The organism is Pseudanabaena sp. UWO311 (assembly GCF_006937785.1).
GTDB lineage: Bacteria > Cyanobacteriota > Cyanobacteriia > Pseudanabaenales > Pseudanabaenaceae > Pseudanabaena.
Genome location: NZ_SJEE01000030.1, coordinates 1 through 57,671 on the forward strand (window position 1 = coordinate 1; position 57,671 = coordinate 57,671).

A 57,671-nucleotide genomic window follows, 5' to 3' on the forward strand; every position below is an offset into this window, starting at 1 on the left:
CAGTGAACCGTAAAATTTCAACATCTCCGTCTCAAGTTCTTCGCTGTAATAACCCAAAATTATTCCTTTTCTTTCTTTATCTGAGATTATCCTAATTTGCACAAGTTATTTGTTTTTCATTCCTAAGGTACTTAAAATCCTCAAACCTGAATTTAACGATCAGCCGAAAACTGTCGAGCTTTTTGAACAAGAAGCTTTTTTGTTAGGGCAAATTGATTCCACAGGATTACCCAAAATTGATGCTTATATCCATCATTATTTACCAGACAAAAAAAAGCTATACGGCATTGTTATGGAAAAAATTGAAGGAATGAATCTCCATGATTGGATCTATAGCCATAAGCGACTCTCAGAGAAAATGGCGATCGGATGGTTGAAGCAAATCGTACGAGTATTGAAAATTGTGCATCAAAAGGGCTATTTCCATCGCGATATCAAGCCTTCAAATATTATGCTCAGACCATCGGGGAAGCTTGCTCTGATTGACTTTGGCACTGCAAGGGAAGCAACCTATACCTATCTAGCTAAGATCGGTAGTGTCGGCGGGGTCACAAAAATCTCTTCTGCTGGTTATACCTCTCCAGAGCAAGAACGTGGTTTTGCGATTCCTCAGTCTGATTTCTATTCTTTAGGTATGACTTTTTTACATTTAGTTACTAGTACTTATCCTCTCAATCTGCATGATTCACATACAGATATATACCATTGGCGCGAATCAGCTCCACAGATTTCCGATAATTTTGCTCAGTTATTAGACAAACTGATTGCAAAAAGACCAGTTGATCGCCCATCTGACTGTGATGCAATTTTGCATAGCCTCGATGAGCTCGATCACCTAACCAAAGAGATCCAAACTGAGCGCCAGACTCAGATAAAACAGCAGATAAAGCAAGCGCAGCAAAACCGTAGTCGCATTTGGATCGGATTAGCGATCGCTATTATGGGATTGATAGGATATGCGATCGCTGTTTTTAGTCGAATTCTTCCTTCACCTATCCCTTTGCCACCGCAAATTATTAAGCCAAAATGATTAGGAGAGAGAAGCGCATAAAGAAGAATGTTCTTCACTACAATATTTCTTTTTAAAGTGTTAATTCATAACACTTTAAAAAGAAATATTGTGGTTTATTTAGTAAAAACTGACATTAAAATCTCCGCTTATAAATTTTTGTATCGCCGTTCCAAAGTTATCATTAGCCTAGTATGCAAGTTAAACGATTAGTAGCGATCGCCTTCTTTTTTCTGACATTGGTGATATTTATTCTCTTAGCAGAACCAGCTAAAACTAAGATAATCGCTGATGCTAATTTTACGAAAACTCGCGCAAGTATCTCTCAAAAAACCACGCAAAGAATTGCTCAAAACATCTACTTTTCTCCAGAAATCAATCAATTTGCACCAGTGAAAGGTTGTGAGAGCCAGCCACCAGCAAATCCACCTGAGCCATCATTACCAGCCGCACTCACCTCTACTCCCATCACCCTAGAGCGCTTTCGGAAACCTTTACCAGCCTCTACAGCAAATCCTACTTCTTCTCAAAAAGGAATTACCTATAACCCCAGCGAAGTAATTGCTTTGGCTGCATCTTCTAACTATGGAGAGCGCTATCTCAAAGATCTATCGGGTCAACCTGCTAATAATCCACCGATTATTGTTCTTCATGAAACGGTAGGCTCTGCTAATAGTGTCATTAATTTTTTTCAGGAATTCCATACTGACGAGGATAATCAAGCTAGCTATCACGCATTAATTGCAACGGATGGCAGCATTATTTACTTTGTACCACCAGATAAACGCGCCTTTGGTGCGGGGAACTCTGTTTTTGTAAGTTCGTTGGGAACAGAATCAGTACAAACTAATCCTCGATATCCAAGTTCTGTAAATAACTTTGCCTATCATATTTCTCTAGAAACGCCTGCGGATGGAATGCATGATGGGTATAACCATAGTGGATATACAGAGCCTCAATATCAATCTTTAGCATGGTTAGTCGCAAAAACTGATGTGCCTTTAGAGCGAATTACTACTCACAGAATTGTCGATCGCTCAGGCTCACGTATTGATCCTCGCAGTTTCAATTTTAATCTTTTCCAAAATCTATTAAGTCAATATCCCAGAACCAAAGAAATCTCTATTGGCTGTCCATCGGCACTTTAAGAGCGTGCTTGAGAAGTTTTTGCCCCCCCTCTAATTCTCCCTCTTGCAAAGGGGGAGTTAGAGGGGGGTAAAAACAAAAATTTACGCTAGATAGGTACTTCTCAAACACTCTTTAAGTAACTACTCAAAATTAAATATACCCCCCGTCCACAACAGCAATGTAAAGATAAGTGGCGGCGCTAAGCGCCGCCACTTATCTTTTGGGCTTTATTTCTCAAGCAAAACTTAAATTGCTATAGGCTAAAGAAATTAAGCTCATTAGCCCGATCGCCTCAAAATATTTAATGGAGATAGTCAATGATTATTTGATGAAATCAGTTAAACTTAAGATGATAGAAAATAATCCGCACAAACTTTTAACATGGGCTTTAGGGACAGATGTTTAAGACTAACAAGATAGTTTATGGATATGCGATCGCGTTAGGCATTACTTTCGTGGGGTCTTCTGTAGGCTTGCTAGTAGGAAATAATTATCACCAAAATGCAACTCAGAAGATGCAGGGGTCTGCCGAAGATCGCAAGTTTTTAAACACTCTCCAAGTCGATATTTTATATAATCGTCCTGCCAAACAACTATCACCTTACTTAGCCGATCCAGATGGCTTTAAGCGAGAGAGCGGCAAATTACTCGATCGCATTCAGAAAATTTTAACCGCATTAGAGACATATAACTCATCTGGTACGACAACAAGCATTGAGGGGCTGCAACCCCTGCTAGCTGAATATGAAATGGTAGTGAAAAAATTTCAGAAAGAAGCAAACCTAGAGATCGCCCAATTAACCCCACTCACAGAATCTCCAAAAAACTTAACCGCAGCAGAATTGCGGTTAGTTAAATTTGTCAAAAACAAGGATTTTGTCAAGTTTATTGAGTTTCCCGATCGCCTATTACCATTTGTCCAACTTGCTGATTTACAAACAGAAAAAGCTGAGTCAGAACTAGCCTACTCTAAGACAATTCGCAATAGCATAGTTGCTGGAAGTGTATTCTTGTCAGCAGCGATCTCTGTCCTATTTGCGATCTTTGCTAGCCGTGCGATCGCTAGTGAACAAGCTGCAATCAACCAAAAATTGCGCGATCAATTAACTGAGCGCGAGCAAGCCGAACTACAACTACGTGAAAGTGAACAGCGCTATGTCAACTTAAATACCGCAGCTCCTGTCGGAATATTTCGCACTGATGCTGAGGGAAACAGTATATATATCAACCAACGCTGCTGCGAAATGCTTGGCTTGTCACCAGAATCAACCACTGGAAAATCTTGGCAGCAAGCATTGCACCCCGACGATCGCGAGTATGTCATCGCTGAGCAAATTCGCACAAGACGCAAAAATTTACCATTTCATTTAGAGTATCGAATCCTAAGACCTGACGGTTCTGTAATTTGGGTACTGGGAAACGCTGTCGCCGAGAAAGATAACAATGGGCAAATCATCGGCTATGTGGGGACAATCACAGATATTAGCAATCAGAAGCGCTCGGAAGAAGCCTTACAAAAAAGTGAATCTCATTCTAGAGCCTTAATTAGTGCGATGCCTGACATAATTTTTCGGATGAACCAAGAAGGTGTTTATCTAGAATTTCTTGCTTCTCCAAATTTTAACGTTTTAGGCAATCTATCAGAGATGGTTGGAACCAATGTGTTTGATATTTTGTCGCTTGAAGCGGCAAAACAACGCTTGAAATCAGTCCAACAGGTCATTCACACTGGTTCTATCCAAGTATACGAACAAGAGCTGGAGATTGATGGCATAACCCAAATCGAAGAAGTTCGCATTGTACCTTATAGCGAAACCGAGGTTTTAGGATTGGTGCGAAATATCAGCGATCGCAAACAAGCCGAACTTGCTTTAGCAAAGAGCGAAGCCCAAAGTCGCGCAATATTATCAGCCATTCCTGATTTGATGTTTCGGGTGGGAAGTGACGGAATTTATCGCGAGTTTTATATTGCATATCGCGATTTTGCAGTTATTCCCCAAGGTAACGATCTCACTGGTCGATCACTTTCTGAAATGTTGCCACCAGATGTTTTTGAGCGACATATGCATCACCTGCAAAAAAGCCTAGAAACAGGAGAGGTGCAAGTATACGAGCAAAGTTTTCCAATTGGAGATCGCCTTCAATATGACGAAGTTAGAGTTATCAAGATAGGCGAAGATGAAGCTCTGTTTATAATTCGGGACATTAGCGATCGCAAACAAGCAGAACAGGCTTTAGCAAAGAGCGAAGCCCAGAGCCGCGCCATATTATCAGCAATTCCTGATTTGATGTTTCGAGTAGGGACTGATGGAGTTTATCGCGAAGTTATTACGCAGTATCAAGATTTCGCACTCTTTCCACTAGACTTAAATCTTGTTGGGCGGTCAATGGTCGAGATGTTACCCGCAGAGCTTGCCGATCGCCAATTTCATTATTTGCGTAAAGCGATCGAGACTGGCAAGTTACAAATCTACGAGCAAAATATTCAAATAGGAGATAGCTTTCAAGATGAAGAAGTGAGAGTGATTAAGAGTGGTGAAGATGAAGCTTTGTTTATGATTCGAGACATTAGCGATCGCAAACAAACCGAACTTGCTCTACAAAATCTAATTGCAGGCACAGCCGCTACCACTGGGAAAGATTTCTTCCCTGCACTAGTGACTCATATTGCCAAGGCTCTTAATACTTCTCACTCTCTAGTTACTGAACTGATTGATGGTGAGTTAAACTCCCTAGCTTTTTGGGCAAATGGAGAACTTCAACCAGCTTTTTCTTTTAATATTGCAAACACCCCCTGCGAAAAGGCATTACAGCATGGAACATTTTATTGTGATAGCTTTGTTCAGCAGATGTTTCCTCAACATCGAGATCTAGCTGAGATGGATGCATACAGCTATCTTGGTATTTCCTTAAAAGATATTAATGGTCAAGCGATCGGGAATCTTTGTATTTTAGATGAAAAGACAATTCAAAATCCGCAACGAGCAGAACAAGTCCTAAAGGTATTCGCCGCCCGTGCTACTGCTGAGTTGGAACGTCAACGGACTAACAACATGCTAGTTGAACTAAATCAACAGCTAGAATCAAAGGTACAAAAACGCACTGTGGAACTTCAAAAACTATCAGAGCGCCTCACTTTGTCACTGAGATCTGGAGCGATCGGATGTTGGGAATGGAATATTGCAGAGCAAAAATTGTTTTGGGATGAACGAATGTATGAACTGTATGGAGTCACACAGGACACTGATTTTCAACTCAACCATGAATCTTGGGCAGCCATGCTCCATCCTGACGACCTCGTAGCTACTAGAGAAATGGGAGAGCGAACTCTCTTAGGAGAAATAGACATGGACACTGAATTTCGGGTCTTCCATCGCGATCGCAGTATCCACTTTATAAAAAACTATGGAACTTTGGTTCGAGATGCGAATGGGCATCCCCATAGCTTGATTGGTATTAATTTTGATATTAGCGATCGCAAACAAGCCGAGGCGAGACTACAACACACAAATCAAGAGCTAATCCGTGCGACCAAACTCAAGGACGAATTTTTGGCTAACATGAGTCACGAACTCCGTACTCCTCTCAACGCTATTCTCGGTATGACTGAGGCTTTGCAAGAGCAAATCTATGGGGACATCAACGATCGCCAAATTCAAGCCTTACAAACTGTAGAAAAAAGTGGAAACCATTTACTTGAATTAATCAATGACATTCTCAACCTCGCAAAAATTGAGGCAGGACAAGTTGAACTAAATTATTCATCGGCATCAATCAGTTGTCTCTGTGCATCCAGTCTGAACTTTATTAAGCAACAAGCAATGAAGAAACAGCTTCAGATCGATATGCATCTGCAACCAAATCTCCCTGAGATGCAGTTAGATGAACGGCGGATCAAACAGGTATTAATCAATATTCTCAATAATGCCGTTAAATTCACCGCCAATGGAGGACACATTAAACTAGAAGCCACTAAGCTTTCTCATGTCTCTGAGCATACCCAAGAGCATACCCAAGACTATTTACAAATATCGATAACCGATACAGGCATCGGCATCTCACCTGAAAATATCCAGAAACTATTCAAACCCTTTATCCAAATTGATAGCGCTTTAAATCGAAAATACGAAGGAACAGGCTTAGGCTTAGCATTGGCAAAACAAATCATCGAGCTTCATGGGGGCACAATCGGAATAACCAGCGAAATAGGTATCGGCAGTTGCTTCACTATAGAGTTACCGATCAACCATATCAAACCTGACCCTAAACTAGAACCTCATCCTGAATCTAATCTTGATTCACATTTGGAACTGAAACAGACATCAGCATCTAAAACGCCATTAATTTTGTTAGCAGAAGATAATGAAGCTAATATCATTACAGTAGCTAGCTATCTTGAAGCCAAAGCATTTCGCCTTATCATCGCAAAGAATGGTCAAGAGGCGATCGCACTTACCAAGAGTGCTCAACCAGATCTAATTTTAATGGATATCCAAATGCCAGTCATGGATGGGTTAGAAGCTATCAAACAGATTCGCCTCGATCCACAATTTGTTGATACGCCAATTATTGCTCTGACAGCTTTGGCGATGACAGGCGATCGCCAAAAGTGTATGGATGCTGGAGCTAATGAATATATTACTAAACCGATCAAGTTAAAAGATTTATCCCAGACGATTCGATCCTTTATGAATTCATAAACAGGTTTAAGCCTTATGGAATCTACTCCTGACTCAAAAGATAATGTATCGGCGATCTCGCACAGTTCTCCTGTTGCGCCAGATCAGCATTCTTTACCATTAAGCGATCGTGGACAAACCGACAATCTACTCCTAACTCTTGTGGAGGCAACAGCTTCTGTCACAGGAGAAGATTTTTTCACAGCCTTTGTTAAACATCTCGCCACAACTATAGGTTGTGCCCATGCCATGATCACGGAATTAAAGGATGGACAATTACAAACCCGTGCCTTTTGGTCAAGAAATCTGCTTCAACCAAATTTGAGTTATGACATAAAAAATACTCCCTGTGAAATAGTCTTAGCAGACGGAATCTATGCTCAATCAACCGATTTGCAAAAAACCTTTCCTAATAATTCTAATCTGATTATTTTGAATGCCGATAGTTTTCTGGGAGTCGCTCTGACTAATTCTAGTAAGCAACCCTTTGGGTTAATCAGTATCATGGATGTCGTGCCCATACCAGAAATAGATAGATTACAGCCAATTATTCAGATCTTTGCGGCGCGTGTTGCCTCTGAGTTAGAAAGGGAACAGGCGACCATTGCGCTGAAGCAGTTAAATCAGGAGTTAGAACGGCGAGTAGAAGAACGCACCACCTCTCTAAAAACTAGTGAAGAGCGTTGGCAACTAGCACTCAAAGGGGCAAACGATGGGATTTGGGATTTCGATATGGCGACAAATAAGGTTTTTTATTCTAGCCGATGGAAGCAGATGCGAGGCTTTGCTGACGATGAAATTAGCGATAGCTTGGAAGAATGCTCAAGCCGTATCCATCCTGATGATTACGATCGCGTCTTAGCTACTGCCAATGACCACTTAGCTAGAAAAACCGAATTTGTAGAGATGGAATATAGAGCACTCTGCAAAGATGGCTCCTATATATGGGTGCTGGAGCGTGGCCAAGCAGTGCGCAATGAATTAGGGCAGCCTATTCGCGTTATTGGTTCCGATACTGATATCACCAATCACAAACTAGTTGAATCCAAATTAGTCCAGAGTGAAGCTCAATTTCGCTGTTTGGTAGAAGGAGGGCTCGACTTGATTTGGTCAAGCGATCAAGATGGATTGTTTACCTACCTCTCACCGCAATTCAAGGCTCTTTTTGGCTGGGAATCTAGTGAGTGGATTGGCAAGTCATATACCGACCTTGTCCATCCAGATGATCTCCTACGAGTAAAGACTCTTGAGTTTATGGTGAATGTGGAATCTGGCAAAAAATCTTGTCATCCTGAGTTCCGACATCGGCACCGTGATGGTCATTATGTCTGGGTACGCGCCAATAGTACGCCGATTTTAAATCCTGAAGGAGTTGTGATCGGCAGCCAAGGGACTTTAACCGACATTAGCGATCGCAAGCAGGCGGAATCAAGACTACAAGCAAAAACCAAGCAGTTAGTCCAATCGAATACTAAACTGGCTCAATCCATCACCAATATCCAACGTAGCAACGCTTTACTAACCGTTCTTCAAGAAGCTTCCTTTGACGGCATTCTGGTGATTGACGAGCATCGCCGAGTCATCACCTACAATCAGCGTTTTTTAAATCAGTGGAATATTCCTCAATCACTAGTACTCTCAGCAAACGATCTCCAACTTTTCGACGTTGTTTTAGATCGCCTCACTCATCCAGATGAATTTTTGCATCAAGTCGAGTATCTACATGATCATCCTAAGGAGATCAGCCATTCAGAGATCAGCCGAAAAGATGACAAAATCTTTGATCTTTACTCTGCCCCAATCTATTGGTCTAATGATCGTTATGGTCGAGCTTGGTTTTTCCGCGACATAAGTGATCGCAAACGACTAGAGCAAGAACAAACTCGTCTGACCTCTATTCTAGAAGCTTCGACTGACTACATCAGCATGGCAGATGCCAACGGAATGATCTTCTGGAAGAATACAGAATTAAAACGACTATGCGGGATCGATCCTAATCATGATACAAAGCAATATCAAATTGCTGACTGCCATCCCCAATGGGCAGCCGATATAGTTTTGCAAGAGGGATTGCCCCATGCGATCACCATGGGCAGTTGGATTGGTGAAACAGCATTACTGAATGCCGAAGGACAAGAGATTCCCGTTTCCCAGCTGATCCTTGCGCACAAATCTGCTCAAGGCGAAATAGAATTTTTCTCCTTCATCATGCGTGATATCCAAACTCGCAAAGAATATGAACAGAAACTAGAACTCACCAACGCGGAACTCCTCCGCGCCACCAGACTCAAAGATGAATTTCTGGCAAATATGAGCCATGAACTCCGCACTCCTCTCAATGCCATTCTTGGCATGACCGAAGCGCTTCAAGAACAAATCTTAGGGGACGTTAACGAGAAACAACTCAAAGCTTTAAAAACCGTTGAAAATAGTGGTATGCATCTACTAGCTCTGATCAACGATATTCTCGATTTGGCAAAAATCGAATCGGGACAGCTCCAACTAGACTGCACACCGACAAATGTTGCCTTACTCTGTCAATCCAGTATCACATTTATCCAAACCCAAGCTCTAAATAAACGCATCCAATTAGAGACGAAGATTGCTTCAGACTTGCCAGAACTACAAGTAGATGAGCGTCGTATCCGCCAAGTTTTGCTTAACTTACTAAGCAATGCCGTGAAATTTACACCCACAGGTGGGCGCATCACCTTAGAAGTTAAACATATTGAATTACAGCAAATGCATACCCAATCATGGATTCGCTTCGCCGTAATCGATACAGGCATCGGCATTGCCCCCGAAAACATCCCAAAACTATTTCAACCCTTTATTCAGATTGATGGCGCTTTAAATCGTCAATATGCAGGCACAGGTTTGGGGTTATCACTTGTCAAACGCATGGTGGAATTGCATGGGGGCATTGTCGGCTTGACCAGCGAACTAGGCATAGGCAGTTGTTTTACGATTGATCTCCCATGCATTACTAATTTCCCATCGGTGATCATTCATGATGCGATCGCTCCAATCTCAGAACCACCAGCTTCAGCACCAGTCAACATTAATTCATCGCCTTTAGTCTTGATTGCAGAAGATAATGAAGCTAATATAAGTACATTGACTGACTACCTTGAAGCCAATGGATATCGGATTATTGTAGCTATGAATGGAGAAGAAGCGATCGCTCTTTCTGAGACGCATCAACCTGACTTGATTTTGATGGATATCCAGATGCCGATCATGGATGGGCTGTCCACAATCAAGCTAATTCGGCTCAATCCTAACTTGGCTGATATTCCGATTATTGCCTTGACGGCTTTAGCCATGGATAGCGATCGCCAAAAATGCATTGATGCTGGAGCCAATGAATATATTGCCAAACCGATAAAGTTGAAATCCCTATCCCAGATTATTCAATCATTTTTAAACATTTAGTCGAGTAACCGTGATGTCCTCTCCCCTAAACCAAGACATCCTATCCGCAGTGATCCGCAATCCATTAATAGTTGCGCCAGAGATGAGCGTGATGGATGCGATCGCCGCTATGGGTAAAACTGGCTCTAGGGCTGTATTAGTAGTTCAGCAAAAAGGAATCGAAGCTGAAGGCATCGATTTGATCGGGCTTCTCACCCAACGAGATATTATTCGTCTCAGCTCCAAGGGCAAACCTTTCGAGCAGTTACCAATTCAGCAAGTGATGAGCCATCCTGTAATCAGCATTCAAGAGTCAGAGCTTACTGATATCAAAACCGCCTTGTCACTATTCAAAGAACATAGTATTCGCCATCTACCAGTTTTTGAAGGCGATCGCATTGTGGGATTGTTGGCTCAAGAAGCCCTCACCGAGATGCTTGCACAGAATGTATTGCAGCTAGAATCACAACTCACTCGGCTAAGCGATCAGAAAGTAGTTAGTGCCCCACCCTTAGATAATCATGATAGCCAAAGTCGCGCTTTATTAGCTGCCATTCCTGACATGATGTTTTGTGTTGGAGCAGATGGGGTATATCGCAGGTTTATGACTCCAAACCGCGAAATTGATGTAGTACCACAAGACTTTGATCCAGTTGGTAAATGGATGCATGACTTCCTTCCTACAGATCTTGCCCAGCGACAGCAATCTGCTTTAGAAAAAGCATTAGAAACTGGTAAATTGCAAGTTTATGAGCAAGAGATCCAAATAGGCAAAGAACTTCATTATGAAGAAGTCCGTGTCATCAAAAGTGGTGAAGATGAAGTTCTATTTATGGTGCGAGACATTACTGAGAGTAAGCGCTCTGAAATTGCTCTGAAGCAGAGTGAGGAGACCAACCGAGCTTTTCTCACAGCAATTCCCGATCTCTTAGTTCGGATGGATTTCGCAGGAAATTATCGTGCGATGTTAGCAGGAAATGGTCTAAAAGTAAAACTCCCCCAAATTTTAGTAGCCCAACCTAACATCTATGATATGTTGCCAAAAACATTAGCTGAGGAAAGAATTCGCTATGCACATCAGGCGATCGCTACTGGCGAATTACAAATTTACGAACAGATCATAGATATTGATGGCGAAACTCAGCATGAAGAAGTTCGTATTGCCGCACTCAACAATCAGGAAGTATTGGTAATGATTCGGAATATAACCGATCGTAAGATTGTCGAACTCGCATTAAAGGAGCTAAATTCTTCTCTGGAAACAAAGATTGCTGAGCGCACACTTAAACTCCAAATTAGTGAATCTCAAAATCGAGCCATTATTGAGGCTATTCCTGATCTATTGCTAAGAGTAAAACAAGATGGAACCTGTATAGAATATATCTCTCCATTGATAGAACCTGAGAGGTTTGAGCAAATTAGTCTACATCTTTCAGAAGTATTGCCGCCTGATTTGCTGCAAAAGCAACTGGATGCGATCGCCTTAGCTATTTCCACTAAAGAGTTACAAGTTTACGAACATCAGTTTGGCATTGGCGATCGCAAGATATACGAGGAAGTTCGGATTATCGATATTAATGCTGAAGAAGCTCTAGTGATTGTGCGGGATATTAGCGATCGCAAACATGCTGAATCCCAATTAAAAAAAGCAACTGAGCAGCTCAAAATCTCCCATGACCAGCTTGCAAAATCGGTTATAAACTTACAGCGGAGCAATGCCTTACTTGTAGCTGAGCAAGAAGCTTCCTTTGATGGAGTTTTGGTAATTGATGAACATCGTAAGGTTGTCACCTATAATCAGAAACTGTTAAATTTATGGAAAACCTCTCCAGGTCTAATTGCGAAGGGAGACGATCGCGAACTTGTCAACTCCATTTTAAATCAACTCATACATCCAAGTGAGTTTCTAGAGAAGGTTGAATATCTATACAACCATCCTAAGGAAATTAGCCATGATGAGATTGGTCTCATCGACGGGCGATTTTTTGAACGTTATTCTGCTCCTATTTATTGGTCTAATGACAGTTATGGTCGGGTTTGGTTTTTTCGAGACATTAGCGAACGTAAGCAATTTGAAGCGCAGTTGCTAACTATTAACAAACAACTTGCAGTCTCAAATAAAGAACTAACAAGAGCTAACCAACTCAAAGATGAATTTCTCTCGACCATGAGCCACGAACTCAGGACACCGCTTAATGCGATCTTGGGAATGACTGAAGGCTTAAAAGAAGAAGTGTTTGGAGCACTTAATCCTAAGCAAATCAAAGCCTTAACAGCCATTGATAACAGCGGCAATCATTTATTAAATCTGATCGTAGATATGCTGGACTTTGCAAATATTGTCGCTGGTAAATTAACCCTAAATCTTGCTTCTACAAATATTCAGCAACTCTGCAACAACTGTCAGCAATTAGTCCAAGCATCCGCTAATCTCCGACAAATCCAACTTACTTCTAACATCCAGTCTCATCTACCAAATCTAGAAATAGACAGTCATCGGATTCAGCAAGTTTTAATCAATCTGCTCAGTAATGCAATAAAGTTCACTCCAGAGGGCGGTTCAATATTCATGGAAGTCAGTATTTATAAAGATCTCTCTCCAGATATTACTAGCTCTTGGCTCAGGTTTACAATTACGGATAATGGCATCGGCATTGCCCCAGACAATATGTCCGCATTATTTCAGCCCTTTACTCAGCTAGATGGAGCACTTAACCGCCAGTATGAAGGTACTGGGCTCGGGCTAGCGATCGTTAAGAAGCTTGTAGAACTCCATGGTGGGCGCGTCTCTGTAATCAGTACAGTAGAGGTTGGCAGTTGCTTTATGTTTGATCTTCCACTAAGTGATGATTTTGAACTCCTATCAGCACCTGAGTCTTCTCCTCAGCAGCAATCTTCTCAGAACCAAGAGGTAAATCCATCACCACTACTTTTGCTAGCAGAAGATAATGAAGGAAATATCGCCACTATTTCAGCGTATCTAGAAGCAAAAGGATATCGCGTTATCATTGCTCGTGATGGACAGGAGGCGATCGCTCTTGCTAGAATCAATCACCCTAATTTGATTTTAATGGATATCCAAATGCCCGTCATGGATGGGCTAGAAGCAACTAAACAAATTCGGCTTGATCCAATCTTGGCTAGTATTCCGATCATTGCGCTGACGGCTTTGGCGATGGCAGGAGATCGCCAAAAGTGCATAGATGCGGGAGTGAATGAGTATATTTCTAAGCCAATAAAGCTCTCTACTTTATCCCAGAAGATTCAAGCCTTTTTAACTTCCTGAAAGCTTACACCCGTTATAATGGTTTGCTTACAGCGCTTTGCGCTCAACCCCAAACCAAGAAAATTTTTGAAAGTGTTGCTTTGCAACACTTTCAAAAATTTTCTTGTGGTTCGTTTGATCGATAATTGCTGTAACAGGAAACTACACCCAAAATATCAGCGGCAGCGCTTCGCGCTGCCACTGATATTTTGGATGTAATACCAATTCACAAAAGTGTGACTACACTTCTGTGAATTAAAAACCAAATCCTGTAAGGGTTTTAAAAACACAAAATGGCTACGCCATTTTGTGTTGTGGTATAAAATTGTTCATAAATACTATCCATACATGTTTACTAATAGACTCACTTTTAATCAAAAATACTTCTACTTAACTGTTGTACTTTTCTTAATAGAAGTTTTTATCGCAGTTTTTATCAACGATCAGTTTATTCGACCTTTTATTGGAGATGTTTTAGTAGTTATTCTTATTTATTGCTTTGTCAAATCATTTTGGAAGGTTCAAGCAAATATAGCAGCACTATCTGTACTCGGATTTGCCTGTGCGATCGAGGGACTACAATATCTTAATCTCGTCGATCGACTAGGACTAAGACAGAACAGGATTTTAGCCACTATTATTGGGACTACCTTTGATTGGAAAGACATCTTGGCTTATGCCCTTGGTACTGCAATCATATTAGTATGGGAAAGTCGTTAGAGTTGGCGCATTACGCCACATCTAATAGGAATTTTATCGAGTTCCAAGCATTGCTTCTAGTTCCAGTAGACGACCTTCGGCTAGGCGATCGCGACATTGTTTTACCGATCGCGCGGTCTCAGTGGAACCTAATGACTCAAATTGGCATTGCTGTGATTGATATTGCAGCCATTGACGTTGCCCAGCAGAATTTATCATCTTTTCATGCTTCAGGATTTTAGCTAGACGTTGAGTAGTCACATCGGAAGTAATTTGAGAAAAGTTAGTTCCTTGCAAATCGGCAATGCGAGCATTAGTCACTCGCGCTCGACAACTAAAATATAAGAGAGGATAAATTGAGCCTTTTTTGAATGGTGCACTCAGTTCCTGACAATGGATATCTCGATAGGAATTCCAAGTTTTTTCGATCGCTTTGAGTTGGGTTTGCTTAGCTTCAGGTATCCGACTATAAACTTCTTCATAAATTAGCGATCGCAAGAAATCCGCAGTTTTTGCCCATCTAGAAGCGCAGATGTTTAGGTAAAGCTGAGCTTCTCCTTCACAAGCTGGAGGCGCAACTCCAAACTGTTTAGAGCTAGCGATTGTCTCCGAGGAGACAGGAGCGATCGCAAGATAGGACAGTCCTAATGCGATCGTCAGGGAATGCAAAAACAACTTCATCAGTAAATTACCTTTGAGATACTTGCAAAGCTTGAGTCTTCAACGCGAAGCTAAATTTATGGTAACTAACAAACCAATAAATCTTTTGAAAGTGTTTCTCTACAACACTTTCAAAAGATTTATTGCTTCGAGTTTGAGCATAAAGCGCTGTATTTGCACAAAAGATGACATCCAATAATTCTATAATATTTACATCTTTTTAGCCAATTCGCTGCAAATATGACCATGAATGACTCGCCATCACCTCGCACAGAACTACTCTCATCTATGCTTTTAGAGTTAATCGAGATTTTGCGCGATCGCCAAGGTGACACATGGTCAGCAATCATTCGCATTGCCTCTGGCAAATCTGCAACGATCGCGATCGATGATACTCGCATACATGTACATGCCGCAGAAGATCAAGAATTACAAATTACAATTGCCGATGCTGAGCCTGACGCACTCAATGATTTTGAAAGTACTGGGCTAGCTTTACGCAACATCATGTTTGGTAAGACTACTCTCGAAAAGGCTGTTGCCTCCAGCAAAATCTTCATTCGCGCTAGTTTCGGGGATCTATTAAAAATTCGTTCGATCGTCCAATCAGTTCTACTTGATACTGAAGTTGATCCAAGATTGCTCCGTCTTTGGACAAAATTTGATCAGGAATGGCTGAAAGAGAGCTAAGCGATTTTGCTCAAAATAGAAAGTGTCCCAAAACCAATCAGAATAAGCCCGCTTCCCCAATTGAGCCAGCTTGACCAACGACGAAGTTCTAGAAACTGTTTGATGATGCCTGTAAATGTACCCGCGATCGCTAGGGGTAATACGGAACCGATCGCATAGGCTAGCAAAAACTCTGTACCAACTAGTAGATTTCCTGAGCCTGATACCCAAGCCAACAATGTTACTAATACGGGGGTACTGCAAGGCGAAGCCACAAACCCAAAGGATAAGCCGATTAATAGCGATCGCATTCCTGTTGGTAAATTTTGGGATATTTCCCAGTTGCCGAAGCTGGGTAAACGGAAAGAAATCACTTCCAATAGTTGCAATCCCATCGCGATCGCAATGATTCCCATCACCACTGACCAACCCCAAGCGGTCTGTCCATAAATTTTTCCCAGCAATGCAGCCGCTAGTCCAAAACCTGTAAGGGCGATCGCAAAACCAAGACAAAACCAAGCCGATTGCAAGGCGGACTTCCATGTGCTTTTGGATTCATAGCCGCCGATATAACCAATAGTAAGTGGCAACATCGATAGGGTGCAAGGGGTAAGGCTAGTAACTAATCCTGCCAAAAACACTACGCCGACACTTGTCCATGAGGCTTGATTGAGTTGGCTATTCACTAAGGCATCAGCCCATTGCTCAAGTTGGTAAAACCAGTTTGGTAGCGATTGGAAGAAGTTATCGAAAAATTGCAGCATAGTGATTACTATTCAACTCCAAGGGTTTGCGGGTTGATCGTTGATACTGACCCAGTATCGCATGTCAGAGATTCTCAGTGACGGCATAGCTGACGCATCTGCCCAAAAGTCCCATCCTGCCCAACCAGCATCGCGATCGCCATCATGAAACTCTGCCATTCTGAAACCATCTTCTCCAAGGACTTGAAGCCCTTGGCGGCGGCAATACTCATCGGCAACTGATTGGGAAGTTAAAATTTTACCATGAACATCAGGAACGACAAGCACTTTACCGCCAGACCAAGAACCTCGCAATGCACCACCATTTGTCGTACTAGAATTTGGAAGTCCTGAGGGTCGTGGGAATCCCATCTTTTTGAAACAAAGTAGCGGTAAAACTGAGTTAGTATCTGTATCGCCTTGATAGGGATTAGTTAAACTATCTGTACCAAACAAAGCATAGGGTATGCCATTGAGAATAACGATATCCAGTACGCACCAAGTCATAGCTTTGCGATCAGTTTGAACTTGTGGTGGGTTGTGAATAAATTCAGTTGCGATCGCCTCATCTAACACAATGCTCTGGGATATCTGCGATCGCAAGTGTGATATGAAATCTAAGACTTCTTCTTCTGCATAAGAAGGCAGATCTTTAGCCTTAAGAAGATACCACTCACAAGCACTAATAGCTGCTTGCAGTTGTCCTAATGCTTGTAGTTTCCCAATCACGACACGCAAACCAGAAAGCTGAGCCTTGGGCTCTTTGAGAGTAAGAATAAATTCTAAAGCCACCTCAAATGCATCCATCTCAGCAAGTTTCAGAATCATGATAGTTAGACTATCTGGTTTATCCTTAAGCGTCTTGGCAATCTTAACTGCTTCGTCAACTTGTCCAATTTCGATGAGATGTAGCGCAAACTTGTCGCGCTCTTCTGAATTAGACAGCAGATGATAGGCTTGACCCAAGAGATCAAAATTTTCTGTTAAAACGTTAGAACCTAATCCAATCAAAAATTCCACAACATCGGGATACTCTTTTTTGATTAGAGATAGAATAAAATATGGCTCGTAATTTAAAACCATATTCCACCAAACTTTGTATTGTTTCTGTTGTTCAGCAAGATTCATTGCAAGTTCTGGAGATACTCTTCCTGTGAGTCCAAACTGTTCTGGTGTTGGTGGCTGGGCTTGTTTGGGAACCGCGACACATCGACCCAGTTTGCTATTGTGAACAAATTCTTCAGGCGTAGAGCTTAAATAAACATTCTCTCTGCAAACATCGCAATGGCGAATGTTTGTGACATCAGTTAGATTTAAACTATCCCATTGCTTTGTGCAAATAAATTCAAAAGCTTCAGGACAGTTCCAGATATCTGAGAATGATTTATTCATTGTTTTGTACTCATTAAAAAGTTTTTACTACTGCGGTTTCTGCTCAATCTTGCTATAGCAATCAAATCATTTGTATGTGGTTAAGGATTATGTAAGATACACCCATAGGAGCGATCGCTCATAAATCAATCTATAGCAAACCAAAATCCCAGAAGTGAGTTGCGGCGCGAAGCGCCGCAACTCACTTCTGGTTTTATGTCCTAAGCAAACCTTACATTGCTATAGGATTTAAAATTTCTTGTTAGACAGGCTGTCTTTTGACTACTAGAGCAAATACCGTCATCATACATTCAGACTAAAATTCAACTCGACTTTGCGGCTAAGCCGCGTAGGGCATCAGCTATAGCTTTGCCCTTATTTTTCGTGAATATTTAAGGAATACATAACTATGAAACGCATTTTTTCTATTCTCGCGATCGCCTTAACCATGTTGGTGAGTCTTACTTTCGGGCAGCCAGCTTTTGCTGAAGTATCCGCAGGCGCAAAAATCTTTAACAATAACTGTGCTCAATGCCACGCAGGTGGTCGCAACAACGTAGTCGCCGCTAAGACTTTGAAGTTAGACGCATTGGAGAAGTACGGCAAGAATACCGTTGCAGCCATCGAACTCCAAGTTACCAAAGGCAAAGGAGCCATGCCTGCTTTTGGCAAGAAACTAAGTGCTGATGAAATTACTTTAGTTGCTAACTACGTACTTGATCAAGCTAATGCTGGTTGGGCTAAATAAGAATTGATTTCTTGTCGAATAACCGTGATTTGCGACAGGCTTTAGTGCAATGCCAATCACGGTTACATTATTTTTTAAGGAAAGCGATCGCATGATTAACTCATATTGCAACAAAATCCCATCCAGATTCGCGGCTAAAGTCGCTATTTTGCTATCTTGTGTCACACTTGCTACGATCTCTACTACTACGGTAGCGATCGCCCAAACAGCGAAATCTAAGGCTACTTCTAGCATTTTCAATGTCAAGGGTGAACAAGTGGGCACGGCAACATTTACGCAAACTCCTTTAGGCGTGACGGTTTCTCTTGAAGTGCGAAATTTGGCAAAGGGAGAACATATGGTACATGTGCATGAAAATGGAAAATGTGACGCACCAGATTTTAAGACATCGGGGAATCATTTTGCTCCAGTACATATGGATGATGATCATGAGCATATGCACAACAAGCATGAAGAAGACAAACATAAACCTGCGGGGGATCTACCAAATATCATCGTCAAGCAGGATGGTACTGGCTCTCTGACTGCACTATTGCCTGCATTAACCTTGGGCTCTGGCAAGAATTCGTTACTGAAGCAAGGCGGCACATCGATTTTGATCCATGCGGGTGCAAACGGGAAATCGACAATTCCCAATGTTGATTACAAGACCCGTATTGCCTGTGGGGTTATTAAGCCTTAAAAGAAGAGATGATTTGCCGCGCCTAGCGCGGCAAATCATCTCTTCTTTAAGGCTTCTGAGATAAAAATTTGTGCAAAAAACTTTTAAGGAATACTTAAACAATGTTGGAAATAGCTTCTATCTTATTAAATTTGAATTTATCAACTACGCCTAGCATAGATTCCCATTTAGATAAATCTTCATCACCTGTTCGCATTGCCCATGAAGTGAGAACATCACAAGAAGTTGGCGGCACAATTCATATCGAACCTAACGATCGCCCTATTGCTGGTAAAAAATCCACCATTTGGATCGCGCTCACTAAGCGCGGCGGCGAGATTATCCCTTATGAAAAATGCAATTGTCGTCTGGAAGTGCGATCGCTTAGCGATCGCAATATTAAATTTACAGTTGCTAATCCTTTGGCAATTATTGAACGCTATTTGGGATTGCCGAGTATGGAAGTGACATTTCCGCAAGTTGGTAGATATGAACTTAAGTTAAGTGGTTCAGCAAGAGATGGGGAAGATTTCTCGCCGTTTGAATTAACTTTCACCACAAATGTAGGTAAATAATCAAAAAGTAATGAAAAGCGGCGCTTCGCGCCGCTTTTCATTTACATTAATTAGGTGGTATGGATACTGGTGGCTTCGGTTGAAGTGACTGGTCATCTCTAGATTTTTCCTTGCTGCGAATATCGCGATTTTTCCAGCGTTCTTGTAGTGCTTCCATATAAATGTAGAAAACAGGCGTGATGTAAAGCGTTAACATTTGCGAAAATACCAGACCACCAACTACAGCTAATCCCAAGGCGCGACGGGATTCTGCACCTGAACCGACACCAAGGGCGATCGGTAAGGTCCCCATGAGAGCAGCAAGGGTTGTCATCATAATCGGACGGAAGCGCACTAAGCAAGCTTCGTAAATCGCCTCATAAGCGGTACTACCTTGTTTGCGAGCGCCGATCGCAAAGTCCACCATCATAATCCCGTTCTTCTTAACAATACCAACCAGAAGAATGATCCCAACAAAGGCGTAGACATTGAGTTCACTACGGAAAATTAGAAGCGTAATTAACGCTCCAAAACCTGCCGACGGCAGACTGGTGAGAATCGTAATCGGATGAATAAAGCTTTCATAGAGAATTCCCAAAATAATATAGATTACAAAGATTGCTGCTACCAGCAACAATCCTAAACCTTGTTGGGAATCTTGGAAAGCTTGAGCTGTGCCTTGGAACTTACCTGAAGCAGTTTCAGGTAGAGTTTCTTTGGCTAACTGTTCGATTTTACCAACAACATCACTGAGGGATATACCTTGCTTAAGGTTAAAAGAGATTGTCACCGCAGGTAGTTGCGACAAGTGGTTTACAGACTGTGCTCCCACGGTTTGTTTGAAAGAAGCTACTGTGCTCAGGGGAATGATCTGTCCATTACTCGATCGCACTGATAGCAATTCTAAAGCCTTCAAATCTGCTTGATATTCTGGGCTTAACCCCATGATCACAGAATACTGGTTATCAGTACCATAGATAGTTGAGACTTTATAGGTTGAATAGGCATAGGCAAGGGCAGATTCAATTTGAGTAGCTGTGACTCCAAGAGCAGAGGCGCGATCGCGATCGATATCAATACTGACCTGAGGATTTTTAATCTGCAAGTCGCTAGTAACATCTTGGAGATTATCGAGTTGACGGAGTTTTTTCTCTAGCTCAGGTGCAGACGCATACAGACCTTCTAGATTTGTATCGGAGATCGTGTATTGATACAGAGCTTTAGAAATTGTTGCTCCAAGACGAATTGAGGGAGGATTTTGTAAGAAAACGCGAATGCCTGGGAATTTCGATAATTTAGGGCGGAGATCCTGAATAATTTGATCGACATTCCGCGATCGATGACTACGTTCCTTTAAACGCATAAACAGACGACCATTATTCGGCAAAGAAATTGTGCCACCAGCCCCTACTGCTGAGTAAACCGCCTCAACATCAGGATCTTTGGCAGCAATCTCCGCAAGTTGGGCTTGGTGCTTTACCATCTCTTCAAAGGAAATACCTTGGATGGCTTCCGTAGTTCCTAAAATCTGTCCAATATCATCATTGGGAATGAATCCTTTCGGTACTATTCCAAATAAAAAGACTGTGGCAACTAGGATAGTTACAGAAATCGCCATAGTCACACGATGATATTTGAGAGACTTTTGCAAGCTCCATGCATAAAAGCGCTGAAAAAATCCACCTTCATTACCATGCCCATTATGGCTATGAGCATTGCTATGACCATTATTGTTGTGACTAACATTAGTATTGCCATTCCCGTTACTTAAATGCATTAGATCGCTTTCATTGTCAATCTCTTCACTCAAGTGATTTGCATCTAGGACTGGTTTATCGCTATGCGTAGTATGTTTGAGGAAACGACTACAAAGCATTGGAGTCAAGCTGAGAGAGACAAAACCTGAAACGAGAATAGCAATACTAATTGTGACTGCAAATTCTTGAAACAGGCGACCAATAATGCCTCCCATAAATAGAATGGGAATAAATACAGCAACCAATGAGATCGTCATCGAGAGAACAGTAAAACCAATTTCCTTAGAACCGTCGATCGCTGCCTGAAAGCGAGATTTACCCATCTCTAGGTGGCGGACAATGTTTTCTAGCACAACTACTGCATCATCGACAACAAAGCCCACCGATAATGTCAGTGCCATCAAAGATAGGTTATCGAGAGAGTAGTTCAGTTTATACATCACCGCAAAGGTGGCTACTAACGAAATGGGCAGAGCCACACTAGGAATCAAAGTAGCGGAGAAGTTGCGAAGGAATAGAAAGATGACCATTACTACAAGCGCGATCGCTAAGAGTAGGCTAAACTGCACATCCTCAACGGAAGCTCGAACTGACTGCGAGCGATCGTACAAAACTTCAACATCGATTGCCGCAGGAATTTGCTCTCGGAATGTTGGCAAAAGTTTTTTTAATGTATCAACCACCGCTACAGTATTAGTGCCTGGTTGGCGTTGGATAGCAAGAATGATGCCTCTTGTGCCGTTATACCAAGCGGCAAGGCGATTGTTCTCTACGCTATCAGTTATCGTGGCAATTTCATTTAGCCGCACGGGTGCACCATTGCGATAGGCCGCAATGATATTACTAAAGCCTTTGGCATCACTTAACTGTGCATTAGTGTCAATAGTAAGCGTGCTTTCAGCGCCATAAATATTTCCCGTAGCTTGATTGGAGTTTCCTTGGGCGATCGCAGTAGCAACCTCATCAATGCCAATCCCCTTAGTCTTTAAAGCCTGCGGATCGAGTTCAATCCGTACCGCATATTTCTGAGTGCCAAAGATCGATACTAACGCTACCCCATCAACTGTTGATAACCTCTGCGCCAGCAAATTTTCTGCATATTTATTAACTTCAGATAGGGGCAGTACTTCAGATTTAAGGGCAACATAGAGAATGGGCAGGTCGGCGGGATTCACCTTGCTATACTGCGGTGGAGTCGTTAATGTCGGTGGCAATTGCTTAGAGGCTTTGGCGATCGCCGCTTGTACATCCGAAGCTGCGCCGTCGATTTGGCGATTGAGACTAAATTGCAATGTAATCTGCGTACTGCCAAGGGCGCTACTAGAGGTCATGGAGTCCAGACCTGCGATCGCCGAAAACTGCTGCTCTAAAGGCGTAGCCACCGAAGATGCCATAGTTTCAGGACTAGCGCCTGGTAAGTTCGCCGTGACGCTAATCGTCGGGAAATCCACTGTTGGTAAATCACTAACAGGTAGTAAGCGATAGCTGATGATCCCAAACAAGAGAATAGCCAACATGACGAGGGTAGTCATGACGGGGCGGCGGATAAAAGGTTGGGTAATGTTCATTTTTGTGGCTCCTTCACTTCGACCTTGGCATTAGGAGAGAGCGCAAATTGCCCATCGAGAACTACTTTCTCGCCTACTTCTAAACCTTGAGAGACTGCTGATTCATTACCAACGGTATTACTGACCTTTACGGGACGAATTTCTACCGTGTTATCTGATTTGACTACATACACAAACTGCCCTTTCTGACCTGTTTGAATTGCTTGAGATGGGACGGCGATCGCATTAGGTTCTTCAGCTAGTTTGAGAATCACATCAACGCGCTGACCAGGGGCAATGCGATCGTCTAAGTTCGCAAAAGTCGCCTTGAGTTGTACAGTTCCCGTAGTGGAATCCACCAAACTATCGATGAAAGTGAGTTCCCCCTCAACAGGCTTTTTATCGTTGGTGACAAAAGCTTGAACCTTGAGCTTGCCGCGCTTTTGATATTGTTTCACTTGAGCTAGGGATTTTTCAGGCACTGTGAAGGTTACATAAATCGGCTTAATTTGGCTGATGGTAACTAAGGCTCCATCAGAATCAGCTTTAATCAGGTTTCCTTGATTAACCTTAATACTGCTAACTCTGCCATTTACAGGAGAATAAATTTCTGTATAGGAAAGCTGAACTCTAGCATTATCAATTAACGCTTCACCTGCCGCAAGATTGGCTTTAGCAGCTTCGATATCAGCTTTAGTTGCTTCCGCCGATGCAATGGTTGTATTGATCGCACTATCAGAAGCGCTCATTGTTGATTGAGCAGATTCGGCATTAGTACGAAATTGATCTACCTGTAGGCGACTAATTGCGCCCTGATCATAAAGACTTTCATAGCTTTTACGTTGCGTATTAGCAAACTGCATCTGCACAGAATCACGATTACGGTTCGCCTTTGCTTGTGAAATTGTCGTTTCGGCTCTGACTTGATTGGCGATCGCCTGTTGCAATTGGGCTTGATTACGAGCTTGGGCAGCGATCGCTTGTTGCAATTGTGTCTCTAACGGACGAGGATCGATCCGAAATAGCAAATCCCCCTGCTTCACATCCTGACCATCTTTAAAGCCAACCTCAATCAACTGTCCACCAATTCTAGACTTGACCGCTACCGTTGAATATGCCTCTACGACCCCTGTACTGCGAATCTGGATAGGAAGAGTTTTCTGCACTACGGGTGCAATCACCACTGGCACGGCAGGACGCTGCTGCGTTTTCCCCGACTCAGTTTGTGATGAACTGCAAGCCGTAATCAAACTAGGTATAGCGATCGACACTGATACCAATAAAAATGCTAAAAAGAGAGGATGCCGCATAGTTTTCAAGCGATCGTAATTATTTGAAGTAATGCAGGTTAAAAAATTGCGAAGCTATTTTTTTAACCTGCTAACTGATGTTACGTGGAAGTTAGATGGTAGACCTCTTGCTGATAGCGTAGCAGAGCAACCACGAGGGGATTGCCCCTACTCCAAAATTTAGAGGTTACCGTAGGGGCTGTGTCCCTGTGCCAGCACTAGACTTATACTATGACTAAAACCCCAAGAAGCTGATTCGCCCGCGCAGCGGGTGAATCAGGGTTTTTATTTTTATTAAGCCATAGTACTTATACATTCATGCTGTATTCTGATTGTTAACTTAACTAACTATTAGTATTACTACATTACTATATCTCTAGAGTCAAGATGGATTCATCACTTAATTCAATTTCTCCACAACTTTGCGCCGCGCGAGTTATGGATGTTGTCCCTACTGTGATGCGATGGATCTATACTGAGGTACGGCAGCAAGAATCAACTTGCTTGACCATTCCTCAGTTACGCGCCCTTGCTTTTCTGCAAATTAATGCAGGGACATCGCTCGTTGCTCTAGCTGAATATTTGGGTGTTACGAGTGCCTCAACTTCGACAATGGTTGAGCGATTGGTGCAAAAGGAATATGTAACTCGCGTTGAGCATCCAAAATCAAGGCGCAAGGTCGTTCTCAGTCTTACTGTTGCTGGTGAAGAGCATTTACAACAAGTACGACAAATAACTCGCGATCGCTTGGCTGATAAAATTGCCCATCTTCCCCCAGAGCATCTTGCTCATTTGCTCAATGGGCTTGAAGAACTAAGTCAAATATTTGTTTTTCGTGATTGCGCTGACGATTGACAAATAATCGGCTGAAGTTAGACTATAAATTAATAATGCTAGATTTATTGCTTGTTGCTGCTTTAGGATTTTTAGGGAGTTTTGGTCATTGTGTGGGCATGTGTGGCCCCTTGACCGTTGCTTTCTCGCTTTCAGGTAAAGAAAGCAACTCCAAAGATAGTTCTAAAAATAATCCTAGAAATAATTCTAGAAGTTGGCAACAGCATTTGTATTTTCATGCATTGCTAAACCTTGGCAGAATTTTTAGCTATGCGATCGCAGGGGCAGCTATTGGGGCGATCGGGTCGGTATTAGTTGCGGGTGGACAGTTAGCAGGTTTGGAGAGCGATCTGCGGCGTTGGCTAGCAATTTTGACGGGTATGCTTTTGGTGTGGATGGGAATTGTGCAGATCAAGCCTGAAGGTTTGCCAAATATTCCTTTTCTCAATCCGATGGCTCAGGTTGGTCTACATCAACGCCTCAACAACGCGATGATGAAATTATCACTGCATTCTCATCCATTCACTCCTGCTTTATTAGGTATGACATGGGGATTGATTCCCTGTGGATTTCTCTACACTGCTCAAATCAAGGCTGCCGAAACTAGTAACATGACGCAGGGTGCGCTAACGATGTTGGCGTTTGGATTGGGAACTTTACCCTCGATGCTGGGTATTGGTGTATTTGCAGGTTTATTAAGTCGCGATCGCCGTAGTCAGTTATTTAGAATGGGTGGCTGGATTACTCTCACCATCGGCATCTTAACGCTATTGCGAACTAGCGATATGGTGGATTACACAGGTCATGCAGGTTTGATTTTGCTGATCCTTGCTCTCGCTGCACGTCCCCTCAGTCAGATTTTTAAGTCTTGGTCAGCGTTAATGACCTATCGAAGAGCGATCGGTGTTGGTGCATTTATTCTCTCTCTTGCCCATACATTCCATAAAATCGAGCATACTTTCCAATGGAACTTCGATGCTTTATCCTTCATGATTCCGCAGCACCAAATCTCAATCTGGCTAGGCGCGATCGCGATCGCGCTGATGACTCCTGCTGCCCTCACGAGTTCCGATTGGATGGTAAATAAACTGGGTAAAGCTTGGCGCTATGTGCATTTGCTCTCGGTTCCCGCGTTGATATTAGCGTCAGTACATACCATTGCGATCGGTTCTAACTATCTCGGCGCAGTAAATTGGACTCCTAAAAACTGGATTTTGACGATTTTATGTGGGGTGATTTCGGTGGGGACTTTGTTAATTAGGGCTTGGAAATTCCGCGATCGCAAATTAAATAAAAACTAAATTTGACTGCTAGTTAAACAGTTTTTCATATTAGTTTCAGCTAACTTACAACTAGAAATAGGTGAAGAAGCCGAAATGGATTATTGCTCCCTTCTTGATTGTGAATAGTGCGGTAAAGATCATCCTGTAAGCCAAAATCATCTTCAATCACCCAATCCTCTACCATGTTAATTTTCTGACGATATTTATTAAGTCTTTGACAAACTCTTTCAATACATTCCTTTAACTTACCATCAACTACAAAGCCAACCATTGCTGCACAGTCATGTGCTGGACTATAAATTCCATTAATAAAACGCATTACCCCATTATTTACATAGTGTGTCGCTAAATCCTTATCTTTTCCTTCTGTACTACTACTAATTCGTTTGCACTCTATCCCAAAATAATCTTCCTCTGTTCCCCAGCCATAAAACATCTTGAAATCAATAAAGCCATCAGGTTTTAAGCTTTTGCTAGATCTTCTTGATGCAGGCTCATTCACAATCTGAGGTGGTCCAGTGATTCCAAGATTTTTCTTCACTTCCCACATCTCATTATGTAAGGCTCCTGCGATTGTATCTTCATCCCAAGTGACAAGAATTTCACCTTTCTTGGAAAGCTTTTCCCAAGCATCTCTAATCAGTCGTAAGACTGTAATGATTATGTCTTGCCTAAAAATAGTAATAGGTTGTCCAACAACATTAGACTCATCCAATGGCAGCACGATTTACCCCCAAATGTTCAGAAAGAATAAGATCAGCATCATTTAATCCAGCAGAGCGACTCCAAAAACGTTTTTGGGCAGGTTTGATGATGTAGATATCCTGACCAGTATAGATTCGCAGATCTCGACGGGTATAAATGCGATCGGCAATTTGCTGAGGTAACTGCTCAGCTATACGCCCTAGAATTACTTTTAACTCTTGAGCTTGTGTAGTCTGAACTATTTGTTCTTGGCTAGATTCAGGTACTAAGCTAAATTTAACTACTTGTAAAGGGGATTTTCCCACTTCTAAGATATTAGCTACTAATACTCTTTCTCGCAAAGTCTGAAGAAAAGGTTGAAGTACTCTAATAAGTTCTATAGCATACAGTTCTAAATCAGAAAGTTGAGGTCGTTGAAAAGCTACTGATTTCTCTCGATTCATATACAAATCAATAGTTATACCAACAGTATCCTTGATTAAAACCTGCTCTGTATCATTTAAATTATAAAGACTGAATACAGCATCATCTAGCTGTATCTTTAGATTTAAATAAGAAAAAGAATTATTATGCTCAATCAATTGACTTTCTAAGTCAATAATTTGAGAAACAATATGTGCATTACTTTTAGTTGGAGAAGGAACTGGAAGGCGTGCTATATCTTGCATCATCAGAGTTTTGCGGGCAACTCCCCATGACGATGATGTCATGAATAAAAAATAATTTGTTAGAGAAGAATTGATAATACCATTTAAATAGTAAGCCAAATATTCAGAACTTTTTGGGATCGAAATCCCATAATAGCTCTTTGTATACATTATATCTTCCTGACTAAAAGCTGAGAAGACACCTGTTGATTCTACTTTCTCAGGAACTATAATTAATGGAGCTTTATATGTTTGATAATCTCTTGGCTCTCCCAACTTGCTATATGGAAGAATATCTAATTTAGTTGTATCAATCCTATATTTTGTCATTAATCCAGAGGGGAGCCATTTGTGACTTTTTAAATCTTGCGGTACTTCTTGTCTCTGATTGCCTACCTTAAATCCATTCTTTAAAGAGCTTTTTGCTACTTCCTCAATACTCGGAAATTCTTCTCTTAATTTTTGGATCAGTGCTAAATCTCTAGCACTTCCCCATGTGGCAACCTTGAGCATATCAGGATCTGATGCCACACCGTAAACTGGCAATTTCTTAATATCTTCAACCCCAATTTCCAGAATTCCATGTTTTTTGTAGTCTATAGAACGTTGTGGACAGACAAAGTAACAAAAATCCTTGGTCTCTGAACGCCGACCTTCTAAAATTAAAATAATTGCAGGAGCTTCAGAATTAGGAAATAAATTCTCTCTATATAGTTTTGAGAGATTAATAATTACTCTCGGCGTAAAGTGAAGTAGAAGAGCTTTTTTTGCTTCCTTAGATCTAGAGGAATTACTAAAAAATGCTCTTGCATGTAAAATAAGTCCAATTTGAGTATTTATATTTGCAAAATCGTTAGCACGCCACAAGAATGCTTGATCAGGTGGATCTCCAAATGCTAGAGGATATCCTTTTGGGTATTCTTTTTCAGATCGCTCACGGCTGCAATATATTGAAGCTGACTTCGTGAATTTAGATTTAGTCCAAGGAGGATTCCCTACAATTGCATTAATCTTTTTATTAGTAAGAGCTTCCACTTTATTAAACTTATCTGTCTCATCGAAAATATCGCAAGAAAATAGGCTTCTATCAATTAAAGGCTGAAACTTTAAGTTGCGTGATAAATGCTTGTATTGTTCTAGCTCTTGATCAAGCTCTAAAGCAGTTAGATATAAACTAAAAGCAGCGATCTGAATCGCCTGTGGTTCAATATCTACACCGTAAATTTGATTGTATAGAGTGTTGCGAACAAGTTGTCGAGAGGGTTCTTCTCCTTGCAAACAACGCTTGATTACTAATCTTCTTAGTGACTCAACTAAGAACAAACCTGAACCACAAGCTAAATCTAAAATTTTGGCATCGCCATCAAGCTTTTTGAACACCTCATCAAGTACTAAATCAACGAGGTTAACAGGTGTGTAGTGTACGCTCGTTTCTTCAGCAGTTTGTGAATCTTTAGCATATAGAAAGTTTTCATAAATCGAACTAATCAGTTCGACAGGAATTACTTTGAAGTCATAAAATTTCCACAGTCTTCCTTGACCTGTTTTAATCTCTACTTCACCACCCACTAAATCTTTAACAATTTCAAGATGCCTTATTTCATAAGTGTTTTGCAAACTACTAGAAGACAAAGGGAACATATCTCCATTGAATGTTTCTTGCAACCATGCAAAAAGATTGCGAGTAGAGGAAATATCATCTAGTAAATTAGTAAAACTATTGACATTAAAGCGAGAATGAAAGAACTGTGTATCTAAAATCCCTCGATCTTCAAGATAGGCGACAAAGATAGATTGCATTAAGAGGGCATGAGCAACTTCAGATTTCAGTCCTTTTGCTGTTAGCTTCTTCTCTGCCTCTCGTAAATCCTCTACTAGGACACGATCAACTCTTTTTTTTCGGTCAATTTGCTTGGCATTCTGCCATTGCCAAAACTCCCCAGATTCAATTTGGAGACGGCTAGCATGTTCGTTCAGTTCTTTTAGGCTTGATTCTGTATCTTCAAATATCTTAATTAAATTATGTTCATCAGGATTATTTTCTTGAGTAGGCTTGGAATAACAGTTATACAAGCGTACGCTTGTAGGCGTGACAACCCATAACATTGGCGCTAAGCCATGATTCCAAGACAGCTTATGCAACCGTGCTAATTCTTTAGGGTCTGGCTCAGACTCAGCTAGCTGAGTGAAATAAATACAAGGCGAACCTGACAACTCAAAGATTGCCGTAGCATTGATCTGACCTGGATCAATAACAGCACTGTACTTAATACGTTTCTCAAGTTGTTGCTTGTCATGGCGAAGAGACTCAGCAGTTATCACACCTGATGTAGGTACACCACTCCTATAGAAGCCTGACTCCTCCATGACACGCTGATATAGATTTCCCGTAGTAGATTTGGCAGACATTTCTATTTAGATGCCTCAATGGTGAGCAGATTTAAAAACTCAAGTTCCTTAAAAATTGTCTGAAGAGAGAAGAACTTACTGGAAGTATTGCTCGTTTTTATTTTATATTTTTTGTCCCAAAGGTAGATAAATTCGGGACTCTTGGGTCTACCAAAGCTCTCAATCATAACAATCAATTTTTGTCTAGACAGCTTAATATATCAGAAAAAATAGACTTTAGACTTTAGTTTGGATTATATTTCGGGGTTTTTTGGAACAATATTGCATAGAAATATTAATGAACAGTTGTACGTTCATGCACCCAAGTGTTGATAATTCAGCTTTAATTCTTGAGGTGTTTGAATTGGTTTATTGCTTTCCAGATTGACAAAAATACCCGATTATTCAGCGATCGCTGCTACTTTGCCATTAACGTCGCTGCATTAACAGTCCATCGCAGTGCTTCTACATTCTTCATTCACAGCATACCAAATGGGCTATCGCAAAGCTCATCAAATCTTCCATTTGCAAATTAGCAATATTTTCAAAATCATACAGATTGCACGTTAGTAGAGTTGTACTTTTAGAAATAGCGATCGCCACTTTATCTACAAGGCGCTATTTGCGATCGCGATCGGTAATAGCAAAAGCAGATCGCTTATAAAGCCAAACCTTCCAACCCCAAAAAATCAGCTTGCAATTATAATATCCTTAGCCAATTGTCGATGAGGAAAAAAACTAATGGTGCAAAGCATTGACAAGAAAAATGAACCGCGTAATCCAGACTCTCTAGATGCAGAGCTTTTACAAGCGATCGCCATCATGCCCCAAGACATAAAAATCGCTGTTTTGGATTATGCAGAATATCTAATTAACAAACACACTCAAAGCATTTCCAAATCCATCCCTCAAACATCTCTCAAAAAACGTCAAGCAGGATTACTAAAAGGAAAAATTTGGATGTCTGATGATTTTGATGCACCATTAGACGAAATGAAGGATTATATGTAAATGCTTCTAGATACTCATACCTTACTCTGGTTTCTGAATGATGATATAAAGCTCCCTTCAAATATCAAGCAGCAAATTGAACAAGCTAGTCATACATACATCAGCATTATTTCCATTTGGGAAATAGCAATAAAAATTGGAATTGGTAAACTGAAAGTAGAATTTGAATTTCAAGATCTACCAGAGATCTTGTTACAACTAGATATTCAGATATTGCCGATCGCTTTTGCAGACACTGAAATCTACATAGATTTACCTCTCCATCATCGCGATCCTTTTGATCGCATGTTAATTGCTCAGGCAATACACCAAAGTTTAGCGATAGTAGGCTGTGACGCAGTTTTTGACAACTATCCAGTACAGAGGATTTGGGAATAGGTTGATTGCAATAATTTAGCGATCGCTGTTTTTTCAAGGCTCTATTTGCGATCGCACTTGAATGATCACAACATGCGATCATCTAGCAACTTTTTGGCTTCTGAGCTATAGTTATGAAATCTAAGGTAAAGACTAAATCAATGGTAGTCCAGCAGCAAGCCAGCCAAGAAAAAATTATACCACTAAGCGATCGCATCATTCCCCTTCAAGTTGCGACTCAAACAAATGTGCAAATAGAGCAAGTACTCTTAGATATTACCAATCGACTTGTAAACGAATTTAGACCAGAAAACATTTTTTTATTTGGTTCTCATATTTGGGGAACCCCTCACAAAGATAGCGATCTGGATTTACTGGTTATTGTCACTGAAAGCAATCTCTCCTCTAGCAAACGTTCTTCTATTGCTTACCGATGCTTAAGAGATATTCCTTATCCCTTAGATATTTTAGTAAAAACCAGAAGAGAAATAGAAAAATTTGCACAGATTCCAATATCTCTAGAGCATCAAATATTAAATAAAGGAAAATGTCTTTATGGATAGTAAAGATGAATTAGTGCAAAATTGGCTTATCAAAGCTCAACACGACTTACTCGCCGCAAAAAAACTGAGTATCGAGCCAGAAATCTATGGAGATATTGCAATCTATCATTGCCAACAATCAGCCGAAAAAGCCGTAAAAGGTTTTTTGATCTTACATGACCAAGAATTTCCGAGAACCCATGATATTCGTTTGCTTATTCAATTAGCGATTAGGATAAACTCAAGTTTCGAGCATTATCAAGAAACCTCAGAAATACTCACTCCTTATGCCACAGAGTTTCGATACCCAAGCGATGTAATGCAACCGAACCCAGAAGAATTAGAGGATGCGCTAATTAAAGCAGAAGAGCTTTTTGATTTTGTCAATTCTCTTCTTCCTGATAAAATCAAAATTTCTTAGCTTAAGCACAACTAAAGATAAGAAAAATGATTGCCTCTTTCCTTTATCACTGATGTTACGTGGAAGGAATTTCTGTGATGGCATAGGATTAGGGCTGGCACGAGGGCACACCCCCTACAAGATCTAAATTATTCAGGTAGGGGCAATCCCCCCGTGGTTGCCCTACTTCGCGATTCAGCAAGAGTTCATCATCTGAGTTCCACGTAACATCAGTTATCGCTCAACTTCTGACTTTTGAGATGATTATTTTTTTCTATAAAGACTCTGTTTGCACTTGATGATGACAAATTGCGATCGCCCAGATTGTCAAATCGTCCAATCGCAAATTAGCAATATTTTCCAAACTGATGAATCAAAGATCGTGATGCTTCTTGATAACGTGATGCCTCTTCAAAAAACATCTCAACCTCGTATTTTATGTATATAAAAAATAAAAGAAAATATTCACCAGTCTTTACTTTAGATTACACCCTGTCATTTGGTGATTAATATGCAGTAATTTAAATATGTGCGTTTACTTAAAGTGATATGACCCCAACCCTCCCCACCGAGCAAATCGATCGCATTGTGTGGAATCAACACCACGACCCCTTTACAGTCCTTGGTCCCCATGAAATTGAGCAAGAAGGTAAGTCGGTATGGGTGGTTAGAGCTTATCTACCCGACGCAGAGGCAGTATATGTAGTTAATTCCGAGAAAAATCAAGAATATCCGATGCATTCCGTGCATCATCCTCACTTTTTTGAATGTGTACTCAGTGACGAGCCCCACCTGTTTAATTACCAGTTTCGAGTTAAGGCTGGAGACAGCGATCGGCTAATTCACGATCCCTACTATTTCAGATCCCCATTACTGACTGAATTTGACGCTCACCTATTTGGTGAAGGTACGCATTACCAGATTTACGAAAAAATGGGCGCACACCCCACCACAATAGACGGCGTGAGTGGAGTTTATTTTGCGGTTTGGGCACCCAATGCCCGTAATGTATCGGTCATCGGCGACTTTAATAGCTGGGATGGACGAAAGAACCAAATGCGTAAAGGCAATACAGGCATTTGGGATCTGTTTATTCCTGAATTAGTAGTTGGTACAGTTTACAAATACGAAATTAAAAGTCCTGAAGGGCATATCTACGAAAAATCCGACCCCTATGGCTATTTTCAGGAAGTGCGTCCTAAAACCGCCTCGATTGTCACCGATCTCAGTACCTACGAATGGAATGATCAAGCATGGCTAGACAAGCGCCGCACTGAAGATCCTCTTAAAAAGCCAATCTCAGTCTATGAAATGCATCTTGGCTCATGGATGCACGCCTCGGCAGCCAATCCTCCTGCTAGTGGATACCAGAGCGTATCAGCCGCTGATCTTAAACCTGGAGCAAGATTTCTCACCTATCGCGAACTCGCCGAAGACTTGATCCCCTACGTCAAGGAGATGGGCTATACCCACATTGAAATGATGCCTGTAGCCGAGCATCCCTTCGATGGCTCATGGGGCTATCAAGTGACGGGTTACTATGCCGCCACATCGCGCTATGGCACACCTCAAGACTTGATGTACTTCATCGATAAGTGTCACCAAAACGATATTGGCATTATTGTTGACTGGGTTCCTGCCCACTTCCCTAAAGATGGACATGGTTTATCCTTCTTTGATGGCACGTTTCTCTATGAACCCGCCGATGTCCGCATTGGTGAACATAAAGAATGGGGAACCAAAATCTTTAACTACAAACGCAGTGAAGTTAAGAATTTCTTGATTGCCAATGTACTGTTCTGGTTCGACAAATATCACATCGATGGAATCCGCGTCGATGCAGTTGCTTCGATGATCTATCGCGATTACAACCGCGAACCAGGTACATGGCTTGCCAACGAGTACGGCGGTCGCGAAAGTCTCGAAGCGATCGAGCTATTCCGTCATTTACATAGCATCCTGTTTACCTACTACCCAGGCGCTTTATCCATTGCCGAAGAGTCTACCTCTTGGCCAATGGTGACATGGCCCGCTTATTCAGGTGGGTTAGGCTTCAACCTGAAGTGGAATATGGGCTGGATGCATGACATGCTGGATTATTTCAAGCTTGATCCATATTTCCGTGGACATAACAATAATTATCTCACCTTCAGTATTTGGTATGCCTTCAGCGAAAACTTCATGTTGGCTCTCTCCCATGATGAAGTGGTGCATGGCAAGAGTCCGATGATTGGCAAGATGCCTGGAGATGAATGGCAGAAGTTTGCGAACTTGCGTTGTCTATATGGCTATATGTTCACTCACCCTGGCAAGAAGACCATGTTTATGGGCATGGAATTTGGACAATGGGCGGAATGGAACGTTTGGGGCGATCTGGAATGGCATTTGTTGCAATATCCAAGTCACAAGACATTGCAAAAATATGTCGGCGATCTGAACAAACTACTGCGATCGCTACCTGAACTTTATACTCAAGACTTCACCCAAGATGGATTTGAATGGATTGAGTGTAATGACACCAAAAACTCAGTCATCTCTTTCTTGCGTAAAGGTCTAGAGGGCGAGTTTGTGTTGGTGGTCTGCAACTTTACGCCTGTTGTCCATCACAACTATCGTGTCGGTGTTCCTGAAAAGGGCTTCTATAAAGAAGTTCTTAATAGCGATGCCCCGATCTACGGTGGCAGCGGTGTCGGCAATCTTGGCGGCAAATATTCTGATGATTATGGCAGTCATGGCAAGCCCTATTCAGTCGATGTGACAGCGCCGCCGTTAAGTGTGGTTGTGCTGAAGTATATAGGCGAAGTCTAAAACGCAATAAAAAGGAGCGCTAAGCGCTCCTTTTTTACATGCCTCGGAAACCAATCGGTGCATCCATTTTTTCGATATCAGTAGGTTTAGGAGCTTGTCGCTTCATCTTTTGTTGATATAGATTACCAATAAAATTTAAGATAACCCCAAGGATTAATAAGCTTAATCCATAATATTGGGCTAGGGTGGGGACTTGTCTCAAAATCAAGTAAGCCATAAAAATTGTGAGAATGGGATTTATCGAAGTAGCTAAATTAAGTTCTGTTGGAGTGGCTCTCTTTAAACCTGCTAGCCAACTAAGTCTAGCAACAACTACGATTACCAATGCATAGATGAGCATCCATTGCCAAAGCAAAGGCGAAAAAGCATCAGCAAAATGTTCTTTCCCATACAAAACATTGGCTATTACAAAGAAAATTACGGTTCCCAGCAGATTGCGATAAATTGTAAAAATCCCTAAAGGAATTGATTGCAATTGCCTCTTATTATTGACTGATGAGATAGAAGTAATAATCGCCGCGATCGCTACCAGAATTTCTCCAGTTCCAATTTGGAATCCTGCCATCGTCATCATTTTTCCTGATCCCCCTAAAAGGATAGTAACCACCACGCCACCGAAGGAAGCCAGAGCACCAGCAATTGTCCAGCCATCAAGCCTTAACCCCAACAGCCAAACACTCAATACAAGCGTCAAGATTGGCTCAATACGACCAATCAAAACAACATTGGCAATATTTGTATTGCCAATCGCTGTAAACATCAAAGCAGGAGCGATCGCTCCAGTAAAAATACTCGTAATCGTTAAACTAATCCAATCTTTGCGCGTAATTGATTTGAGAACAGTTGGGTTCCAGTCACGATAAAAGAGGGGAATCATTAATCCCAATCCGCAAATATTGCCAACAAATAGGACATTACAGAGGGAGATAGGATTTCTGCCATCGATTAAATTATGTAGCCCAATGTCATTGAGTATCCGCGTGAGCGAGTTTGAGGATGCAAAAATCAAAACAGCAATAGCGAGATAGATCGAGCTTGGGATACGATTTAAGATGGTCTGGATATTACTAATTTTCATTACAAGATTTTGCGATTTAATGGGCTACAAGATTTTTAAGTTTTCAGTTACTAAAACTTAAAAATCTTACTGGGAAAGATGACAGGATTTTAGTAGCTAGCGATCGATTGGAATGTAAAATGCTGTGGATTTAGGACAGGTTCTAGTTTTAGAATCACAAGGTCTAAGATATTCTTTTTGCCAAGAATAAGGAATTGAGAGTAAGTCTCTAGAACCAGTCATTCCCTGTCCGATAAAGAGCAGCAAAGCAAAACAGTTAAGAATTATATGGATATTCCGCCAGCGATTTTGTTTATCCTTATAGATATCTTGAGTAATGGCAACTGAAATAATCATTAATATAGCCGCCGCAATGCCATAGTAATAATGGGAAAAGAACCACTCACTGTCACGGCGAAACACTTCTGGCTGCGCCCCTAACACAATTAATCCAACGGATGTTAAAGCTGCAAAAATATTTCTCCAGATTTTGACTTTTGCTTTAAACAAAAATGTGAATGCAGCAGTTGTAGCGATGAAAATAGCTACTACAGAAAAAGCTCGTAAAGAATCTTTGGAGAAGACATCATTTTTGAGAAACTTGGAAAAAATCGGATAAGCCATACCCAATAGGGCAACTCCTACGACTGAGATGCTCAACCAATTACCGATCGCTACATGCTCAGATCCTACAATTGGGGGAATCTTGCTTTTTTCGCCATCAATGACTTGCAAACGGCGCTGGCGAACTAACCAAGCGCGATTTGTGACAATGCCAATCAATGGAAACACCACAATAATTGCGATCGCAGGATGTACTAAAGCAAAAAAGTCTTCCAGTTCCATAGTCTTAATCCACGAATTAATATAGCAATTTTCACATTAATTCTCTTCTTTGTACAAAGGATTTTTTCTGAAAGCAAAAAAGAGATGTCGGGATTTTCCGACATCTCTTTTACAATAATTCCTGTAGGTTTAAGAAGCGTTAGCTACTAAGCGATCGCGTGAACTTGCATGATTTACTACATGGGGATAATCATGTTTCCATGTGCGTGAATGTAAAAACGTAGGCAGTTCAATTTTGCTAGTGGGAACTATGTCTATAGTCTGAGATTGACGCTGGATGTCCAAAGATTTAATAACATCTTGAGAATCATTTTCCAAGTCAGTCAAGACCTGTAAAGCCAGATGGAGGTGCGCTTCTAGATATTTAATACGATTTTGCAATGCCGCAATAGTGGCTTCTTCGGTATTCATAATATAACCTCCATCAGTTGACCATTACTGATTTTTATTAGTCCAAATCTGTGAAACAGAGTCTAGTTCTTATCACCGTAAATCATCATCCTACAAAAGGATGATACTCATACAGCGCCTTACAGATATTCTCATATAGCAATTTAAGGTTTTATGTTGATTGCATTTTATAATGACTTCAAGGTGTTTTTCTTGTTTACATAAATTGAATCAACAAATTCATAGCTAACTCTGAACGTAAAGTCTTAATCATTACTGACAGCTATGACGAGCTTGTTTATGGGAAGCTTTTACCATCTGCCGATACGAATATCATAGAGCATCGTCAAAATCGCTACCAAATTCACCAATGCGAATCTCCCTTATTAAAATCTTTAGAAATTTATCTTCAAGAAGATCCTGACTGCATTTTACTAGACTGGGAGTTGCCAAATCTAGATAGGGAAAAGATTTTACAACTATTGAATTCCAAACAAATCCCTGTATTAATTTTGGTAAGTGCAGCTAACGAGGAATTAATATCTCTGATTGAGCAAGATTATCAGGATTATTTAGTTAAAGAAACTCTCACTAAGGAATTAATTTTCTCTACGTTGCGAAATGCGATCGCCCAAAAGAAACAACAACAAAACCTCATTCACGATCGCTCAGAAGCATTGTTGGAAAAGCAAAATCGCCAGAAAGTGGAGCTATCTCTTCGGGAGAGCCAGCAATTTATTCAGAAAATTGCTGATGCATCTCCCAATATTCTCTATCTCTATAACGTTCAAGAGCAGCGAAATATTTATTCAAGCCGCGAGATTTATGCAACACTTGGCTATACCCCACAGGAAGTTCAGGAAATGGGAGCCAATTTCTTCCTCAATCTCATGCATCCAGAAGACCTAGATAAAGTGGCTGCCAACTTAGCGTTGATTTGTGCTGCTGCCGATGGGAAAATCATTGATATGGAGTATCGGATGAGACACGCTAATGGAGAATGGCGATGGCTTTACAGTCGTGACTCCGTATTTAGTCGAGATGATCGCGGTGCAGTACTCATGAAAATTGGGATAGCGCAGGATATTACCGATCGCAAACTTGCCGAGATCCAAGTACAACAGCAGGCAAATCGCCAAAGCCTGATCAGTAGCATCTCACGGCGTATTCGCGCCTCCCTTAACCTCGAAGAAACTCTCAATACAACAGTTGCCGAAATATACCAAGTCTTGCAATCAGATCGGGTTTTAGTATGTCAAATATATGCCAATAGGACAAGAGCCGTAATCGCGGAATCTGTCTCTCCTAGATTTGCTTCAATGTTAGATAATATCTACTTTGAAGGAACTCTTTCAGAAGAAATGTATGACAGTTACTTACATCGAGAAATATATTCTTTAGAGGATATTGAGACTGAATCTGTCCCACCTTGTTTGCTAGAGTCTCTCCAAGAACTTGAAGTTAGAGCCAAAGTTGTTGTACCTATTCTTCAGGATCAACAACTTTGGGGGATGTTGATAGTCCATCAATGCGATCGCCCTCGCCATTGGCAAGAATGGGAAATAGATCTATTACAACAACTATCTAGTCAATTTGCGATCGCAATTCAACAAGCTAGCGCGTATCAGCAACTACAGCTAGAACTACGCGATCGCCAACGTGCTGAACTGCTAATTCGTCAGCAAGCGGTTCGAGAGTCTTTGCTACATGATCTCATGCAGAGAATTCGTCAATCCCTTGATTTGCATACTATTTTTGATACCGCGACCCTAGAAATCCATCAATTCCTCCAAGCTGATCGAGTTTGCATTTACAAATTTACGCCCAACACTAATTTTAGTGATGGTGAATTTGTTGCTGAATCTGTAGTTGATGAATTTGATTCAGTTATCACATCTGAGCTTCATGAGGATCGCTTCGGGGAAGAATATGCCGAATCATATCGTCTCGGTAATTTCAGGCTGTAGATGATATATACAATGAAGGGCTTACGCCATGTCATATTGATATTTTGGCATTGTTTCAAATTCGGGCAAACTTAATCGTTCCAATACTAAATGGGAATGATTTGTGGGGACTACTCTGTATTCATCAATGTTCAGCCCCTCGTCACTGGGAAGCAGAGGAAGTTAGCTTAGTTCAGCAAATCAGTAATCAACTAGCGATCGCGATTCAACAAGCTAGCCTGTATCAGCAGGTGCAGGAAGAACTCGCGGACAAAGAAGCGCTATACATGCAATTAGCTAACGAACTGCATCAGAAAAAAGTGTTGCTTAAAGAAGTGCATCATCGGGTCAAAAACAATTTGCAAGTAATGTCTAGCCTTCTAAGAATGCAGTTTCGCAAAACCACCCCTGAATTAAAAATCTTGATTGAAGAATATCAAAATCGTATTCAGTCTATGGCGCTAATTCATGCCCAACTTCATAACAATGAAGATCTTGCTAACATCAACTTCCGAGAATATATTTCTGACTTAATAGCTAATCTGTTTCAATGCTATGTCAATCATTCAGAACATATTGAATATAAATTGGATGTTATTAATATTTTCTTGCCTCTAGAGCAATCAATTTCTCTAGGGCTAATCATCAACGAATTAATATCAAATACCTTGAAATATGCTTTTCCTAGTGGATATGGTGAAATCAATATTCAGTTAACGCAAGCTGAACATCAATATCATTTAATAGTAGCTGATGATGGTATTGGTCTCCCTCCAGACCTTGACTTAGCAAACACAGAGAGTTTAGGTATGCAGTTAGTCAATAGCTTAACAGACCAACTTGAAGGAACACTTCTATATAATGGTGAGAAGGGAACGAAGTTTCAAGTGTTTTTTCCTGTAGTCTAAAGTTTATAGCTGTCACTATATATAGTAATCCCTAAAATTAGTGAGAAAGAAACCCTTCGGGTTTCTTTCTCACTAATTTTTACAATCTCGTAAATTTTGTTAAGGGTTTTCTATGCCTTAGCATTGCTATATAATGTAGATCACAAACATAAAAATATAATTTATAAATATAGTTTAGAAGTTTCCTTTAGCAAGTGAAAATTGGGGGTATGACACTTATTATAAGATAAGTATTTATACTTATCTTATACATTTCTTTGACTTGTTATAAGAATGTCAACTTAGTAAATCTACAAAAGTCACAGACTCCCAATAAAATTTACTTTTTCGCTTGCATACTAGTAGATTTCTACTTATAAAAGAGGTCAGAATAGTGAGTATCCAAGTAGTAATAGTTGAAGATGAAAGACTTGTCGCGCAAGATATTGCCCAAGTACTAAGGGATGAAGGATATATTGTTTGCGCGATCGCTTCCGATGGGGAAACTGCAATCAAAAAAATCTTAGAATTTTCTCCCGATTTAGTCTTGCTAGATATTCGGATCAAAGGAGAAATAGATGGTATTGATGTTGCCAAGTTCGTTCAATCTTTCTGTGATATCCCCATCGTTTATCTGTCAGCTTTCTCAGATACAGAAACCTTAAAACGGGCTCAACTGACTACTAATCCGATGGGATATGTGGTTAAGCCATTTCGTAGTGAGCAACTCCTAACGACTGTCAAGATCTCCTTAACAACGCATAGCTCCAAACAAGATAAAAATCAAGAGTCACAGATCAAAAGCAAATTCCTCTCAATTATTAGAGATGAACTTCGCAACCCTCTCAATGCAATTTTAGGCTTCTCAGAATGTTTAAAAGAAGAGATGCTTGGCTCCGTTAATGTCGAGCAAGTAGAGGCTTTGCAAGTTATTAATAGTAGCGGCAATCATTTATTAAGACTGATTAACAACATCATCGATTTATCAATGCTAGAATCTGGGCAGTTTAATTTACAGCTTGGACTGATGTCTATCTCTTCAACCTGTCATGTTATTGTAGAACATATTCAAAAGAATGCTGTCAACAAGCAGATTTATCTTGAAACCAAAATTCAAGATGATCTTCCCTTACTGCTGTTAGATGAACGACGTATTTTTAAGGTTCTAGTTGATTTACTTGAAAACGCGATAAAATTTACCCCAGACAATGGACATGTTACTTTGGAAGTAATCCATGAACAGCAAATTGAGCAAAAGTCTTTTATTCGGATTGCCATTACTGATACAGGTATTGGTATTTCTCCAGAAAATCTTCATCAATTATTTCAACCCTTCAATCAAGCTGATACTAGTCTCAACCGTAAATATAGTGGGATGGGGCTGGGGCTAGCTTCTGTCAAACGAGTTATTGAATTGCACGGGGGCAGAATAGAAGCAACTAGTGAATTGGGTGTGGGAAGTTGCTTTACAGTTTATTTACCTTGTGGTCAAGCGTGATCCCTTACAGGGCTTTGTACTCAAACCAGAACCAAGAAATTTTTTAAAACTGTTGCAAAGCAACAGTTTTAAAAAATTTCTTGTGGTTCATTTGATCGAAAATTGCTGTATATCTTTAATCAGTCAGGACGCGCTATAAAGTTTTAAAGCCAATGAAGGTAATGCTAAATGATATTTGCGGTTGATGTTGATTATCGAAGTGGGAAGGCGGTAGCAGCAGGAATTGTCTTTCATGATTGGGAAGCCCATACACCTGACAGCACATTTATCACTCAAACCGATCAAGTTGCGGAGTATCAACCAGGCGAGTTTTATAAACGCGAGATGCCAATTATTTTGCTGCTTTTAGAAAAACTCCCCCAACTCCCCAAGATCATTGTGATTGATGGTTATGTCTATCTCGATCGCTATCAAAAAGCTGGACTAGGTTATCACCTATACAATGCACTGAATGCCCAAGCTGCTGTAATTGGCGTAGCCAAAAGTCGCTTCAAAGATATACCGACAGAAGCTGAGGTATTTAGAAGTGATAGTCATCGTCCACTATATGTAACTGCGATCGGTATTGAGGAATCTGAAGCAAGAGATTTGATTAAAAAAATGCATGGTAATCATCGATTACCGACAATGCTAAAAGCTGTAGATAGACTTTGCCGAGATTCTCTATTAATCCCAAATCCAAGCCTGTAAGGTTGCGCCCATGCGGGGCGCAACCTTACAGGCTTGGATTTGTCTCTGCACAGGTACTTATAGATAAAATGACAACATATGGATACAGTATTATTCGATCTTGATGGAACTTTAACCGATCCCAAAATTGGGATTACAACTTGTATTCAATATGCGCTCAACCAACTTGACTACGATGCACCAGAAACCGATCAACTCCTTTGGTGCATTGGTCCACCATTGACAGTCAGTTTTGCCAAATTACTCCAAACTACCGATCAAATAATGATCGATCGCGCCATTACCCTTTATCGCGAACGCTTTGCCACAGTTGGTCTATTTGAGAATGTTCTGTATCCACAAATTCCTGAGACTCTAAAACTCATTCGCGCCGCAGGCTATCAGACCTACATTGCCACATCCAAACCCCATGTGTTTGCTAAGCGGATTCTTGAGCATTTTGAGATAACTGCTCTGTTTGATGGCATTTATGGCAGTGAATTAGACGGCACTCGCAGCGACAAAGGAGAGCTAATTCGTCATATTCTCCTGGCTGAAAATTTGAGTCCTGACACAACAGTGATGGTAGGCGATCGCTCCCATGATGCGATCGGTGCTAAAAAAAATCAGCTATTAGCGATCGGTGTTACCTATGGTTATGGCACAGAGGAGGAGCTCCGAATTCATGGAGTAGATTTGATTGCTAACTATCCTATGGAGATTACCAAATATTTGTAATACTATTGGGGCTTTGTTGTGCCATAGGCACAATTGCCGTTAAACCCAAAAAGTTAATAGCGGCGCGAAGCGCCGCTATTAACTTTTTGGGTTTAACGGCAAAAGCTATATTTCGCTATATTTTATAGATGATATGCGATGATTTATAGCGTTATCGCATTCATTCCGAGGTTGTCCTATGCCCAAAGCGATCGCTCAAGCAGATACTTTTCTTAAAAAAAAGCTGCTTGGCTCAACGGATTTAGCCGATTCTGAGAAGATTTTTGTCAAAAAAGATCAAGCTTTTTTTGTAACCGAATATTGCCCTGATCGTAACCAACATCTTTTACTGACGCTTGCATCTCCCTTTACCGCTAAGGACGGCAAAGCCCAACTCCAAAAGGTCTATGCTTACGAGCCACATATCAAAATAGAAGGACAAGATCTCAATCAGCTGATCAAGTTACCAGTCAAATATTGCTCACAATTAGATAACGACCAAGCCATCTTTGGTCCTGGTTGGCGGCAGTGTAATACGACTAGCAACACCATGTTAGCTGACTATCTGCTATCTGGAGCCTTGACAACCATGGCGAAAGCGCAGGGATTTCCAGAACCAGAGTCAGTCTATATGCGACTAGTGGGCAAGTATGGAGATACGATTGATCATGATGCTCAAACATGGGCTTTAAAAGAACTTGGTATTGAGTCTTACTTTAGCTACTCGCTCTCCGCCAAAGATATTTTATTATCGCTTAAAGCGAATATCCCTGTGGTGGTAGGATTTGCTTATAAAGGGAGCGGTCACATTTGTATTATCGTCGGGCATGATCCTACCCAGAAAGTATGGCTTGTTCATGATCCTTACGGTACTCGTCATGGCGCAAGTGATAGTTATGATGTTGGTGTTGGCGGTGCTTACGATCCCTATAGCTACGATGTGATGCAGCAAATTTTTTGGGATAGCGGCGGTGAGTCTGGCTGGGGCAGAATTGTCACCAGCATTAAGGGCAAACCCACAGGTTTACCTTCGGGACTATAAACTCATCAAAAAATTACAGCGCTTTGCGCTCAAACCCAAATCGATAAATTTTTTTTAAATTTATTCTGCTTCTTTTCGTAAACTGCTGTAATATTTTGCCTTGCTTTATAGGATGTTTGAGAAGTTTTGCTTCTGCCCCCCTAGCCCCCCCAATGCTGGGGGGAACCAGATTCAAGTCCCCCAGCATTGGGGGATTTAGGAGGCGAGAACATTGATTTTAACTGAAAATTTTGCGCGTATTGACTGCTCAAACACGCTCTTACAGGGCGCGATATTACAACAAGATTTAATTGAGGTATTAAGGCATCGTGAGTATTTTAGAACCGAAGCAATTAGTTGAATCACTAGGTTTTTGGGGCGGGCATCTGGCAATTTGGTCAATTATCTTTGCCGAATCAGGTCTATTTGTCGGGTTCTTTTTGCCAGGAGATTCACTTCTATTTGCCGCAGGTTTTTTGGCTTCGCAAGGTTTCCTCAATATATTTGCGCTGATAGTTGGATGTTTTATCTGTGCAGTAGTTGGCGATAACGTTGGTTATGCTACAGGTAAGCGCTTTGGGCATAAATTATTCTCTAAAGAAGATTCTCTATTTTTTCATAAGAATCATATTGTCAAAGCCCAAAAGTTTTATGACAAGCATGGCAAAAAAACAATTGTCCTAGCGCGTTTTATGCCTGTAGTGCGCACCTTTGCCCCAATCGTGGCAGGCATCGGCAAGATGGACTATGCCACCTTCTTTAAGTTCAATCTACTCGGTGGATTGGTCTGGACATTTGGTTTATGTACATTAGGGTTTTTACTTGGCAAGAGTATTCCCGATGTTGACAAATATTTGCTTCCAATTACCTTAGCGATCGTCGTTATTTCAGTTGTCCCTTCCCTTTTACATTTACTGCCAGAACGCAAAAAATAAATAGAAATATAGCAAAGCGACACTTCTATTGAACTAAGCGTAATAAAAACTAAAACCCGAAAAGATAAATCGCCCGCTGCGCGGGCGATTTATCTTTTCGGGTTTTAAGTTGTCTTCTTAGCTACTTATTTTGTACGAAAGATTGCTCGTACAGGTAAGTGATCGGAGACTTTGGAAAAATAGGTGCGATCGCTATCAAATCCAAGATCTTTTTGCGGATCGAGAATTTGTATTGACTGAGGAATATATTCTTCTTCCGCTCCCTTGGGAGCTTTAGAAATGGCGATATGATCAATGACGCAACCAATGCCGCGATTGGAATATCTAGGACGACCATCGGTCGTTTTCGGCTGACCGCGTTTTTTTAAGCAGTTCTCTTTTGCATCAGTTTCGATCGCTTTCGTCAAAAAAGTCAGTGGTGCATCACGCAAACCACGATTTTGGTCAGCCCATGTCGGACTGTTGAAATCACCTACAAGAATCAGATCGGGATCAGATTGAGTATTTTTTTGATAGTTATCGACTTCTTTGCGCAGAATATCGCTTTGATTTTGGCGTAAGCGATCGGCATCCTTACCGCCACCACCCTTTTGATGCACAACGACTAAGGTGAAGTCAAAGTTTGAGCCTACCTTGAGATAGGTCACAAGCGGCGATCGCAAAGTCCCCGTTATATTCACCTGTCGCCATTCGGTTACTTTTTGAGCAGAGATCGCATCTTTACGATAAAACATTGCGATCCTCTGTTTACCGCCTGTCTCTCCCAAAATAAATTCCCATGGTTTGGATTTATTCAGCTTTTCTTTCAGCTTATCAGCCGCAATTGGGCTGACTTCCTGCAAACCGATCACATCAAAATTGCGTTCAATAATCTGGCTGACGGCTTCTAATTTTTCAGTATTTAGTCCATCAAAATTTTCCAGATTGAAAGTTCCCAGTCGTATTTGATCAGGTGCATTTGCAGTCGTGAAGGGATTTGAGCAACCTGCGATCGCAATTACAAAAAGCCAAAAGACAGGCAAATATTTCAAGCGTTTAAAAAGCGATCGCGACATTATTTTCTCCTAATATCATGTAAGAACTCCTCAATAACTTCAATCAACCAATTAACTTCCGTTGATCTAATATCATCATTAGCTAAAGTGTATTTCTTTCCACTTAGCCACAAAAATACATTTGCTTTTCTAGAATTATCTTCATTATGGTCGCTAGCTAACCAAATTAGATTATCTAAAATTCCACTATTTCGTTTCTCGATCATTCGCCACTTCGGTTCCACTCCTGAAAATGCACTGGTAGGAACTTTAATTTGCCAAGAAGTTTTGCCAAATATGGACTTTATAAACCAAGTTTCTTGTTCTGTAATTTCTAGGGTTACAGTTTCAAAAAAGCGGAAGGTAAAGCTGAGCAATAAACCAACGCCTAAAATTAATATCAAAGCGCCAGCAGCATAGAATCTCAAATCATTTAGCTGCATAGCATAATTCCAAATCTTAAGCAAAAATGGAGATGCAAAAGCAGCAATCAATCCCACTACTACCCAAGTCCAGATCACTGTCAAAATTCTCGAAGGAATTATAATTTTGAGATTAGTTGAAGAAGCTGACACCTGAAAACTGCAATTCTCTGGAGGGAAATAAATACGAGTAGAGCTGGAAAATCGACTGGATTCAACAGGACTAGATTGCTTCATTGATACTAATGGAGCAGGTGGAGCAGTCAGAGGGAGAGGAGTTTGAACGGATTCACGTATAGCTTGCAAAGCTAGTCTTGCCGAAGCATAGCGCTTTTTGACAGTCGGCTCTACTAATTTTTGAATCCATTTTAAGAGATGAAGACTAGCGCTAGTGCGATCGCTAAAAACTATCCTCGCGTCATCATCCTGTGGTAAATCCGCAGGTGATATACCTGTTAGCAAATAAATTAACGTCGCACCCAAGGAATAGAGATCGGACGCGGCAACTGCTCTACCACCATATTGTTCCATTGGTGCATAGCCATAGGTTCCCACAACTGTAAATGATTTACCTTCAGCACTTGCCCGATCTTGCACAGCACCAAAATCCACCAGATAAATAGTTGGAGTGTCTCCTTCACTTTCAGACAAGATCAAATTGCTCGGTTTAATATCGCGATGGAGAACTTGGGGACTGAGTTCATGGAGATAGATCAGAATCTCTAAAATTGCGATCGCAATTTTCTTAATCTGTGATTCAGTAAATTTATGTCCTTTAGCAATATATTCACGCAAAGAATCCCCCTGAATATATTCCTGCACCAAGCCGAACCATAGAGTGCGATCGTCAATTGAAAAATAATCGCGATATTTAGGAATACGCGGATGATCTAGCGCCTTGAGTACAGTTGCTTCCCGCTCAAATAATTTGAGGTCTTCCCATTGGACATTACCACCAAAAGCCAATAACTTGACCACAACCAATTCATTTTCTATCTGCAAATCCTTTGCTAGCCAAGTTTCACGTCCTGCATTCTGTCCCAGTTGACGTTCTAATTGATAGCGTTGATTAACAATTGCTTGAGGTTCTAGCATAGCTATATCATTGGGATTTAAATATAAAAAGAGTGCTAAAGCACTCTTTTTATATTTAGGATTTATAGCACAAATTTTTCGATCGCTACAGCCGCTCCATCATTCTCAACAGTTGGGGCAACCCAATCTCCAAGAGGTTTCAATCCTTCGGGAGCATTTCCCATCACCACGCCGATACCTGCATATTCGATCATCTCTAAATCATTGAAATTGTCACCGATCGCTAAAACCTGCGATCGGTCAAATCCCAAAATATTCTCAGCTAAATGCTTTACGGCAGTTCCTTTATTTGCGATCGGATTGGTTGCTTCAAAGAATGTTGCTACAGATTTGGTGAGATAAAGTTGTTGCGGTGTATAGCGATCTTTAAGTACTCGCAACATTTCCGTCACTAATTCAGCGGTATCACTCAAAGCCAAAATCTTGGTCGGCGGATGGTCTGTACTTTCACTAGTCAGGAATTCACGCAAGTCACCAACTACCTTGACCCCAACTTTAGAACGTTCGGCATAGGCTTGGGTTTGCGCTGTCATCTTGCGAACATAGAGTTCATCATTTACATAGATATGAATCGATAGTTTGTCATTAGTCGCAAATTCTCCCAAATCGTCCAGCAAAGAAAGCGCTTGTTTAAGTTCAACTGGCCAATGTCCAACTAATTCATCGGTTTTGGGATCTTTAATGAATGCGCCTTGATAGGAAATCAATGGCATATCAGAGGCAATCAATTCGTGAAATCGGACAGCCGAGCGATACATTCTACCCGTTGCGATCGCGACTTTGACACCCTTTGCTTGAGCTGCTTTCACCGCTTGCTTAACTGCATCATTGACCTGATTGGCATCTCCGCTAATCGTGCCATCGATATCTACCACGATCAGTTTAATGTCTTGCGCCATGAGTTTTATTTTTGATTTGTATAAAAAAGTAGGGTCAATTCATGAATTGACCCTACTTTATTTATAATACCTTGCTTGGCTTTATGACTTGTATTGTTTATAGCTGTCGCCATTTTTGATTAGAGGTAACGCGATGCGCCACCTCTAATCTTTTGAAAGAATAGGCATCGCAATGCGCTGCCTATTCTTTAATTGGTCTGTTCAGGGCAGGTTGCACCGCCCGAAATGTTACGGCATTGCTGACGGATTTCTGCTAGTAAACTGGGGTTCATTTGCTTGGACTTACTCAAAGCCATTTCAAAGTGCTTCTTGGCAGTTGGGATATTATTGCCGCCTTGCATCCATAACACCTGCCCCTTCAGGTAATGTAGCTCTGGATTATTTGGAGCAGAGACAAGAGCCTTATTCACGGCATCTAATGCAAGATCAGGTTTACGCGCATCACGATAGGCAAGAGCAATACCACGCCATTTTAGATAATCGGGCGCTGCATATTGCCTTAGGCTTTCCAATGCAGTTTCAAGATCCGATAGAGGCAATACCGATGCAATTAACATATCAATATAGCCCTTAACCAAATTTAGTTCAGGATCATTAGGGTCAATATCCTTCGCTTTTTGGATATTGTCAAAAACGCTTTGCACCAGTGGCAATGCTTTTGGAGCGCTAGACAAGCCTTCAGTTTTAACAATATATCCCGCCTCAATCAAATCGCTTACGGCGATATACATATAGGATCTAAGGTTATCTATACCCTTCAAAGCTTGGGCGTTAGATCGAACTCGCTTACCAGCATCCTGCATGACCAAGTAGTCTTCTTTGGCATAGGCAGTAGAAGCACGTAAAGCAAATAGGAGTGGATCGCTAGCTTCGGTTCTAACAGCTAAATCTAACTGCTTTACTGCTGCCGTATAATTTCCATCTTTGAACATTAATTCAAAGGCTTTCTGAGTTTCATTACCGATCGCCCTAGCATTTGAGGAACGGAAAGGATCGGCAGCGAAGCTAGGGCTCACTGTGGCGACTGTGATTAATGCTGCCATCAAGGAGACAGATACAGATTCAAAAACAAGTTTCAAAGGACGGCTCATAAAATTCCCCGAAAATATCAGGCTATGATGTGGTTAGCAAAGTTTAGATCGTATCTTTAGAGATTCTGACAAATTTAACTCAGACTAAATCTAAATACTTAATCTAAATTTGGTCTGGTGTTTATAGGTTGTCTGCAACATAGTACGTTAATGCATTGAGAGACGATTGTAATTTACAAAAAGTTTCTTACCTTCACCTAATAGGCTAGATGATACAGCTACAAATGAGATACGGCACATAGTGCCGTATCTCATTTGTAGCTGCATAAACTTATTTTTCCTGTATTTGACCAGATCTTTGCATGATTAACGCCAAGGCAGCTGATTCAGGAATCAAGGCAGCGATCGCGGTCAGTTTTAATGACCATGTATCTGTTGCGCTGAACAGCCCCTCCAAACCACTCAAGTGGGCTGACCAAATATCAGTCAAATCAATAGCAATGCAAGCAAATAAAAGTACCTTGATCGTAGCCTGATTAGAAAAGACCACCAAAATAGCTAAGACCATATCTCTAATTGCCCACACACGAATGATATATGGCATTTGTAGATTTGCCTCTATGGGAGCGCCGAGTTGTTGCATCAGCCAATGTGGCTCGACATAACCGATCGCACTCAATCCAAACCGAATCAAACACATAATTCCGATCAACGTCGCCACATACCAAACTTGATTTCTCATTTTTTTAGTTCACCCGATTAGGAAAAGATATTTCTAGCACGACGCATCCAATATCAGTCTTAAATGGCCCGTGAATTTCGTGAGGTGGTCTACTGGCATAATGACCACTTTCTAACCACATATCAAAGGCGCGATCGTAAAGGCGACCACTGACGATGAAGACTTCTTCAGGATAGGGATGACTTTTGCCACCAAAAGCAGTTGTATCTGCATTAGGATGAAATCGAGTTAAGCGTGTGTACTCGCCTGTGTCTGGATCTAAGCTCAAGGTCAATTCTTCAGCCATCCCTTCCAGACCAAGAATTGGCTTCCATTTATGACTATTGTCTAGGTGCAATGGATTCCAATAAGTAGCAATAGATTTTGACATGTATTACTCTCTCAATAAATAACTGATGTTAAGTGGAAGTTTCTAAAGTAGGGGCGGGTTTTGCATATAGACCTTGCTTTAGCCTAGAATTATCATCTAAACCCGCCCCTACTGTATACACGATCGCCTGACGGAGTGATGGTTCTACGTAACATCAGTCAATAATTTGGACTTACACAAAAATGTTGTGAAAGTATTATTTTATCGTAGGGGCAACCCAAGAATTAGAGGTGAGGCGCGAAGCGCCTCACCTCTAATTCTTGGATGGGAAGTGAGTAAATGGTTTCTTAAGCAGCGATCGCTACTTTTTCTAGATTCCAACGCTTTGTAGCTTGAGCAATACGTTGTCCAAAATATTCTGCGGTTAAGCGATCGCCTGAGTCTAGAACTGGATCTCCTCCAGACATATTCATGGTAGTTTGCCCCATAACGCCAAGGAAGGAACCCAATCGATTAACTCCATCCGTTTTTCCCTGATAAGAGCTTGGCTGTTCTCCTGCGCCTATCCATACCATGCCATGCTGCGCTGCATAGATAGACAAGTAAATTAGAGTGCCTTGTTTGTCGCCACTTAGGGAACTAGAGTGGGTGAATCCCGCAGCAATTTTATCTTTCCATTGTTGGGTAAACCAAGCAGAACTTGCTGCGTCCAAAAATGCTTTGAATTGAGCAGCCACTCCGCCCATATAGGTTGGAGAGCCAAAGATGATCGCGTCGGCTTGATTAAGCTTTGCCATGATATCGTCATTTTGCCAACGACCGTTGGTAATTTGCTCGCCTGTAATGCGAAGCAAGTCAACATGATCGCCATCTTTGCGAACTCCTAAGGCGATCGCTTCGGCGGTTAAGTGGGTGTGACCAGAACCAGAAAAATAAACAATGGCGATCTTTGTCATAGCAACCTCTGTGAGTTGTTTGAGTTGTTTATGTGGGTTATGATTAGATACTAAAAGTAACTACCTACGAAAGTAAAGTAGGTACTTTTTCGTAACTAATAGGAACTTTCAGGTAACTAGTAATGGTGCAGCGATCTAAAGAACTTAATTCTTGTCCCGTGAGTGCTTTAACGAACTTATTGTCGGGACCTTGGACTATGTATATTTTGTGGGTTCTATCAAATTCGGGACCAACAAGGTTTGGAGCTTTGAAACGTAAAATAGAAGGTATTTCCACAAAGATGCTCACTGAACGCCTTCGTATGTTGGAGCAGGAAGGAATTTTATATCGCCACTACGAGCCAACGGTTCCGCCTCAAGTAACCTATGGATTAACAGAAAGGGCGAAGGAACTTATGACTATCTTGGATCAGTTAGATGATTTAGCACAGCGTTGGTATGGACAGGAGCAAGAGATAGCTATTTAACCAAAACCTAAAAGAGAATGTCAGCGCTTTGCACCAACACTCATCTTTTGAGGTTTTAATTTGTCCTAGCTATCTCTTGCATTTCTATAGCTAGGACAAATCTAAACCCAAATAAGTAAAGGCGGCACGAAGTGCCGCCTTTACTTATTTGGGTTTAGGGAATAATCTTCTCAATCCTCGTAACGGAGGGAAAATTTAATCTGGAGATAATTCACTGCAAATGGATAAAGAGAGTTTAGTATTTACGGATCGTGATTTCCGCGATGAGCTTAGGAAAAGAATTCAAAAAATTATTGTAGCTTTTACTACTCATTAACTAGAAAAGAAACAACATAATGCAGGAGCCATTAGACCGTTTAAAGAGTTGATATGTACTTAACTCCCAGAGAGGTTGAACGGCTGACTGTTTTTACAGCAGCCGAAATCGCCCGTCGTCGCAAAGAAAAAGGTCTCAAGCTGAATGTACCTGAAGCGATCGCCTACATTATTGATGCCATGATCGAAGGCGCACGCGAAGATAAATCCGTGGCGCAGCTGATGTCCGAAGGTGCGACTTTATTGACGACCGAAGATGTTTTACCTGGCGTAACAGAGCTAATTCCGTTGATTCAGGTTGAAGCTCATTTTGCCGACGGTACTAAGCTGATCAGTATTCACAATCCAATTCGTAGCCCTGGAACCTGAAACTGATATGACAAACATTCCAACTTCAAACTCTCAAAATTCTTTTCCTGGTGAAGTGCTCTGCGAATCTGGCTCATTGCAACTGAATGCTGGTCGAGAGACTAAAACTCTGACAGTAGCGAACTTAGGCGATCGCCCGATCCAAATTGGCTCCCATTACCACTTCTTAGAAGTAAATCGGGCTTTGCAATTTGATCGCGCTCAAGCTTATGGATTTCGGTTGGACATTCCTGCTGGTACGGCGATTAGGTTTGAGCCAGGAGACACCAAAACTGTTTCGTTAGTAGCGATCGGTGGCACAAGACATATCCAAGGACTAAATAGCTTGGTAAATCAGGCGTTAGATGCTCCCAACGCCAAAGAAATGGCGATGGAGCGGGTGCAAAGATTGGGCTATAGCACAATAGAAGAGGAAAGTCATGGAAATTAGTCGAGAGCGTTATGCTGAGCTATTTGGTCCCACCACAGGCGATCGCATTCGGTTAGGAGATACCTCTTTAATTGCGGAAGTCCAGAGAGATACCACTGTCTATGGTGATGAGTGCGTATTTGGCGGAGGGAAAACCCTGAGAGACGGTTTGGGCTTAGCTTCTGGGGTCACTGCGGCAGAGGGAGCCTTGGATCTGGTGATTACCAATGTTGTGCTGATTGATCCCGTGCAGGGCATTGTCAAGACAGACATTGGCATCAAGGATGGCAGGATTGTGGGCATTGGTAAAGCGGGCAACCCTGGAGTAATGGATGGAGTGCAGCCTAACCTAATTATTAGTGCCAATACAGATGTTCGATCTGCTGAAGGTTTAATTGCTACCCCAGGTGGAATTGATTGTCACGTTCATTTTGATAGTGCAGGACTCTGTGCCGAGGCGCTTTCTAGCGGATTAACGACGATGATTGGGGGTGGGTTGGGGCCAGTCACCGTGGGCATCTGTTCGGGCGGAGCCTATAATATGGGATTAATGCTGCAAGCCTCCGAGGGGTTTGCGATTAATTTTGGTTTTTTGGGTAAAGGAAGTTCGAGTCTCCCAGCAAGTCTCGTCGAGCAAATAGAAGGAGGTGCAATCGGGCTGAAAATTCATGAAGATTGGGGCGCAATGCCTGCTCTGATTGACACCTGTCTTTCTGTTGCCGATCTGCACGACTTTCAAGTCCAAATTCATACTGATACGCTCAATGAGTCGGGCTATGTGGAAGATACGCTAGCAGCGATTCGTGGTCGGACGATCCACATGTACCATACGGAAGGTGCTGGCGGTGGACATGCCCCAGACATCATTAAGGTTGCTTCCTATTCTCACTGTCTGCCTTCTTCTACAAATCCCACCAATCCCTATACAGTTAACACTTTTGATGAACATTTAGATATGGTTATGGTCTGCCATCACCTCAATCCAAAAGTTCCTGAAGATGTTGCCTTTGCGGAATCTCGTATTCGTGCTGAAACTATTGCGGCGGAAGATATTTTGCATGATATGGGGGCAATCAGCATGATGGGCTCTGATAGTCAAGGTATGGGCAGGATTGGCGAAGTCATCTGTCGCACTTGGCAATTGGCTTCCAAGATGAAAGACCAACGGGGCGCACTTCCTGAAGATAGCGATCGCCATGATAATCAAAGGATTTTGAGATACATCGCAAAGTACACAATTAATCCTGCCAAAACCTGTGGAATTGATTCCCATGTAGGTTCGATTGAGGCAGGTAAAATCGCGGATATTGTCCTGTGGCAGCCTGGCTATTTTGGGATTAAACCAGAGCTAGTTATTAAGGGAGGCTTTATCGCTTGGTCGCCCATGGGTGAATCAAATGCTTCGCTCATGACTTGCGAACCAATCCTGTATCGTCCGCAATGGGGCAGCTATGGCAGTGCCAAGCAGTCTACTTCTTTTTGCTTTGTGACTCAGACAGCTCTTGATTGTGGCTTAGCCGACAAGCTAAAACTTCGCAAACAACTTTTGCCAGTCAAAAATACGAGATCCCTCAGCAAAGCAGATATGTTGCATAACAATGCTTGTCCTGAAATCGAAGTCGATCCCGACACTTTTCAGGTACGGGTGAATGGTGAAATTGCCACCTGTGAACCTGTTTCGCGTGTTCCTCTCGGTCGGCTGTATATCTTTAGGTAAACATGAAAAAATCAGTGGCGCGTTTGGGGGTAGGTGGGCCAGTCGGCAGTGGCAAAACGGCTCTACTGGAAAGGTTATTACCTTTACTAATGCAGCAAGGGATTGAAGTCGCTGTGGTCACAAATGATTTGTTGACGCAAGAAGATGCCGATCGCCTCAAGCGTCAAGGAGTCTTACCTGCTAATCGAATTGTAGGTGTGGAAACTGGTAGTTGTCCGCACACAGCGATTCGCGAAGATCCGACGATGAATTTGTTGGCAATCCGTAATCTAGAGAGAGCTTTCCCTGAACTTGATCTGGTGTTTGTCGAAAGCGGTGGCGACAATTTGGCCTCGACATTTAGCTATGACTTAATTGATGCCTATATTTTTGTGCTGGATGTGGGCGCAGGCGATGATATTCCCCGCAAAAATGGGCCAGGATTTATGCAAGCAGACTTAGTGGTAATTAACAAAATTGATATTGCGCCTTATGTGGGAGCTGACTTGAACATCATCGATCGCGATGCTACGGAACGTCGAAAAGGTAAACCGATCGCCTATACCAACTGTAAAACAGGTGAAGGATTAGATCGGGTGATGCAGTTTATCTTTGACAAATTACTATTTCAGTCCGTTCGAGAACTAGCTTGATCAAGTCGATTGAGAACACAATTTAAGAATATGAGCAAACGATAGATATGTTAGCTGAACTCATCGCTCCACCTATAACTAAGCTAGACCTTCCAGTTTCCCTGCAACAACTCACTTTAGAGATTGGACTCGATCAATTTGGTCGATCATTTGTGTATCGTCAGTATGCAACCTATCCTTTTCGGCTGTCCCGCCCGTTAAGGCTCGACCCCACCGATGCCCATCGCGCTTATCTATACATTATGAATTCCTCCCCTGGGCTGTTGGCAGGCGATCGCTTTCAGATCGGGGCGAAATTACGCGATCGCACCAGTCTATATCTCACCGATCAGTCAGCCTCTAAAGTTCATCTAATGCCATTGGGTCAGGTTGCCCGTATCCGTTATGACTTTGAGATTGGCGCAGGGGCAAGTTTGGAGTTTGTCCCTGAACCACTGATTCTCTATCGCGAGGCAAATCTGGAGCAGACTATCCAAATAGCGATCGCCCCAACAGGAAACCTGTTTCTGAGCGAAATTATGATTCCTGGACGGTTAGCAAGGGGAGAATGCTTTCATTTTAGTCAGTATTTCAGTCGCTTAAAAGTCTGTACCACTGACGGAGAATTGGTCTTTACCGATGCGATGCGGTTGCTGGGGAAATCTGAACCTCTGACTAACAACCCAATTTTTACATCTCAACCAATTCTTGCCAGCATAATTTTAGTTGCGCCAGAAGGCGATTTACAATCTTTGGAATGGGATTTAGAAAGGTTTGTCCAAACCTATCCAGAGGTAACTGCCGCCTGTTCGACCTTGCCTAACTGTAACGGCTTATTGGTGCGGGCAATGTCGTCCAATGTACCGAGCCTTAAAGCTTATATCAACTATGCATTGACCAGAATGCGGTATCAAAATGCTCAACCACCTTTACCTGAGATCCACAAATGACAGTCCTAACCGAAACCTATTTAGGTAATCAAGAAACCGATCTATCTTTACAGCAGCAAGTATTGCAAGCTCAACAAGCAGGAACCTTGCTAGAGGTCTATTTGCAACCAGAAGATAGTGGCAAAGGTCGTATTCATGCTTTTTCGACAACAGGCATTGAGCTAGGCATCATCAAAAGCCGAGAGCAGTCGCTCGGAACAGGCGATTTGTTCGCGATGCAATCTGGAGAATTACTGTTAGTCAATCTCACTGAGCAAACTGTGATGACTCTGAGTGTTAGTGGTGATGTATCAAAACATGCGATTGACTTAATCTATCTGGGGCATGTACTTGGAAATCATCACTGGCCGATTTTAGTACAGGGCGATCGCATTTATGTAGAAATGGTAGCTGATCGCGCCGTCATGGAAACCACCGTAAGAAACGTCAATATTCCCAACCTATGTATTGACTACGAAGTTCGCTCTTCCGTTAATCAGATTCAATTTTCTTCCCATTCTCATCACTAATTATCACTAATCGATTGCTATGATTGATTCCCGTCTTGCTCTGATGCAATTGTCTGATTCTTTTTTTCCATCGGGTTCCTTCACACTTTCCCACGGCTTGGAAGCAATGGTGCAAACTAATCAGATTCATAATCCTCAGGATATAGAAACATTTCTCCATTTGTTGTTACATAACAAAGTGGGTAGTTCAGATTTAATTGCCCTCATCCATGCGCATCGTGCCAGCACCAATAATGATCTAAAGGAAGTGCGGCGAGCGGATGCATATTTGTATGCTCAGATGTTAATTCAGACAACCCGTGAAGCTCAGCAGCGAAGTGGACAGGCATTACTACTTGTAGCGCGAACGACTTGGAATGATCCTCAACTGGAAGTATTTCAGGAAGATGTTGATGTCAACAAAACGCCAGGTTTACATCCGATTGTGTTTGCGATCGTTGGTCGCGCAGTGCATCTGAGTGAACGCGATACAAGTTTTGCATTCTTGCACAATTTTGTGACGGGGATTGTCAGTGCCGCAATCCGTTTAGGCATTTTGGGGCATTTGGGTGCACAGAGTATTCTGTGCAAGATGGCAACAGAGATCGACGTGATTGTCTCTCAATCAATGTCACTCTCTTTGGATGACATGTGGTCTTGTACACCTGCGATCGATATTGCCCAGATGTCTCACCATCGACTGACTAGCAAACAGTTCTCAA

Annotated in this window: 49 protein-coding genes (1 of these 49 running past the window's edge); 32 read left to right on the forward strand and 17 right to left on the reverse strand. The window is 41.6% G+C overall.

What is annotated here, in order from left to right; all coding sequences use genetic code 11:
- Positions 1–109: 109 nt before the first annotated feature.
- The 6 genes from PseudUWO311_RS18665 to PseudUWO311_RS18690 all read left to right on the forward strand — a co-directional run bounded on the left by PseudUWO311_RS18665 (position 110) and on the right by PseudUWO311_RS18690 (position 14,215).
- Entirely contained in the window at positions 110–1,030 is a 921-nt protein-coding gene (locus PseudUWO311_RS18665; protein ID WP_190303565.1) for a serine/threonine protein kinase, read from the forward strand.
- Between the two features lie 173 nt (positions 1,031–1,203).
- Entirely contained in the window at positions 1,204–2,157 is a 954-nt protein-coding gene (locus PseudUWO311_RS18670; RefSeq protein ID WP_142656739.1) for a peptidoglycan recognition family protein, read from the forward strand.
- A gap of 378 nt (positions 2,158–2,535) precedes the next feature.
- Entirely contained in the window at positions 2,536–6,837 is a 4,302-nt protein-coding gene (locus tag PseudUWO311_RS18675) for a PAS domain S-box protein (RefSeq protein WP_142656740.1), read from the forward strand.
- 15 nt (positions 6,838–6,852) lie between these two features.
- The gene (locus tag PseudUWO311_RS18680; protein WP_142656741.1) at positions 6,853–10,251 is read left to right on the forward strand and encodes a PAS domain-containing sensor histidine kinase; all 3,399 of its coding nucleotides are present in this window, start codon (positions 6,853–6,855) and stop codon (positions 10,249–10,251) included.
- 13 nt (positions 10,252–10,264) lie between these two features.
- Positions 10,265–13,516, forward strand: a complete 3,252-nt coding sequence (locus PseudUWO311_RS18685; RefSeq protein ID WP_142656742.1) for an ATP-binding protein — start codon at positions 10,265–10,267, stop codon at positions 13,514–13,516.
- A 327-nt stretch (positions 13,517–13,843) separates the two neighbouring features.
- Complete coding sequence (locus PseudUWO311_RS18690) at positions 13,844–14,215, forward strand: DUF2809 domain-containing protein (protein ID WP_142656743.1); 372 nt, start codon at positions 13,844–13,846, stop codon at positions 14,213–14,215.
- Positions 14,216–14,248: 33 nt separating this feature from the next.
- On the opposite strand, the gene PseudUWO311_RS18695 is transcribed toward PseudUWO311_RS18690, so the two are convergent.
- Positions 14,249–14,875 carry a lysozyme inhibitor LprI family protein gene (locus PseudUWO311_RS18695; RefSeq protein WP_142656744.1) on the reverse strand — a complete coding sequence of 209 codons (627 nt, stop codon included), beginning with the start codon at positions 14,873–14,875 and terminating at the stop codon, positions 14,249–14,251.
- Between the two features lie 225 nt (positions 14,876–15,100).
- Here PseudUWO311_RS18695 and PseudUWO311_RS18700 point away from each other — a divergent pair, with 225 nt between their 5' ends.
- Entirely contained in the window at positions 15,101–15,544 is a 444-nt protein-coding gene (locus tag PseudUWO311_RS18700; protein WP_142656745.1) for a hypothetical protein, read from the forward strand.
- Here PseudUWO311_RS18700 and PseudUWO311_RS18705 read toward each other — a convergent pair.
- Positions 15,541–16,287, reverse strand: coding sequence for a cytochrome c biogenesis CcdA family protein (locus PseudUWO311_RS18705; protein WP_190303566.1), 747 nt, complete (start codon positions 16,285–16,287; stop codon positions 15,541–15,543). The two genes, PseudUWO311_RS18700 and PseudUWO311_RS18705, sit on opposite strands and share 4 nt — an antisense overlap.
- A gap of 12 nt (positions 16,288–16,299) precedes the next feature.
- Entirely contained in the window at positions 16,300–17,658 is a 1,359-nt protein-coding gene (locus PseudUWO311_RS18710) for a hypothetical protein (protein ID WP_142656746.1), read from the reverse strand.
- Positions 17,659–18,046: 388 nt separating this feature from the next.
- Here PseudUWO311_RS18710 and petJ point away from each other — a divergent pair, with 388 nt between their 5' ends.
- The 3 genes from petJ to PseudUWO311_RS18725 all read left to right on the forward strand — a co-directional run bounded on the left by petJ (position 18,047) and on the right by PseudUWO311_RS18725 (position 19,621).
- Positions 18,047–18,385 (forward strand): cytochrome c6 PetJ, encoded by a 339-nt coding sequence (gene petJ / locus PseudUWO311_RS18715; protein ID WP_142656747.1) that lies wholly within the window; start codon positions 18,047–18,049, stop codon positions 18,383–18,385.
- A gap of 49 nt (positions 18,386–18,434) precedes the next feature.
- Positions 18,435–19,067 (forward strand): superoxide dismutase family protein, encoded by a 633-nt coding sequence (locus tag PseudUWO311_RS18720; protein ID WP_142656748.1) that lies wholly within the window; start codon positions 18,435–18,437, stop codon positions 19,065–19,067.
- Between the two features lie 101 nt (positions 19,068–19,168).
- A complete protein-coding gene (locus PseudUWO311_RS18725; protein ID WP_142656749.1) occupies positions 19,169–19,621 on the forward strand; it encodes a hypothetical protein in 453 nt (150 codons plus the stop codon).
- Between the two features lie 46 nt (positions 19,622–19,667).
- Here the strand turns inward: PseudUWO311_RS18725 and PseudUWO311_RS18730 are convergent, their stop codons facing one another.
- Positions 19,668–22,925, reverse strand: coding sequence for an efflux RND transporter permease subunit (locus PseudUWO311_RS18730; RefSeq protein ID WP_142656750.1), 3,258 nt, complete (start codon positions 22,923–22,925; stop codon positions 19,668–19,670).
- Positions 22,922–24,214, reverse strand: coding sequence for an efflux RND transporter periplasmic adaptor subunit (locus PseudUWO311_RS18735; protein ID WP_142656751.1), 1,293 nt, complete (start codon positions 24,212–24,214; stop codon positions 22,922–22,924). Before PseudUWO311_RS18735 ends, PseudUWO311_RS18730 begins: the two co-directional genes overlap by 4 nt.
- A 417-nt stretch (positions 24,215–24,631) precedes the next feature.
- Between PseudUWO311_RS18735 and PseudUWO311_RS18740 the strand changes: the two genes are divergently transcribed.
- Entirely contained in the window at positions 24,632–25,048 is a 417-nt protein-coding gene (locus tag PseudUWO311_RS18740) for a MarR family winged helix-turn-helix transcriptional regulator (protein WP_219817825.1), read from the forward strand.
- Between the two features lie 35 nt (positions 25,049–25,083).
- Positions 25,084–26,328, forward strand: a complete 1,245-nt coding sequence (locus tag PseudUWO311_RS18745) for a sulfite exporter TauE/SafE family protein (protein ID WP_142656752.1) — start codon at positions 25,084–25,086, stop codon at positions 26,326–26,328.
- A gap of 40 nt (positions 26,329–26,368) precedes the next feature.
- On the opposite strand, the gene PseudUWO311_RS18750 is transcribed toward PseudUWO311_RS18745, so the two are convergent.
- Positions 26,369–27,034: a hypothetical protein gene (locus tag PseudUWO311_RS18750; protein WP_142656753.1), complete on the reverse strand. Its 666-nt coding sequence runs from the start codon at positions 27,032–27,034 to the stop codon at positions 26,369–26,371.
- Positions 27,018–30,071 (reverse strand): class I SAM-dependent DNA methyltransferase, encoded by a 3,054-nt coding sequence (locus PseudUWO311_RS18755; protein WP_142656754.1) that lies wholly within the window; start codon positions 30,069–30,071, stop codon positions 27,018–27,020. The genes PseudUWO311_RS18750 and PseudUWO311_RS18755 overlap by 17 nt, the downstream gene beginning before the upstream one ends.
- 720 nt (positions 30,072–30,791) lie before the next feature.
- On the opposite strand from PseudUWO311_RS18755, the gene PseudUWO311_RS18760 reads away from it, so the two are divergent.
- The 5 genes from PseudUWO311_RS18760 (at position 30,792) to glgB (ending at position 35,168) form a co-directional block, all read left to right on the forward strand.
- The gene (locus PseudUWO311_RS18760) at positions 30,792–31,061 is read left to right on the forward strand and encodes a DUF2281 domain-containing protein (RefSeq protein ID WP_142656755.1); all 270 of its coding nucleotides are present in this window, start codon (positions 30,792–30,794) and stop codon (positions 31,059–31,061) included.
- Positions 31,062–31,439 (forward strand): type II toxin-antitoxin system VapC family toxin, encoded by a 378-nt coding sequence (locus PseudUWO311_RS18765; RefSeq protein WP_142656756.1) that lies wholly within the window; start codon positions 31,062–31,064, stop codon positions 31,437–31,439.
- Positions 31,440–31,552: 113 nt separating this feature from the next.
- Complete coding sequence (locus PseudUWO311_RS18770; protein ID WP_142656757.1) at positions 31,553–31,981, forward strand: nucleotidyltransferase domain-containing protein; 429 nt, start codon at positions 31,553–31,555, stop codon at positions 31,979–31,981.
- The gene (locus tag PseudUWO311_RS18775; RefSeq protein ID WP_142656758.1) at positions 31,974–32,381 is read left to right on the forward strand and encodes a HEPN domain-containing protein; all 408 of its coding nucleotides are present in this window, start codon (positions 31,974–31,976) and stop codon (positions 32,379–32,381) included. Before PseudUWO311_RS18770 ends, PseudUWO311_RS18775 begins: the two co-directional genes overlap by 8 nt.
- A 528-nt stretch (positions 32,382–32,909) precedes the next feature.
- Positions 32,910–35,168: a 1,4-alpha-glucan branching protein GlgB gene (glgB, locus tag PseudUWO311_RS18780; RefSeq protein WP_142656759.1), complete on the forward strand. Its 2,259-nt coding sequence runs from the start codon at positions 32,910–32,912 to the stop codon at positions 35,166–35,168.
- A gap of 34 nt (positions 35,169–35,202) precedes the next feature.
- Here the strand turns inward: glgB and PseudUWO311_RS18785 are convergent, their stop codons facing one another.
- The 3 genes from PseudUWO311_RS18785 to PseudUWO311_RS18795 form a co-directional block, all read right to left on the reverse strand.
- Complete coding sequence (locus PseudUWO311_RS18785) at positions 35,203–36,246, reverse strand: DMT family transporter (RefSeq protein ID WP_142656760.1); 1,044 nt, start codon at positions 36,244–36,246, stop codon at positions 35,203–35,205.
- Between the two features lie 96 nt (positions 36,247–36,342).
- Positions 36,343–37,071: a DUF4079 domain-containing protein gene (locus PseudUWO311_RS18790; RefSeq protein ID WP_142656761.1), complete on the reverse strand. Its 729-nt coding sequence runs from the start codon at positions 37,069–37,071 to the stop codon at positions 36,343–36,345.
- 129 nt (positions 37,072–37,200) lie between these two features.
- Positions 37,201–37,482 carry a hypothetical protein gene (locus tag PseudUWO311_RS18795; protein ID WP_142656762.1) on the reverse strand — a complete coding sequence of 94 codons (282 nt, stop codon included), beginning with the start codon at positions 37,480–37,482 and terminating at the stop codon, positions 37,201–37,203.
- Positions 37,483–37,943: 461 nt separating this feature from the next.
- On the opposite strand from PseudUWO311_RS18795, the gene PseudUWO311_RS18800 reads away from it, so the two are divergent.
- The 7 genes from PseudUWO311_RS18800 (at position 37,944) to PseudUWO311_RS18830 (ending at position 45,134) form a co-directional block, all read left to right on the forward strand.
- Positions 37,944–39,428 (forward strand): GAF domain-containing protein, encoded by a 1,485-nt coding sequence (locus PseudUWO311_RS18800; protein WP_142656763.1) that lies wholly within the window; start codon positions 37,944–37,946, stop codon positions 39,426–39,428.
- Positions 39,429–39,433: 5 nt separating this feature from the next.
- Positions 39,434–40,315, forward strand: a complete 882-nt coding sequence (locus PseudUWO311_RS18805; protein ID WP_339375544.1) for a histidine kinase dimerization/phosphoacceptor domain -containing protein — start codon at positions 39,434–39,436, stop codon at positions 40,313–40,315.
- A 373-nt stretch (positions 40,316–40,688) separates the two neighbouring features.
- Positions 40,689–41,792 carry an ATP-binding protein gene (locus PseudUWO311_RS18810; protein WP_190303567.1) on the forward strand — a complete coding sequence of 368 codons (1,104 nt, stop codon included), beginning with the start codon at positions 40,689–40,691 and terminating at the stop codon, positions 41,790–41,792.
- A 168-nt stretch (positions 41,793–41,960) separates the two neighbouring features.
- Positions 41,961–42,482, forward strand: coding sequence for an endonuclease V (locus PseudUWO311_RS18815; RefSeq protein WP_142656766.1), 522 nt, complete (start codon positions 41,961–41,963; stop codon positions 42,480–42,482).
- A gap of 78 nt (positions 42,483–42,560) precedes the next feature.
- Complete coding sequence (locus tag PseudUWO311_RS18820) at positions 42,561–43,199, forward strand: HAD family hydrolase (RefSeq protein ID WP_142656767.1); 639 nt, start codon at positions 42,561–42,563, stop codon at positions 43,197–43,199.
- A 178-nt stretch (positions 43,200–43,377) separates the two neighbouring features.
- On the forward strand, positions 43,378–44,220 hold the full coding sequence (locus tag PseudUWO311_RS18825; protein WP_142656768.1) for a C39 family peptidase: 843 nt from the start codon (positions 43,378–43,380) through the stop codon (positions 44,218–44,220).
- Positions 44,221–44,528: 308 nt separating this feature from the next.
- Positions 44,529–45,134 carry a DedA family protein gene (locus PseudUWO311_RS18830; RefSeq protein WP_142656769.1) on the forward strand — a complete coding sequence of 202 codons (606 nt, stop codon included), beginning with the start codon at positions 44,529–44,531 and terminating at the stop codon, positions 45,132–45,134.
- A gap of 125 nt (positions 45,135–45,259) precedes the next feature.
- On the opposite strand, the gene PseudUWO311_RS18835 is transcribed toward PseudUWO311_RS18830, so the two are convergent.
- The 7 genes from PseudUWO311_RS18835 to PseudUWO311_RS18865 all read right to left on the reverse strand — a co-directional run bounded on the left by PseudUWO311_RS18835 (position 45,260) and on the right by PseudUWO311_RS18865 (position 51,623).
- The gene (locus tag PseudUWO311_RS18835) at positions 45,260–46,189 is read right to left on the reverse strand and encodes an endonuclease/exonuclease/phosphatase family protein (protein ID WP_142656770.1); all 930 of its coding nucleotides are present in this window, start codon (positions 46,187–46,189) and stop codon (positions 45,260–45,262) included.
- Positions 46,189–47,685, reverse strand: a complete 1,497-nt coding sequence (locus tag PseudUWO311_RS18840) for a serine/threonine protein kinase (protein ID WP_142656771.1) — start codon at positions 47,683–47,685, stop codon at positions 46,189–46,191. Before PseudUWO311_RS18840 ends, PseudUWO311_RS18835 begins: the two co-directional genes overlap by 1 nt.
- 62 nt (positions 47,686–47,747) lie before the next feature.
- Positions 47,748–48,584, reverse strand: coding sequence for a Cof-type HAD-IIB family hydrolase (locus tag PseudUWO311_RS18845; RefSeq protein WP_142656772.1), 837 nt, complete (start codon positions 48,582–48,584; stop codon positions 47,748–47,750).
- 188 nt (positions 48,585–48,772) lie between these two features.
- Positions 48,773–49,675: a Sll0314/Alr1548 family TPR repeat-containing protein gene (locus PseudUWO311_RS18850; protein WP_223807636.1), complete on the reverse strand. Its 903-nt coding sequence runs from the start codon at positions 49,673–49,675 to the stop codon at positions 48,773–48,775.
- Positions 49,676–49,946: 271 nt separating this feature from the next.
- A complete protein-coding gene (locus PseudUWO311_RS18855) occupies positions 49,947–50,357 on the reverse strand; it encodes a hypothetical protein (protein ID WP_142656774.1) in 411 nt (136 codons plus the stop codon).
- A gap of 4 nt (positions 50,358–50,361) precedes the next feature.
- Entirely contained in the window at positions 50,362–50,727 is a 366-nt protein-coding gene (locus tag PseudUWO311_RS18860) for a cupin domain-containing protein (RefSeq protein WP_142656775.1), read from the reverse strand.
- Between the two features lie 287 nt (positions 50,728–51,014).
- Positions 51,015–51,623 (reverse strand): flavodoxin family protein, encoded by a 609-nt coding sequence (locus PseudUWO311_RS18865; protein WP_142656776.1) that lies wholly within the window; start codon positions 51,621–51,623, stop codon positions 51,015–51,017.
- A 122-nt stretch (positions 51,624–51,745) separates the two neighbouring features.
- Here PseudUWO311_RS18865 and PseudUWO311_RS18870 point away from each other — a divergent pair, with 122 nt between their 5' ends.
- From PseudUWO311_RS18870 to PseudUWO311_RS18905, 8 genes are all read left to right on the forward strand, one after another.
- Positions 51,746–52,090, forward strand: a complete 345-nt coding sequence (locus tag PseudUWO311_RS18870) for a winged helix-turn-helix transcriptional regulator (RefSeq protein ID WP_142656777.1) — start codon at positions 51,746–51,748, stop codon at positions 52,088–52,090.
- 369 nt (positions 52,091–52,459) lie between these two features.
- Positions 52,460–52,774, forward strand: coding sequence for an urease subunit gamma (locus PseudUWO311_RS18875; RefSeq protein WP_103668218.1), 315 nt, complete (start codon positions 52,460–52,462; stop codon positions 52,772–52,774).
- Positions 52,775–52,781: 7 nt separating this feature from the next.
- Positions 52,782–53,204 carry an urease subunit beta gene (locus PseudUWO311_RS18880; protein WP_142656778.1) on the forward strand — a complete coding sequence of 141 codons (423 nt, stop codon included), beginning with the start codon at positions 52,782–52,784 and terminating at the stop codon, positions 53,202–53,204.
- The gene (gene ureC / locus PseudUWO311_RS18885; protein ID WP_142656779.1) at positions 53,194–54,900 is read left to right on the forward strand and encodes an urease subunit alpha; all 1,707 of its coding nucleotides are present in this window, start codon (positions 53,194–53,196) and stop codon (positions 54,898–54,900) included. The genes PseudUWO311_RS18880 and ureC overlap by 11 nt, the downstream gene beginning before the upstream one ends.
- Positions 54,901–54,902: 2 nt before the next feature.
- Positions 54,903–55,532, forward strand: a complete 630-nt coding sequence (gene ureG, locus PseudUWO311_RS18890) for an urease accessory protein UreG (protein WP_103668215.1) — start codon at positions 54,903–54,905, stop codon at positions 55,530–55,532.
- Between the two features lie 47 nt (positions 55,533–55,579).
- Entirely contained in the window at positions 55,580–56,461 is an 882-nt protein-coding gene (locus PseudUWO311_RS18895; protein WP_142656780.1) for an urease accessory protein UreD, read from the forward strand.
- A complete protein-coding gene (locus PseudUWO311_RS18900) occupies positions 56,458–56,970 on the forward strand; it encodes an urease accessory protein UreE (protein ID WP_142656781.1) in 513 nt (170 codons plus the stop codon). Before PseudUWO311_RS18895 ends, PseudUWO311_RS18900 begins: the two co-directional genes overlap by 4 nt.
- Before the next feature lie 19 nt (positions 56,971–56,989).
- Positions 56,990–57,671, forward strand: the 5' portion of a protein-coding gene (locus PseudUWO311_RS18905) for an urease accessory protein UreF (protein ID WP_142656782.1). Its footprint extends 5 nt past the window's final position; the window shows 682 of its 687 coding nt (coding positions 1–682); it begins with the start codon at positions 56,990–56,992; the stop codon falls past the right edge of the window.

What these genes read in the sequence shown, in the direction of transcription:
- PseudUWO311_RS18670 (WP_142656739.1), top strand. Translation starts at nt 1,204, where the DNA reads ATGCAAGTTAAACGATTAGTAGCGATCGCCTTCTTTTTTCTGACATTG.
- PseudUWO311_RS18675 (WP_142656740.1), top strand. Translation starts at nt 2,536, where the DNA reads ATGTTTAAGACTAACAAGATAGTTTATGGATATGCGATCGCGTTAGGC.
- PseudUWO311_RS18680 (WP_142656741.1), top strand. Translation starts at nt 6,853, where the DNA reads ATGGAATCTACTCCTGACTCAAAAGATAATGTATCGGCGATCTCGCAC.
- PseudUWO311_RS18685 (WP_142656742.1), top strand. Translation starts at nt 10,265, where the DNA reads ATGTCCTCTCCCCTAAACCAAGACATCCTATCCGCAGTGATCCGCAAT.
- PseudUWO311_RS18690 (WP_142656743.1), top strand. Translation starts at nt 13,844, where the DNA reads ATGTTTACTAATAGACTCACTTTTAATCAAAAATACTTCTACTTAACT.
- PseudUWO311_RS18695 (WP_142656744.1), bottom strand. Translation starts at nt 14,875, where the DNA reads ATGAAGTTGTTTTTGCATTCCCTGACGATCGCATTAGGACTGTCCTAT.
- PseudUWO311_RS18700 (WP_142656745.1), top strand. Translation starts at nt 15,101, where the DNA reads ATGAATGACTCGCCATCACCTCGCACAGAACTACTCTCATCTATGCTT.
- PseudUWO311_RS18705 (WP_190303566.1), bottom strand. Translation starts at nt 16,287, where the DNA reads ATGCTGCAATTTTTCGATAACTTCTTCCAATCGCTACCAAACTGGTTT.
- PseudUWO311_RS18710 (WP_142656746.1), bottom strand. Translation starts at nt 17,658, where the DNA reads ATGAATAAATCATTCTCAGATATCTGGAACTGTCCTGAAGCTTTTGAA.
- petJ (WP_142656747.1), top strand. Translation starts at nt 18,047, where the DNA reads ATGAAACGCATTTTTTCTATTCTCGCGATCGCCTTAACCATGTTGGTG.
- PseudUWO311_RS18720 (WP_142656748.1), top strand. Translation starts at nt 18,435, where the DNA reads ATGCCAATCACGGTTACATTATTTTTTAAGGAAAGCGATCGCATGATT.
- PseudUWO311_RS18725 (WP_142656749.1), top strand. Translation starts at nt 19,169, where the DNA reads ATGTTGGAAATAGCTTCTATCTTATTAAATTTGAATTTATCAACTACG.
- PseudUWO311_RS18730 (WP_142656750.1), bottom strand. Translation starts at nt 22,925, where the DNA reads ATGAACATTACCCAACCTTTTATCCGCCGCCCCGTCATGACTACCCTC.
- PseudUWO311_RS18735 (WP_142656751.1), bottom strand. Translation starts at nt 24,214, where the DNA reads ATGCGGCATCCTCTCTTTTTAGCATTTTTATTGGTATCAGTGTCGATC.
- PseudUWO311_RS18740 (WP_219817825.1), top strand. Translation starts at nt 24,632, where the DNA reads ATGGATGTTGTCCCTACTGTGATGCGATGGATCTATACTGAGGTACGG.
- PseudUWO311_RS18745 (WP_142656752.1), top strand. Translation starts at nt 25,084, where the DNA reads ATGCTAGATTTATTGCTTGTTGCTGCTTTAGGATTTTTAGGGAGTTTT.
- PseudUWO311_RS18755 (WP_142656754.1), bottom strand. Translation starts at nt 30,071, where the DNA reads ATGTCTGCCAAATCTACTACGGGAAATCTATATCAGCGTGTCATGGAG.
- PseudUWO311_RS18760 (WP_142656755.1), top strand. Translation starts at nt 30,792, where the DNA reads ATGGTGCAAAGCATTGACAAGAAAAATGAACCGCGTAATCCAGACTCT.
- PseudUWO311_RS18765 (WP_142656756.1), top strand. Translation starts at nt 31,062, where the DNA reads ATGCTTCTAGATACTCATACCTTACTCTGGTTTCTGAATGATGATATA.
- PseudUWO311_RS18770 (WP_142656757.1), top strand. Translation starts at nt 31,553, where the DNA reads ATGAAATCTAAGGTAAAGACTAAATCAATGGTAGTCCAGCAGCAAGCC.
- PseudUWO311_RS18775 (WP_142656758.1), top strand. Translation starts at nt 31,974, where the DNA reads ATGGATAGTAAAGATGAATTAGTGCAAAATTGGCTTATCAAAGCTCAA.
- glgB (WP_142656759.1), top strand. Translation starts at nt 32,910, where the DNA reads ATGACCCCAACCCTCCCCACCGAGCAAATCGATCGCATTGTGTGGAAT.
- PseudUWO311_RS18785 (WP_142656760.1), bottom strand. Translation starts at nt 36,246, where the DNA reads ATGAAAATTAGTAATATCCAGACCATCTTAAATCGTATCCCAAGCTCG.
- PseudUWO311_RS18790 (WP_142656761.1), bottom strand. Translation starts at nt 37,071, where the DNA reads ATGGAACTGGAAGACTTTTTTGCTTTAGTACATCCTGCGATCGCAATT.
- PseudUWO311_RS18795 (WP_142656762.1), bottom strand. Translation starts at nt 37,482, where the DNA reads ATGAATACCGAAGAAGCCACTATTGCGGCATTGCAAAATCGTATTAAA.
- PseudUWO311_RS18815 (WP_142656766.1), top strand. Translation starts at nt 41,961, where the DNA reads ATGATATTTGCGGTTGATGTTGATTATCGAAGTGGGAAGGCGGTAGCA.
- PseudUWO311_RS18820 (WP_142656767.1), top strand. Translation starts at nt 42,561, where the DNA reads ATGGATACAGTATTATTCGATCTTGATGGAACTTTAACCGATCCCAAA.
- PseudUWO311_RS18825 (WP_142656768.1), top strand. Translation starts at nt 43,378, where the DNA reads ATGCCCAAAGCGATCGCTCAAGCAGATACTTTTCTTAAAAAAAAGCTG.
- PseudUWO311_RS18835 (WP_142656770.1), bottom strand. Translation starts at nt 46,189, where the DNA reads ATGTCGCGATCGCTTTTTAAACGCTTGAAATATTTGCCTGTCTTTTGG.
- PseudUWO311_RS18840 (WP_142656771.1), bottom strand. Translation starts at nt 47,685, where the DNA reads ATGCTAGAACCTCAAGCAATTGTTAATCAACGCTATCAATTAGAACGT.
- PseudUWO311_RS18845 (WP_142656772.1), bottom strand. Translation starts at nt 48,584, where the DNA reads ATGGCGCAAGACATTAAACTGATCGTGGTAGATATCGATGGCACGATT.
- PseudUWO311_RS18850 (WP_223807636.1), bottom strand. Translation starts at nt 49,675, where the DNA reads ATGAGCCGTCCTTTGAAACTTGTTTTTGAATCTGTATCTGTCTCCTTG.
- PseudUWO311_RS18855 (WP_142656774.1), bottom strand. Translation starts at nt 50,357, where the DNA reads ATGAGAAATCAAGTTTGGTATGTGGCGACGTTGATCGGAATTATGTGT.
- PseudUWO311_RS18860 (WP_142656775.1), bottom strand. Translation starts at nt 50,727, where the DNA reads ATGTCAAAATCTATTGCTACTTATTGGAATCCATTGCACCTAGACAAT.
- PseudUWO311_RS18865 (WP_142656776.1), bottom strand. Translation starts at nt 51,623, where the DNA reads ATGACAAAGATCGCCATTGTTTATTTTTCTGGTTCTGGTCACACCCAC.
- PseudUWO311_RS18870 (WP_142656777.1), top strand. Translation starts at nt 51,746, where the DNA reads ATGGTGCAGCGATCTAAAGAACTTAATTCTTGTCCCGTGAGTGCTTTA.
- PseudUWO311_RS18875 (WP_103668218.1), top strand. Translation starts at nt 52,460, where the DNA reads ATGTACTTAACTCCCAGAGAGGTTGAACGGCTGACTGTTTTTACAGCA.
- PseudUWO311_RS18880 (WP_142656778.1), top strand. Translation starts at nt 52,782, where the DNA reads ATGACAAACATTCCAACTTCAAACTCTCAAAATTCTTTTCCTGGTGAA.
- ureC (WP_142656779.1), top strand. Translation starts at nt 53,194, where the DNA reads ATGGAAATTAGTCGAGAGCGTTATGCTGAGCTATTTGGTCCCACCACA.
- ureG (WP_103668215.1), top strand. Translation starts at nt 54,903, where the DNA reads ATGAAAAAATCAGTGGCGCGTTTGGGGGTAGGTGGGCCAGTCGGCAGT.
- PseudUWO311_RS18895 (WP_142656780.1), top strand. Translation starts at nt 55,580, where the DNA reads ATGTTAGCTGAACTCATCGCTCCACCTATAACTAAGCTAGACCTTCCA.
- PseudUWO311_RS18900 (WP_142656781.1), top strand. Translation starts at nt 56,458, where the DNA reads ATGACAGTCCTAACCGAAACCTATTTAGGTAATCAAGAAACCGATCTA.